Origin of the sequence: Xanthomonas sp. WHRI 10204 (assembly GCF_040202875.1) — a bacterium.
Taxonomy (GTDB): domain Bacteria; phylum Pseudomonadota; class Gammaproteobacteria; order Xanthomonadales; family Xanthomonadaceae; genus Xanthomonas.
The window spans coordinates 897,836-954,585 of sequence record NZ_JBEGDW010000002.1; the positions used below are offsets into that span (position 1 = coordinate 897,836).

The 56,750-nt window shown below is 64.9% G+C and carries 47 protein-coding genes, 3 tRNA genes, 2 other RNA genes and 3 pseudogenes (1 of these 55 cut by a window edge); 15 read left to right on the top strand and 40 right to left on the bottom strand.

Annotation, left to right across the window (positions count from 1 at the left end):
- Positions 1-4,762, bottom strand: the 5' portion of a protein-coding gene (locus ABQZ00_RS14665) for an alpha-2-macroglobulin family protein (protein ID WP_503064284.1). 176 nt of this gene lie to the left of the window's left edge; the window shows 4,762 of its 4,938 coding nt (coding positions 1-4,762); its start codon is at positions 4,760-4,762; its stop codon lies beyond the left edge, outside the window.
- Between the two features lie 459 nt (positions 4,763-5,221).
- On the opposite strand from ABQZ00_RS14665, the pseudogene ABQZ00_RS23865 reads away from it, so the two are divergent.
- Positions 5,222-5,413: pseudogene (locus ABQZ00_RS23865) on the top strand (hypothetical protein); the annotation flags it as partial.
- 27 nt (positions 5,414-5,440) lie between these two features.
- Here ABQZ00_RS23865 and ABQZ00_RS14670 read toward each other — a convergent pair.
- The 8 genes from ABQZ00_RS14670 to prpB form a co-directional block, all read right to left on the bottom strand.
- Positions 5,441-5,517: non-coding RNA, sX9 sRNA (locus ABQZ00_RS14670), on the bottom strand.
- Between the two features lie 60 nt (positions 5,518-5,577).
- Positions 5,578-6,588, bottom strand: a complete 1,011-nt coding sequence (locus ABQZ00_RS14675) for a nucleoside hydrolase (RefSeq protein WP_323537950.1) — start codon at positions 6,586-6,588, stop codon at positions 5,578-5,580.
- A gap of 75 nt (positions 6,589-6,663) precedes the next feature.
- Positions 6,664-8,880 (bottom strand): TonB-dependent receptor, encoded by a 2,217-nt coding sequence (locus ABQZ00_RS14680; protein ID WP_323537949.1) that lies wholly within the window; start codon positions 8,878-8,880, stop codon positions 6,664-6,666.
- A 417-nt stretch (positions 8,881-9,297) separates the two neighbouring features.
- A complete protein-coding gene (gene prpF / locus ABQZ00_RS14685) occupies positions 9,298-10,497 on the bottom strand; it encodes a 2-methylaconitate cis-trans isomerase PrpF (protein WP_323515345.1) in 1,200 nt (399 codons plus the stop codon).
- Between the two features lie 116 nt (positions 10,498-10,613).
- A complete protein-coding gene (locus tag ABQZ00_RS14690) occupies positions 10,614-10,997 on the bottom strand; it encodes a hypothetical protein (RefSeq protein WP_349777721.1) in 384 nt (127 codons plus the stop codon).
- 188 nt (positions 10,998-11,185) lie between these two features.
- Positions 11,186-13,780 carry a Fe/S-dependent 2-methylisocitrate dehydratase AcnD gene (acnD, locus tag ABQZ00_RS14695; protein ID WP_323537948.1) on the bottom strand — a complete coding sequence of 865 codons (2,595 nt, stop codon included), beginning with the start codon at positions 13,778-13,780 and terminating at the stop codon, positions 11,186-11,188.
- Positions 13,781-14,022: 242 nt separating this feature from the next.
- Complete coding sequence (prpC, locus tag ABQZ00_RS14700) at positions 14,023-15,177, bottom strand: bifunctional 2-methylcitrate synthase/citrate synthase (protein ID WP_055845804.1); 1,155 nt, start codon at positions 15,175-15,177, stop codon at positions 14,023-14,025.
- A 72-nt stretch (positions 15,178-15,249) separates the two neighbouring features.
- Positions 15,250-16,146, bottom strand: a complete 897-nt coding sequence (gene prpB / locus ABQZ00_RS14705; protein WP_055846320.1) for a methylisocitrate lyase — start codon at positions 16,144-16,146, stop codon at positions 15,250-15,252.
- A 145-nt stretch (positions 16,147-16,291) separates the two neighbouring features.
- On the opposite strand from prpB, the gene prpR reads away from it, so the two are divergent.
- Positions 16,292-17,878 (top strand): propionate catabolism operon regulatory protein PrpR, encoded by a 1,587-nt coding sequence (prpR, locus tag ABQZ00_RS14710; protein WP_323538340.1) that lies wholly within the window; start codon positions 16,292-16,294, stop codon positions 17,876-17,878.
- Positions 17,879-18,129: 251 nt separating this feature from the next.
- Complete coding sequence (locus tag ABQZ00_RS14715; protein WP_323537947.1) at positions 18,130-20,220, top strand: MAC/perforin domain-containing protein; 2,091 nt, start codon at positions 18,130-18,132, stop codon at positions 20,218-20,220.
- Between the two features lie 241 nt (positions 20,221-20,461).
- Here the strand turns inward: ABQZ00_RS14715 and ABQZ00_RS14720 are convergent, their stop codons facing one another.
- The 13 genes from ABQZ00_RS14720 to ABQZ00_RS14780 all read right to left on the bottom strand — a co-directional run bounded on the left by ABQZ00_RS14720 (position 20,462) and on the right by ABQZ00_RS14780 (position 31,628).
- Positions 20,462-20,788: a hypothetical protein gene (locus tag ABQZ00_RS14720; RefSeq protein WP_104617099.1), complete on the bottom strand. Its 327-nt coding sequence runs from the start codon at positions 20,786-20,788 to the stop codon at positions 20,462-20,464.
- Positions 20,789-21,214: 426 nt separating this feature from the next.
- A tRNA-Val gene (locus tag ABQZ00_RS14725) sits at positions 21,215-21,289 on the bottom strand.
- Positions 21,290-21,610: 321 nt separating this feature from the next.
- Positions 21,611-21,964 (bottom strand): PilZ domain-containing protein, encoded by a 354-nt coding sequence (locus ABQZ00_RS14730; RefSeq protein ID WP_003483889.1) that lies wholly within the window; start codon positions 21,962-21,964, stop codon positions 21,611-21,613.
- Entirely contained in the window at positions 21,961-22,920 is a 960-nt protein-coding gene (locus ABQZ00_RS14735) for a DNA polymerase III subunit delta' (protein WP_115527253.1), read from the bottom strand. Before ABQZ00_RS14735 ends, ABQZ00_RS14730 begins: the two co-directional genes overlap by 4 nt.
- A complete protein-coding gene (gene mltG, locus ABQZ00_RS14740; protein WP_323537946.1) occupies positions 22,917-23,990 on the bottom strand; it encodes an endolytic transglycosylase MltG in 1,074 nt (357 codons plus the stop codon). The genes ABQZ00_RS14735 and mltG overlap by 4 nt, the downstream gene beginning before the upstream one ends.
- A gap of 60 nt (positions 23,991-24,050) precedes the next feature.
- Positions 24,051-25,406 (bottom strand): aminodeoxychorismate synthase component I, encoded by a 1,356-nt coding sequence (locus ABQZ00_RS14745; RefSeq protein WP_323537945.1) that lies wholly within the window; start codon positions 25,404-25,406, stop codon positions 24,051-24,053.
- 175 nt (positions 25,407-25,581) lie between these two features.
- Complete coding sequence (gene fabF, locus ABQZ00_RS14750; protein WP_323537944.1) at positions 25,582-26,817, bottom strand: beta-ketoacyl-ACP synthase II; 1,236 nt, start codon at positions 26,815-26,817, stop codon at positions 25,582-25,584.
- A gap of 141 nt (positions 26,818-26,958) precedes the next feature.
- On the bottom strand, positions 26,959-27,198 hold the full coding sequence (acpP, locus tag ABQZ00_RS14755) for an acyl carrier protein (RefSeq protein ID WP_002814322.1): 240 nt from the start codon (positions 27,196-27,198) through the stop codon (positions 26,959-26,961).
- Positions 27,199-27,354: 156 nt separating this feature from the next.
- Complete coding sequence (gene fabG / locus ABQZ00_RS14760; RefSeq protein ID WP_055845828.1) at positions 27,355-28,098, bottom strand: 3-oxoacyl-ACP reductase FabG; 744 nt, start codon at positions 28,096-28,098, stop codon at positions 27,355-27,357.
- A gap of 82 nt (positions 28,099-28,180) precedes the next feature.
- A complete protein-coding gene (gene fabD, locus ABQZ00_RS14765) occupies positions 28,181-29,125 on the bottom strand; it encodes an ACP S-malonyltransferase (protein WP_115512333.1) in 945 nt (314 codons plus the stop codon).
- Between the two features lie 634 nt (positions 29,126-29,759).
- Positions 29,760-30,737 carry a beta-ketoacyl-ACP synthase III gene (locus ABQZ00_RS14770; RefSeq protein ID WP_055845834.1) on the bottom strand — a complete coding sequence of 326 codons (978 nt, stop codon included), beginning with the start codon at positions 30,735-30,737 and terminating at the stop codon, positions 29,760-29,762.
- 89 nt (positions 30,738-30,826) lie between these two features.
- The gene (gene rpmF, locus ABQZ00_RS14775) at positions 30,827-31,021 is read right to left on the bottom strand and encodes a 50S ribosomal protein L32 (protein WP_010368401.1); all 195 of its coding nucleotides are present in this window, start codon (positions 31,019-31,021) and stop codon (positions 30,827-30,829) included.
- Positions 31,022-31,118: 97 nt separating this feature from the next.
- A complete protein-coding gene (locus ABQZ00_RS14780; protein ID WP_055845836.1) occupies positions 31,119-31,628 on the bottom strand; it encodes a YceD family protein in 510 nt (169 codons plus the stop codon).
- Positions 31,629-31,738: 110 nt separating this feature from the next.
- Here ABQZ00_RS14780 and ABQZ00_RS14785 point away from each other — a divergent pair, with 110 nt between their 5' ends.
- Positions 31,739-32,314 carry a Maf family protein gene (locus tag ABQZ00_RS14785; RefSeq protein ID WP_323537943.1) on the top strand — a complete coding sequence of 192 codons (576 nt, stop codon included), beginning with the start codon at positions 31,739-31,741 and terminating at the stop codon, positions 32,312-32,314.
- Between the two features lie 154 nt (positions 32,315-32,468).
- Here ABQZ00_RS14785 and ABQZ00_RS14790 read toward each other — a convergent pair.
- From ABQZ00_RS14790 to ABQZ00_RS14800, 3 genes and pseudogenes are all read right to left on the bottom strand, one after another.
- Positions 32,469-33,878, bottom strand: a pseudogene (locus tag ABQZ00_RS14790) (hypothetical protein); the annotation flags it as partial.
- Positions 33,866-34,306: pseudogene (locus ABQZ00_RS14795) on the bottom strand (glycosyltransferase); the annotation flags it as partial. The pseudogenes ABQZ00_RS14795 and ABQZ00_RS14790, both read right to left, overlap by 13 nt.
- Positions 34,307-34,314: 8 nt before the next feature.
- Entirely contained in the window at positions 34,315-36,156 is a 1,842-nt protein-coding gene (locus tag ABQZ00_RS14800) for a glycosyltransferase family 39 protein (RefSeq protein WP_323515360.1), read from the bottom strand.
- Between the two features lie 37 nt (positions 36,157-36,193).
- Here ABQZ00_RS14800 and ABQZ00_RS14805 point away from each other — a divergent pair, with 37 nt between their 5' ends.
- Genes ABQZ00_RS14805 through ABQZ00_RS14820 form a run of 4 tightly spaced genes read left to right on the top strand, consistent with a single transcriptional unit; the run spans position 36,194 to position 40,581 of the window.
- Entirely contained in the window at positions 36,194-37,147 is a 954-nt protein-coding gene (locus ABQZ00_RS14805) for an AAA family ATPase (RefSeq protein WP_323537942.1), read from the top strand.
- A gap of 5 nt (positions 37,148-37,152) precedes the next feature.
- Complete coding sequence (locus ABQZ00_RS14810) at positions 37,153-38,109, top strand: DUF58 domain-containing protein (protein ID WP_323537941.1); 957 nt, start codon at positions 37,153-37,155, stop codon at positions 38,107-38,109.
- Entirely contained in the window at positions 38,102-40,051 is a 1,950-nt protein-coding gene (locus ABQZ00_RS14815; protein ID WP_323537940.1) for a transglutaminase TgpA family protein, read from the top strand. The genes ABQZ00_RS14810 and ABQZ00_RS14815 overlap by 8 nt, the downstream gene beginning before the upstream one ends.
- Positions 40,048-40,581, top strand: a complete 534-nt coding sequence (locus tag ABQZ00_RS14820) for a Slp family lipoprotein (protein ID WP_055845858.1) — start codon at positions 40,048-40,050, stop codon at positions 40,579-40,581. Before ABQZ00_RS14815 ends, ABQZ00_RS14820 begins: the two co-directional genes overlap by 4 nt.
- A gap of 310 nt (positions 40,582-40,891) precedes the next feature.
- Here ABQZ00_RS14820 and ABQZ00_RS14825 read toward each other — a convergent pair whose 3' ends face one another.
- The 4 genes from ABQZ00_RS14825 to dnaX all read right to left on the bottom strand — a co-directional run bounded on the left by ABQZ00_RS14825 (position 40,892) and on the right by dnaX (position 44,664).
- Positions 40,892-41,242, bottom strand: coding sequence for a histidine triad nucleotide-binding protein (locus tag ABQZ00_RS14825; protein WP_055845861.1), 351 nt, complete (start codon positions 41,240-41,242; stop codon positions 40,892-40,894).
- 272 nt (positions 41,243-41,514) lie between these two features.
- The gene (recR, locus tag ABQZ00_RS14830; protein WP_323537939.1) at positions 41,515-42,108 is read right to left on the bottom strand and encodes a recombination mediator RecR; all 594 of its coding nucleotides are present in this window, start codon (positions 42,106-42,108) and stop codon (positions 41,515-41,517) included.
- Between the two features lie 97 nt (positions 42,109-42,205).
- Entirely contained in the window at positions 42,206-42,526 is a 321-nt protein-coding gene (locus ABQZ00_RS14835; RefSeq protein ID WP_005913896.1) for a YbaB/EbfC family nucleoid-associated protein, read from the bottom strand.
- A 5-nt stretch (positions 42,527-42,531) separates the two neighbouring features.
- Positions 42,532-44,664 (bottom strand): DNA polymerase III subunit gamma/tau, encoded by a 2,133-nt coding sequence (gene dnaX / locus ABQZ00_RS14840; protein ID WP_323537938.1) that lies wholly within the window; start codon positions 44,662-44,664, stop codon positions 42,532-42,534.
- 135 nt (positions 44,665-44,799) lie between these two features.
- On the opposite strand from dnaX, the gene ABQZ00_RS14845 reads away from it, so the two are divergent.
- Positions 44,800-44,892 (top strand) — tRNA-Ser (locus ABQZ00_RS14845).
- 75 nt (positions 44,893-44,967) lie between these two features.
- Positions 44,968-45,064, top strand: an RNA gene (gene ffs / locus ABQZ00_RS14850) — signal recognition particle sRNA small type.
- 416 nt (positions 45,065-45,480) lie between these two features.
- Here ffs and ABQZ00_RS14855 read toward each other — a convergent pair.
- Genes ABQZ00_RS14855 through moaC form a run of 3 tightly spaced genes read right to left on the bottom strand, consistent with a single transcriptional unit; the run spans position 45,481 to position 46,660 of the window.
- The gene (locus ABQZ00_RS14855) at positions 45,481-45,924 is read right to left on the bottom strand and encodes a molybdenum cofactor biosynthesis protein MoaE (RefSeq protein WP_311239703.1); all 444 of its coding nucleotides are present in this window, start codon (positions 45,922-45,924) and stop codon (positions 45,481-45,483) included.
- Entirely contained in the window at positions 45,921-46,166 is a 246-nt protein-coding gene (locus ABQZ00_RS14860; RefSeq protein WP_323515365.1) for a MoaD/ThiS family protein, read from the bottom strand. Before ABQZ00_RS14860 ends, ABQZ00_RS14855 begins: the two co-directional genes overlap by 4 nt.
- Positions 46,163-46,660: a cyclic pyranopterin monophosphate synthase MoaC gene (gene moaC, locus ABQZ00_RS14865; protein WP_115527239.1), complete on the bottom strand. Its 498-nt coding sequence runs from the start codon at positions 46,658-46,660 to the stop codon at positions 46,163-46,165. The genes ABQZ00_RS14860 and moaC overlap by 4 nt, the downstream gene beginning before the upstream one ends.
- Positions 46,661-46,776: 116 nt before the next feature.
- Between moaC and ABQZ00_RS14870 the strand changes: the two genes are divergently transcribed.
- On the top strand, positions 46,777-46,926 hold the full coding sequence (locus ABQZ00_RS14870; RefSeq protein ID WP_323515367.1) for a hypothetical protein: 150 nt from the start codon (positions 46,777-46,779) through the stop codon (positions 46,924-46,926).
- 131 nt (positions 46,927-47,057) lie between these two features.
- Here ABQZ00_RS14870 and moaA read toward each other — a convergent pair whose 3' ends face one another.
- From moaA to ABQZ00_RS14885, 3 genes are read right to left on the bottom strand one after another with little or no spacing between them, the layout of a single operon-like run.
- The gene (moaA, locus tag ABQZ00_RS14875) at positions 47,058-48,092 is read right to left on the bottom strand and encodes a GTP 3',8-cyclase MoaA (RefSeq protein ID WP_323537937.1); all 1,035 of its coding nucleotides are present in this window, start codon (positions 48,090-48,092) and stop codon (positions 47,058-47,060) included.
- Positions 48,092-48,841 carry an MBL fold metallo-hydrolase gene (locus tag ABQZ00_RS14880; RefSeq protein WP_115558931.1) on the bottom strand — a complete coding sequence of 250 codons (750 nt, stop codon included), beginning with the start codon at positions 48,839-48,841 and terminating at the stop codon, positions 48,092-48,094. Before ABQZ00_RS14880 ends, moaA begins: the two co-directional genes overlap by 1 nt.
- The gene (locus ABQZ00_RS14885; protein WP_323537936.1) at positions 48,841-49,590 is read right to left on the bottom strand and encodes a 3-deoxy-D-manno-octulosonic acid kinase; all 750 of its coding nucleotides are present in this window, start codon (positions 49,588-49,590) and stop codon (positions 48,841-48,843) included. Before ABQZ00_RS14885 ends, ABQZ00_RS14880 begins: the two co-directional genes overlap by 1 nt.
- A gap of 20 nt (positions 49,591-49,610) precedes the next feature.
- Between ABQZ00_RS14885 and ABQZ00_RS14890 the strand changes: the two genes are divergently transcribed.
- Entirely contained in the window at positions 49,611-50,660 is a 1,050-nt protein-coding gene (locus ABQZ00_RS14890; RefSeq protein ID WP_323537935.1) for a glycosyltransferase family 9 protein, read from the top strand.
- A 210-nt stretch (positions 50,661-50,870) separates the two neighbouring features.
- On the opposite strand, the gene ABQZ00_RS14895 is transcribed toward ABQZ00_RS14890, so the two are convergent.
- Together ABQZ00_RS14895 and ABQZ00_RS14900 are read right to left on the bottom strand one after the other, a co-directional pair.
- Positions 50,871-51,275 (bottom strand): DUF6165 family protein, encoded by a 405-nt coding sequence (locus ABQZ00_RS14895; RefSeq protein ID WP_055845950.1) that lies wholly within the window; start codon positions 51,273-51,275, stop codon positions 50,871-50,873.
- Positions 51,276-51,531: 256 nt separating this feature from the next.
- Positions 51,532-51,622 (bottom strand) — tRNA-Ser (locus ABQZ00_RS14900).
- 196 nt (positions 51,623-51,818) lie between these two features.
- Between ABQZ00_RS14900 and ABQZ00_RS14905 the strand changes: the two genes are divergently transcribed.
- Positions 51,819-52,523, top strand: coding sequence for a PP2C family protein-serine/threonine phosphatase (locus ABQZ00_RS14905; RefSeq protein WP_055845953.1), 705 nt, complete (start codon positions 51,819-51,821; stop codon positions 52,521-52,523).
- 136 nt (positions 52,524-52,659) lie between these two features.
- Here the strand turns inward: ABQZ00_RS14905 and dnaQ are convergent, their stop codons facing one another.
- The 3 genes from dnaQ to ABQZ00_RS14920 are packed head-to-tail and all read right to left on the bottom strand — an operon-like array spanning position 52,660 to position 54,543.
- A complete protein-coding gene (dnaQ, locus tag ABQZ00_RS14910; RefSeq protein WP_115527234.1) occupies positions 52,660-53,394 on the bottom strand; it encodes a DNA polymerase III subunit epsilon in 735 nt (244 codons plus the stop codon).
- Between the two features lie 8 nt (positions 53,395-53,402).
- Positions 53,403-53,858: a ribonuclease HI gene (gene rnhA, locus ABQZ00_RS14915; RefSeq protein ID WP_055845957.1), complete on the bottom strand. Its 456-nt coding sequence runs from the start codon at positions 53,856-53,858 to the stop codon at positions 53,403-53,405.
- A 28-nt stretch (positions 53,859-53,886) separates the two neighbouring features.
- Positions 53,887-54,543, bottom strand: coding sequence for a hypothetical protein (locus ABQZ00_RS14920; RefSeq protein WP_311239708.1), 657 nt, complete (start codon positions 54,541-54,543; stop codon positions 53,887-53,889).
- A gap of 12 nt (positions 54,544-54,555) precedes the next feature.
- Here ABQZ00_RS14920 and gloB point away from each other — a divergent pair, with 12 nt between their 5' ends.
- Together gloB and ABQZ00_RS14930 are read left to right on the top strand one after the other, a co-directional pair.
- The gene (gloB, locus tag ABQZ00_RS14925; RefSeq protein WP_323537934.1) at positions 54,556-55,323 is read left to right on the top strand and encodes a hydroxyacylglutathione hydrolase; all 768 of its coding nucleotides are present in this window, start codon (positions 54,556-54,558) and stop codon (positions 55,321-55,323) included.
- Complete coding sequence (locus ABQZ00_RS14930) at positions 55,320-56,507, top strand: lytic transglycosylase domain-containing protein (RefSeq protein ID WP_323537933.1); 1,188 nt, start codon at positions 55,320-55,322, stop codon at positions 56,505-56,507. Before gloB ends, ABQZ00_RS14930 begins: the two co-directional genes overlap by 4 nt.
- Positions 56,508-56,750: the final 243 nt, after the last annotated feature.

A 56,750-nucleotide genomic window follows, 5' to 3' on the forward strand; every position in this document is an offset into this window, starting at 1 on the left:
AACGGTCGTCGCGGAACTCTTCGTGCTTGACGTCGGCGGCACTGGAACGCTCGCTGACGCCGATACCGTCCACCACCACGTCGGCCCATTGCTTGGCATCGCCGAGATTGAAATTCTCGATTTCCAGGCCGGCCGGCAACAGATCGGTGAGCAACGCATCGGGCATCGATTCGTTGGCGGTGATGGTGACGCGCACGATCAGTGCCTCGCCTTCCTTCAGTGCACGCGGCGTCCACGGCTTGCCGTCGGTGGTGTACCAGCTGCGCTCCACACTGAGGTGGCGCGTGTCTGCTTCCGGTGCAGTGCGCGGGATGCCGGCCACTTCCAGACTGGCATACATCGGCGCTTCGCCCTGCGGTGCGAACTGCACGCCGCGGGCCAGCGCCGCACTGTCGAAGCTGCGGCCGAACACGCGGGCCGGTGCGATCTGCTGCACCTCATCGCCGACGGTCAAACTGCCCGAGACCTGCTTGCCCTGCCCCACCATCAACGCCTTGCCCAGCCGCGCCAGCGCAATCTGCTCCTGCGTGCTCAGCCACAACACTCCGCCAGCGCGGCGTGCATCCAGTGCCTGCCCCAGGGCCACCACGCGGGTGTCGTACTCGGGCTTGGACAAGCCACGTTCGTGCAGCAACGCCATCATCAAGGCATCGTCGCGCACCACACTGCCGTAATCGCTCAGATAGCGCGGACGCTCGGCGCTGTCCTTGGCAAACCCGGCCTTGATCGCCGCGTCACCGCGCTTGGTGTCGCCCTGCAGCGACAACGCCGCGCCCAGATGCACCAGCGACAGGCCAGTCAACGCCTTGTCGCGCTGGTTGTCGTACAGCGCGCGCAGCGTGCCCAGCGGGGCGCGGTTGACGCGTGCCAACACGTAACCCGACCACGCCTGGTTGGCGAACTTCAGGTTGTCGCGACGGTCCTGCCCATAGAACTCGTTGCCGCCGGAGAGCAGATCTTCGCTCAGGCGATTGAGTGCCTTCTGCAGCACGTTATCGGGCACCGCAAAGCCGGCGTCCTTGGCGTCGAGCAGGAACTCGGCGATGTAGGGGGTCAGGCCCGGATTGACGTAGCCGTCGTCGCCCCACATCGAAAAATGCCCGCTGGCGATCTGCATCGACGCCAGGCGGCCGAACGCGCCTTCCATGCGCTCGCGGCGCGTGGCCGCATCCAGCCCCTTGGTGCCCAGCGCCTTGGCGGTGGCCTCGTCGAGCAACAGCGCTGCATAGCCCTTGCTGGTGGTCTGCTCGGCGCAGCCGTACGGGTAATCCAGCGCGCCCTGCATGGCGCTGGCGAACGGAATCGGCGGCAGCGGGCTGACCACCATGCGCGCAGTCACCGAGCCGGCCATCAGGCCGTCGGCAAAGCTGCTGTCCAGGGTGATCGGCGCCAGCGGGTCGAGCACGCGCGTCTGCGTGCGCAACACCTGCGGCCACCCGGCACGCACCGGCAGCTCGTAGTTGCGGTCGGCCTTGAAGCCATTGCCGTCCACGCGCACGCGCACCTTGGCCACGCTATAGCCTTCGGTGGCGGTGAGCGGGAAGCTCAGCGTCTGCTTGGCATCCACGCCCAGCTTGATGCTGCGCGCCGCCTCGGCAATGGCCAGCGGGCCGATGCCGTCCACACGCACGTTGAACTCACCCGGCTTGCCGGTAAAGTTCTGCACGTCCAGCGTCACCGTGCTGCGGTCGCCCGGCGCCATCACGCGCGGCATGCTGGCTTCGGCCAGGATGGGCGCACGCACCACCGTTTCCATATCGCGATTGCCGTAACGCGTGTCCGAATACACCAGCGCCGACACCCGCAAGGTGCCATTGAAATCCGGCACCGGCAGTTGCACGCGCGCATTACCCTTGGCATCGAGCGTCACCGACCCGGAGAACAGGTCCACGGTCTGCACGCGGGCGGTCGGGCGTTTGGCCTGCGGCAGCGCTTCCAACGCCATGTCGCCACCGAACTTGAGCTTGCCGCTGGCACCTTCGAAACTTTCGATCACGCGGCCATAAATGTCATAGGCATCGGTGCCCAGGCGACGTTGCGCGAAGAACTGCGCGTTGGCATCGGGCACCGGGAAGCGGGTGATGTTGAGGATGCCGACGTCCACCGCCGAGATGGTGACGTGCGCCGCCTTGCCCGCCAGTTCCGGCACGCTCACCGTCACCGGCAACGATTGTTCGGGACGCATCTGCTTGGGCGCGGACAATCCCACCGCCACGCGCCGCGCCTTGCGATCCATCGGCACATGCGCCACGCCCACCGCACGCGCGGGGGTGATCTTGCTGGGCGCGGTACCGCCACGGAACACCAGCGCGGTGACGTAGACGTCATGGCGCTCCCAGGCTTCTGTGACCGGAATTTCGAACGTGCTGCCCGGCTTGACGTCGATGTCCTGCACGTACAGCAGCTTGTCGCTTTCCACCAGCAGCACGCCCTTGCCGGCGTGCGGCGGAGTCAGCGTGACCTTGAGCGTGTCACCGGCGCGGTAGCCGGTCTTGTCCAGCGCCAGCTTGACCTTGTCCGGACGCGCATCCAGGCCGCGGTTTTCGTCGTTCCAGCTCCAACCGGCGCGGAACGGGTAACGCGTGGTCAGCCCGGTGGCCGGGTCGAACACGTCCAGGCGGTACTCGCCCCACTCCACCGGGAAATCGAGCTTGGCGTTGGCGCTGCCCACATCGAGCGTGCGCGTGTCCTTGTTCTCGAAGCGGCGGGTGAAGTCGTAATCCCAGTGGTTGTCGTTGTAGTTCCAGTGGTAGTCGCGCAGCTCGCGCACCAGCGTGGCTTTCAGGCCCTTGGCCGGCTGCGGTTTGCCGTCGGCATCCACGCGGGTGAGTTCGAAGCGCGCGTTGCCGTTGGCATCGGCGCCGTCTTCGTCGTCAAACAACGGGCGCACGCCAACCAGCGCTTTGGCCGGCCACAGCACGCGCTTGACCGTGCGCGTCACCGTGCGTCCGCCGGTTTCGTACACGCTACCGGAGACCACTGCGGCGATCGTGCTGACCGGCTTGGCTTCGCTGGGCAGCGCGATGTCTTCGCGCAGGATGCCGTCGCTACCGAACTCGGTATCGATCACGTCCTTGGCTTCGCGCGGCAGCTCCAGGGTGGGGTCGCCGAAGAACCAGCCCGGCAACGACTCCAGCGGATGCTGCTCGACGCTGACCGCAAGTTTGGCGGTGAAACGGTTGCCATCGGCCGGCGCGCCATACAGATACGCGGCAGTGGCCACCAGCTTGAACGGCTGGCCGGCACTCAAGGTCTTTTGCGCGGCATCCAGGTCCAGCTTCATGCGCTCGGGCAGGAACTCTTCCACGCGCACGGTCATGCCCTGCACTGCATCCTTACTGGCCGGGTCGGTACGGAACTCCACCTGCCAGCGGCCGGTCGCGGCATCGGCAGGAATCTGCTGGGTGAATTCGAAGTAGCCCTGCTCGCCGGGCTGCAGTTTGGTTTCGCGGAAGGTCTTGCCGTCCGGCTGCTTGAGGCGCAGGAAGACCGGTTGCCCGCCCTTGGAAGGCCCGTTGGTGGGCTTGCCATCGTTGTCGCGCAGGATCGCCGACACACGCATGGTTTCGCCGGGGCGATACAGATCGCGGCCGGCCCAGGCGAACACGTCAAACCAGGCACTCTGGCGCCCAGCCACCGCGAATTCGCTCAGATCCAGCGCCGGCTGGTTGAACGGCAGCAACGAGACATCGGTCTTGCTGCGCGCCACCAGCACGTGGCCGGCATCGAGCGTGTAGTTGAGCAGCGCATTGCCGTTGCCGTCGGTGGCGCCCTTGAGGAACAGCTCGCCCTTGGCATCGAGGATGCGCACTTCCACGTTCTTGAGCGGCTCGCCGCTCTGCAACGAGGCGGTGTGCACGAACAACTTGTCCTTGTAGGCGCGCGTGTGCAGGCCGATGTCGCTGACGGTGAAGAACGCGGTCTCTTGTTCGTTCTCGAAGCTGCCGGCGCGCTTCATCACCGCAAAGTACAGGCCAGGCTCCTGCAGCTCCTTGATGTCCTGCGTCGGCAGGTAGGTCAGCACGCGCTCGTTCTGCTTGCCGCCCAGGATGAACCGGTTGACGTACACCGGGTCGGCCAGCTTGGACAGCGGTTGTTTGTCGTTGTACTCGCTCTCAAGCTCCCAGCTGCCACGACGGCCGCCGCGCTGGAACTGCTGGAAGAACGCCGGCAGCGACTTCTCGCGCACGCGCAGAAATTCCACGTCCACTTCCGGCACGTTGACCGACACCACCGGCAGGCCGCGGCTTTCGCGCGCCGGCAACACACTGCCTTGCGAAGCGAACCCGACCACCGGCTTGAGTTCGCCCGTATAGACCTTCTGCTTGAGCGGCTTGCCCAGGCGGCTGCCATCGGCGGCCAGCAGATTGGCGTCGACCAGCACCGTGTAGTCCTTGGCGGCTTCCACGTACGGGTAGCGCAGCGTCTTGCCGTCGTCGGACAGCGACCAGCTGCTGTCGCCGGTGCCGACCTTTTCTTCGAAGCGCACCAGCGCATCGAAATCCTGCGTACCCACCAGCGGACGCGAGAATTCCAGCGCCAGCGACAGGCCGTCGCCGGTCTGGTCGGGATAGGCGCGCGCGAGCGCAAACCCGGTAATCGCCTGCTTGTCGGCCTTGATCGCCTCGCCACTGGCGGTGGGCAGCTGCCCGCTTTCGTTGCGTTTGCACGCCACCCCGCCGATCGCCACGGTCAGCAGTACCACCCATAGCAGCATGCGCCGCGCGCCAAACCACTTCATCCCTGATTGCTGCCTGTCCATTCGCGCTACCCCATGACTGAGGCGGCCAGTATAGCGACGTGCTTCACGCCACCGATGTCGGATGTGTGGACGGTCGTGAACTTGCCGATGGGCGGTGATCGTGTGCGGCTGTGTGCATGCCGCGCTGGCACCGGCGCGCCGGAGCTGAGGTGAGCCCAGTGGTTTGACGCCGGTCTATTGCAGGGCCGCTGAACTGCGCTGTGGCTGCAGAGTCCTTGGCCGCCCACCGTCGCGGGACACGCCGCAAGTACTTCGATGTGAGCTCTTATGCGGCATCCATGCCGCGTAAGGTCCCACGACGGTGGGGCGGCCAAGGACCAGTCGAGATGGTCGTTGTGCAGGGTTGCAAGCAATGCATGGTGTGCTTCTGACTCGCTAACTCACCTGCAGTTCTGCGCCCCTCACCAGCAAGCCGCAATTCACAAGACCACCAGCTTTTTACTCAACTACCGACCAACTTCCGGGTGCGGTGTCCTCGCCGCTTGCGGGACCGTGTGGCGGCATGGATGCCGCCACCTCGCCTCCACGGACGGATGTACGGCGTGTCCCGCGAGCGGTGAGGGCACCGCGCCTTCGACCAACCAGGCGTTTGACTGCATCCCAAAAGTGCAGCCAACAAAACCACTGCGCTCACCGCCAGGCAGGCGCTAACTCCGTTTGCTCGCTGCTCTTCAGAGCAGCGAGCAAAACGTAACGACCAGTCGTCAGGCAGGTGTGGACGGCGCACTCAGCACCGGAATGCACACGTGATACATGCCGCACCGAGCACCGGCCGCGCCCGCCTGACGGTTGCGCAGTCCTTTTGTTCGCTGCTCTCAGTGCAACTGCAACACCGTGCGCGTGTACAGGTCGATCAACGCCGGCTTGTCCGCGCGCAGGCAGGCCTGCACGTTCGGCGTGCCCGGCACCTCGCGCGTATAGCCTTGCGCATCGACGTCCAGATGCAGCGGCGTGGTCGGGCACAGTTCGGGGCGCAGCAACCAAGCCACCGGCACGGCATCGAACAAGGTCGGCGTTGCGCTCGCCCAGGGCTGGTCGGTGTTGCGCCATTGGTAGTAAAGCTGGGTGAGCGCGTCGGTCAGGCCATCGCCGTGCGCAAACAGCGCGATACGCTCGGGTTCCTCCAGGGTGATCTGGGTGGCATCCAGCGGCAGCAGGACGATTGGCACGCCGGCCGCGAACACGCGCTGCGCGGCCGCCACATCGGAAACGATGTTGTACTCGGCGGCCGGCGCGCTGGCCGGGCGATACGCGGACTTGCCGTAGCCCACCCGCACCGACCCGCCCATTGCCACGATGCGCTTGAGCTTGGCAAAGCCCACCGGGTCGCGTTGCTGCGCCAGTGCGGCATCGGTCATCGGGCCCAGCACCAGCAAGGTGACCTCACCCGGATAGCGCTGCGCCTGCTGCAGGATCATCGTCGCTGCATCGGGCAAGCCGCTCGGCAGCTGTCCTTTCGCGGCCCAGTTCGCCTGACTGAAGGCAATCGTGCTGGTGGTGCGCTTGCCCACCGCCAACGGGATGTCGCTGCGCCCGGCCTGCTGCAACAAACGCTGCAACAGCTGTGCACGCAGTGTGGTATCCCCCCACGCCGATGCAATGCCCAGCACCTGCACCTGCACCTGCACCTGTGGTCGACGCAACAGCAGTGCCAGCGCGAACGCATCGTCGATGTCGTCGCCGATATCGGTGGAGACCACCACCTTGTCGGCCGGCGCAGGCGCAGCCGTGCCCTGCATCGCCGCGGCGGGGGTCTGCGCCCACGCGGCGGCGCAGAGGCACCACATCGCCAGCATGCTCCAGGTGCGTTGCCATCTGTGTTGCATCTATTTCTCCTGCTGCAAAAAAAAACCGCCGGCATGCTCGCCGGCGGTTCGCGTTCTACCGTACAACGATGCCGATCAGAAGTTGGCGCGGAACTGGGCGCCAACGATGCGCGGGTCGTTGATGAAGCCGGTGAGGTTGTTGAAATCGATCGCACCGGTCACGCGGATCTGGTTGGTGCAGTTGCGGCAGAACACCGACACCTCGTACGCACCGGCGCCCCAGTTGTACCCGATCTTGGCACCGCCTTCGACCAGCGGCTGGCCGGTGAATTCCTTGGAGTCGTACAGGAAGAAATTCACTTCGCTGCGGTAGGACCAGTCGGTGTAGAAGAACAGCTCGCCGTCGTTGCCCATCGGGATGCCGTAACGCAGCGTGGCATTGGCCATCCACTTGGACGCCTGCGGCAGGTCATTACCGTCGATCAGCGCGCGGCCGGCCGCATTTAGCGGGTCGGTCACGGTGCAGGTGCGGCACACGCCCACCGACAGGTTCGGGTCGTCGATGCGAGTCCAGTTATAGGCGCCACCGGCGGTGACGCGCAGGTTCTGGGTGATCAACGCTTCGAAATCGAACTCGGCGCCACGTGCCTTGGTCTTGTCGGCGTTGAGCAGACGCACATCGTTGGAGGCGCCGCCTACTGCGGTGAGCTGCTGGTTCTTCACCCGGAAATCGTAGATGTCGAAGCTCAGGCGCGCGCGGTTGTCGAACAGATCCGACTTGATGCCGATCTCGAACGAATCCACCGTCTCCGGCTCGGCAACGGTCAGCGGCGCGGTGCCCGAGGGCACGCCGAAGCTGGCGCCGCGGAAGCCGCGTGCGGCACGTGCATACACGTTGACGTCGTCGTTGATGGAGAACGTCGCGGCCAAATCGCCGGTGACCTTGGAGTTGTCGGTTTCGCCGCTGGACGGTTCGACCAGCGTGACGCGATCCAGCGCCAGCACGTCGAAGGTCTTCTTGTCGTAGGTGTAGCGGATGCCGGCGCGCAGGTTCAGGCGATCGGTGGCCGCGTAGTTCAACGAGCCGAACGCCGCCCACGAGGTATTGCGCTGGCGGGTGAGCTGGTAGCTGGCCAGATCGCCGCCGCTGAAGGTGTTGTAGGTGTAGTTTTCGCCTTCCACATCGTCGTGGAAGTAGTAAAGGCCGGCCTGCCAGTTGAGCGGGCCTTCGTACTGCGATTCGGCGCGCAGTTCCTGGCTGTACTGGTCCAGGCTCTTGATGCCGCCGGCGGTTTCCACCGGGAACGGAATCGCGCCCGGGCCGGACGGCGGTGCGAACACCGCGCCGAAGCCGCCGTCGATGTCACCACGGCTGTAGTACTTGCCGATGCCCTCATAGGCGGTGATCGAGTGCAGCGCGATGTCGCCCAGGTCCCAGGTTAGGTTGGCGCTGCCGCCATAGGTCTGCAGTTCCTGGGTGTTGGCGCCGTCGATGAAGGATTTTTCGGCGTCGAAGCCATCCACCAGCTGATTGGTGCCGGGCTGGATGATGTTGGCGCGGAACAGGCGCGCGGTGCCGTCCAGATGGCGCGCATGCGCGTTGAACAATGCGCTGAAATCGTCGCTGGCCTGGTACAGCAACTGCAGGCGCACGGCCGAGTCGGTATAGCCTTCCAGATCGCGGCCGTCGCGGTTTTCGACCCAGTCGTCGCGGCGCTGGCCCAGGGTGGACAGACGCGCTGCCCAATGCTCGCCCATCGCGATGCTCAGGCCGCTTTCCAGCGTCATGGTGCCGTAGGTGCCATAGGACAGGCTGGCGTAGCCGTCGTTGGAGCCGATAGTCGGCTTGACCGAGTTGAACTTGACCACGCCGGCCGGCGTATTACGGCCGAACAAGGTGCCCTGCGGGCCACGCAATACTTCCAGGCCTTCCAGATCGAAGATCGGGAAGCCCTTCAGGAAGGCGTTTTCCTGCACCACGTCGTCATAGATCAGCGACACCGGCTGCGAGGCGTAGGTATTGAAGTCGGTGTTGCCGTAGCCGCGGATGTACACACGCGGGAACACACGGCCGTTGGACGATTCGATATTCAGGCTCGGCGCCTTGCCGGCCAGCACGCGGATGTCCGAGCCGCTGGTGGAAATGGCGTCCAGAAATTCCGGGCGCAACACGCTGGCCGACACCGGCACATCCTTGGAGTCTTCGGAGCGACGCTCGACCGTGACCTTGACCGCATCCAGACGCACGACACCGTCGGCGCTGGGCGCCTGCTGGGCGGCGGCGTAGAGCGGCAGAAGGGAAACGACGGCAACGGCAAGCGCGCTGATCTTGAGCGACCGGCTGGCTGACATGGGAAGACTCCGAATTCGGTTGGCGGAGCGGCCTGATTTCCATGCCGCGTTGCAACAGAATTAACACGATTTACACAAATTTGGCAGAGCCCGTGCGAAAAAGTTTTCATAATTAGAAATGGCGTTCTAATTAATGCAACACCCCAGTGCAATTTGTGCGCTGGAGCGTTGTGTGTCTCAGCGAGCGGTGCTCAGCACATGGGCCGCATGAACAGGCTTGGCTGCACTAGACCCGGCGACGGCATACGTCGCGGCGCACGCGTGAGCCCCACGAAAACCCGTACGACGACTGCCCCCGCACCGTTTGACGAGCGCGTAGATAAGCGCCATGGACCGCCCGCGGGTTTCTAAACCGGCGTGGATGCGCCCGCTCCGCCCGCCATCGGAGACATCTACCCACGCACATCCGTTTTCCGTTCACTCGACCTTGGCAACATCACCCGGCACGCGCACCCAACCTTCCATCAGCACGCGCGCACTGCGGCTCATCAGCGCCTTGGTCACCTGCCACTGCCCGTCCACCAGTGTCGCCTCCGCACCGACACGCAAGGTGCCGGACGGATGGCCGAAACGCACTGCCGAGCGCGTCGCACCGCCTGCGGCCAGATTGACCAGGGTGCCGGGCACCGCCGCTGCGGTCCCGATAGCGACGGCGGCAGTGCCCATCATCGCGTGGTGCAACTTGCCCATCGACATCGCACGCACCAGCAGATCGATCTCGCCAGCAAGCACCGGCTTGCCACTGGAGGCGGTGTAGTCGGCGGGCGGCGCAACGAAGGCGACCTTGGGGGTGTGCTGGCGCGTGGCGGCTTCGTCGATGCTGGCAATCAACCCCATCCGCACCGCGCCATGTGCGCGCAGTGTTTCGAACATGGCCAGCGCACGCGGATCGCCATTGATCGCGTCCTGCAACTCGGTGCCGGTGTAGCCCAGGTCATGCGCGTTGACGAAAATGGTCGGGATGCCGGCATTGATCAGCGTGGCGGCGATCGTGCCCAGGCCAGGAATCTCCAGCTGATCGATCAGCTTGCCGGTGGGAAACATCGCACCGCCCTCGCCTTCGGCCGCATCGGCGGGGTCGAGAAATTCCAATTGCACTTCGGCGGCGGGAAAGGTCACCCCATCCAGCTCGAAATCGCCGGTTTCCTGCACCTGACCGTCGCTCATCGGCACGTGCGCCACGATGGTCTTACCGATATTGGCCTGCCAGATCCGCACCGTCGCCACACCATCGTGCGGCACCCGCGCCGCATCGACCAGGCCATTGGCGATCGCAAACGGCCCCACCGCCGCCGACAGGTTGCCGCAGTTGCCGCTCCAATCCACGAACGCGCTGTCGATGGACACCTGCCCGAACAAATAGTCCACATCGTGCCCGTCGCGCGCACTGGCAGAGACGATCACGCTCTTGCTGGTACTGGACGTGGCCCCGCCCATGCCATCGATCTGCTTGGCATACGGATCGGGGCTGCCGATCACCCGCAGCAACAACGCATCGCGCGCTGGCCCCGGCTGTTGTGCGGCAACCGGCAGATCCTGCAGGCGAAAAAACACGCCTTTGCTGGTGCCACCGCGCAGGTAGGTGGCGGGGATGCGGAGTTGGGGAACAAATGACATGGAAGGTCCTTGAAAGCAACGAAGTAGCGAGACAGTCAGCGCAACGCGGACCAGTATCGCCTTGCATGGCTAGCGCAGACGAGAGCGTGGCTGACGCCCGATCCGTTTTTCGACGTTCAGAACGGCAGCGAACATTGCGCCTGCTCACCCAAGCCGACAGCAGGACGCAATGGCCATTGCGCGATGGGCGTGTAGCGATACGGCGCTCCCCCAGCTTCGACAAGCAGCAAGGTGTCGCTGTACCAGACGATCGCCGGAATACGCGCGTCCAGCTTTGTGGGCGCCTTGTAGCTGATCGTGATATGCGGGGTATGTCCGCCTCCAGGCGGTAGCCGCTCTGCCTGCAGCGCCATGGCAACCGCCTGAAGCAGCGCGGTGAATTCGGAAGGCGCGCCATATGCCCGAAACGCGCAATGCAACGGACCTGCGCCGGAGGTGGTGATGCGATTCAAGCGCAACGTCACTGCGGCGGCATCGACGCGGCTCCCAGCGCGCAGCATGGCCGCACGCGCATCCACGCCCTCATATCTGTCACTCAGCGATTGATGCCAATTACACACTTCGAAGAGCGTCCCCCCAAGTGCCGTGTCAAAGCCATGAGCAGCAACCGCGCCAGACATCAAGTCAAGCACGTCCGGCGGCGGCTTCAACATAAAAATCAATCGTGGTGTCGAAGACATAGCGATGCCTACGCCACCTTGCTCGCTTCCAGAAAATCCTGTGCAAACCGTTGCAACACGCCGCCGGCTTCATAGATCGCCACTTCTTCCGCAGTATCCAGACGGCAGATCACCGGCACCTGCAGCTGCTCGCCGTTGCGGCGATGGATCGATAACGTCAGCGTTGCGCCTGGCGCGCGCTCGCCCATCACGTCGAATGTTTCGCTGCCGTCGATACCTAGTGTCTTGCGATCGGTCCCCGGCTTGAATTCCAGCGGCAATACGCCCATGCCGATCAGGTTGGTACGATGGATCCGCTCGAAGCCTTCGGCCACGATCGCTTCCACGCCCGCCAGCCGTACGCCCTTGGCCGCCCAGTCGCGCGACGAGCCCTGCCCGTAATCGGCGCCGGCAATGATGACCAACGGCTGCTTGCGCGTCATATAGGTTTCGATCGCTTCCCACATGCGCACGACCTGCCCGTCCGGCTCCAGCCGTGCCAGCGAACCGGCGGTGACCTGCCCATCCACCACGGCCATTTCGTTGACCAACTTCGGGTTGGCGAAGGTGGCGCGTTGCGCGGTGAGGTGGTCGCCGCGATGGGTAGCGTAAGAATTGAAGTCTTCTTCCGGCACGCCCATTTGCGCCAGGTATTCGCCGGCCGCACTGCTGGCCATGATGGCGTTGGAGGGAGACAGGTGATCGGTGGTGATGTTGTCGCCCAGCACCGCCAGCGCGCGCATGCCATGCAGCGTGCGTACACCGGCCAACGCGCCCTCCCAATACGGCGGACGGCGAATATAGGTGCTGGTCGGGCGCCAGTCGTACAGCGGGCTCACGCGTGCGCCCTGCCCGACGCTGCGCTTGAACATCGGGTCGTAGACGCTGCGGAAATGCTCCGGCTTGACGCTGCGCGCCACCACCGCATCGATCTCCGCATCGCTCGGCCACAGATCCTTCAGCGTGATCGGTGTGCCATCCGCATCGATGCCAAGCACATCCTTTTCGATATCGAAGCGCACCGTTCCTGCGATGGCATAGGCGATCACCAGCGGCGGCGAGGCGAGAAAGGCCTGCTTGGCATACGGATGGATGCGCCCATCGAAATTGCGATTGCCCGACAACACCGCCGTCGCATACAGGTCGCGGTCGATGATCTCCTGTTGGATCACCGGGTCCAGCGCGCCGCTCATGCCATTGCAGGTGGTGCAGGCGAACGCCACGATGCCGAAGCCCAGTTGCTCCAGCTCGCTCAGCAAGCCGGCCTCTTCCAGATACAGCTGCACCGCCTTGGAGCCGGGCGCCAGCGAACTTTTCACCCAAGGTTTGCGGGTCAGGCCACGCGCATTGGCGTTGCGTGCCAGCAGGCCAGCCGCGATGACGTTGCGTGGATTGGAGGTGTTGGTGCACGAGGTGATCGCCGCGATGATCACTGCACCATCGGGCATCTGCCCTGGCACGTCTTCCCACGCAGCGGCGATGCCGCGGTTTGCCAGCTCGGTGGTCGCCACCCGCTTGTGCGGGTTGGACGGGCCGGCCATGTTGCGCACCACGCTCGACAAGTCGAACTGCAGCACGCGCTCGTACTGCGCGGTGACCAGAGCGTCGGCCCACAAGCCGGTAAGCCGTGCGTAGGTTTCCACCAGCGCAATCTGTGCATCCTCGCGACCGGTCAGCTGCAGGTAGTCGATGGTCTGCTGGTCGATGTAGAACATCGCCGCGGTCGCGCCGAATTCTGGCGTCATATTGGAGATGGTGGCGCGGTCGCCGATGGTCAACGCGCTGGCGCCGGCACCGTAAAACTCCAGATACGCGCCGACCACGCGCTGCTGGCGCAGGAATTCGGTCAAGGCCAGCACGATGTCGGTGGCGGTGATGCCCGGCGCCGGCCGGCCCAACAACTCCACGCCGATGATGTCGGGCAACCGCATCCACGACGCACGCCCCAACATCACGGTCTCCGCTTCCAGCCCGCCCACACCCACGGCGATCACACCCAACGCATCCACGTGCGGCGTATGACTGTCGGTGCCCACGCAGGTATCCGGAAACGCCACGCCATCCAGTGTGTGGATCACCGGCGACATCTTCTCCAGATTGATCTGATGCATGATCCCGTTGCCCGGCGGAATCACTTCCATGTTCTCGAACGCACGCTTGGTCCATTCGATGAAGTGAAAGCGATCGGCATTGCGGCGATCTTCCACGCTGCGATTCTTGGCAAAGGCCTGCTTGTCGAAACCGGCGTATTCCACTGCCAGCGAGTGATCGACGATCAACTGCACCGGCACCACCGGATTGACCTGCGCCGGGTCGCCGCCCTGCTCGGCGATGGCATCACGCAAGCCGGCCAGATCCACCAGCGCGGTCTGCCCCAGGATGTCGTGGCAGACCACACGCGCCGGAAACCACGGGAAATCCAGGTCGCGCTTGCGCTCGATCAGCTGGCGCAGGTAGGCCTCCAGCATCTGCGGCTCGGCGCGCCGCACCAGGTTTTCGGCATGCACGCGCGCGGTGTATGGCAGCGTTGCATACGCGCCCGGCTGCAACGCATCCACTGCGGCGCGTGCATCGAAATACTCCAACGAGGTGCCCGGCAAGGGCTTGCGGTACTGGCTGTTCATGGCTGGCGATATCACAAGGCGGGCGAGGTTTCTTGCGGTTGCGGTACTGCTATTGCGTTGCTATTGCGGTGCTGCTATCCGGCGCCGCTGCTAATGCGGCGCGGTTGCGGTGCTGCTATTGCGTTGCTGTTGCGGTGCTGCTATCCGGCGCCGCTGCTACTGCAGCGCGGCTGCGGCGCCCTTCTCCCGCAAGCGGGAGAAGGTGCCCGAAGGGCGGATGAGGGCCAGCGCCGCCCACACAGTCAGGCGCGCTGATCCAACGGCACGAAGACCTGATCTTCCGGCCCGGTGTAGTTGGCCGACGGGCGAATGATCTTGCCGTCCACGCGCTGCTCGATGATGTGCGCGCTCCAACCGGCCGTGCGTGCCAGCACGAACAGCGGCGTAAACATCGCAGTCGGCACGCCCATCATGTGGTAGCTCACCGCACTGAACCAATCCAGGTTGGGGAACATCTTCTTGATGTCCCACATCACCGTTTCCAGGCGCTCGGCGATGTCGTACATCTTGCGGCTACCCTGCGCATCGGACAGCTCGCGCGCCACGTCCTTGATCACCTTGTTACGCGGGTCGGACACCGTGTACACCGGGTGGCCGAAGCCGATTACCACTTCCTTGCGCTCCACGCGCGCCTTGATATCGGCTTCCGCTTCATCCGGGGTGTCGTAGCGCTTCTGTATTTCGAAGGCCACTTCGTTGGCGCCGCCGTGCTTGGGTCCGCGCAGCGCGCCGATGCCACCGGCGATGGCGCTGTACATATCGCTGCCGGTGCCGGCGATCACCCGGCATGCAAACGTGGACGCGTTGAACTCATGCTCGGCATACAGGATCAGGCTGGTGTGCATTGCACGCACCCATGAATCCTTCGGCGCAAACCCGTGCAGCAGATGCAGGAAATGCCCACCGATCGAATCGTCATCGGTTTCCACTTCGATGCGCTTGCCGTTGTGGCTGTAGTGATACCAATACAGCAGCATCGAGCCCAACGACGCCATCAGCTTGTCGGCGATGTCGCGCGCGCCCGGATGGTTATGGTCGTCTTTTTCTGGCTGCAGGCAGCCCAGCACCGAGACGCCGGTGCGCATCACATCCATCGGGTGTGCCGACGGCGGCAGTTGCTCCAGCGCCGCTTTCACTGCAGCCGGCACGCCACGCAGCGACCGCAACTTGGCCTTGTAACCGCGTAATTCGCCGCTATTGGGCAACTTGCCGTGCACTAGCAGGTACGCAATTTCCTCGAACTCGCTGGTGGTTGCCAGATCCAGAATGTCGTAACCGCGATAGTGCAGATCGTTGCCGCTGCGCCCCACGGTGCACAGCGCGGTGTTGCCTGCAGCAGTACCGGACAGGGCAACGGATTTTTTCGGCTTGAAACCGGGAATGGTGGTGTCGTTCATGCGATGAGCTCCCAAGCTGTGGCGTGTTGCGGTGTCACGGAGGAGTGACCAGGTGGACGCAGCAAGCGGCGATCATGCGCCTTTGCGTGCAAACAGTGCATCCAGGCGTTGTTCGTAGTCGTGGTAGCCGATGCGTTCGTACAGTTCTTCGCGCGTCTGCATGGTTTCCAGTACCGCTTGTTGATGGCCATCGCGCCGGATCGCGGTGTAGACATCCTCGGCGGCCTTGTTGGCCGCACGAAATGCCGACAGCGGAAACAACTGGATCGCCACGCCGGCAGCGGCCAGTTGGTCGCGCGTAAACAGCGGCGTCTTGCCGAACTCGGTGATGTTGGCCAGCACCGGCACGCCCACCGCATCGACAAAGCGCTTGTAGGTGTCCAGGTCGTAGGCGGCCTCGGCAAAGATGCCATCGGCGCCCGCTTCCACGCAGGCGATGGCGCGCTCGATCGCCGCGTCCACGCCTTCCATCTGGATGGCATCGGTCCGCGCGATCAGAAAGAACGCCGGGTCGGTCTTGGCATCGGCCGCCGCCTTGACCCGATCCACCATCTCGCCCTGACTGACGATCTCCTTGCCAGGTCGATGCCCGCAGCGCTTGGCGCCGACCTGGTCTTCGATATGGCAACCGGCCGCGCCCGCCTTGATCAGCGATTTGATGGTGCGCTCGATGTTGAACGCGCTCGGCCCGAAGCCGGTGTCCACGTCCACCAGCAGCGGCAACCCGCACACATCGGTAATGCGGCGCACATCGATCAGCACATCTTCCAACGTATTGATGCCCAGGTCCGGCAGCCCCAACGAACCCGCCGCCACGCCGCCGCCAGAGAGATAGATGGCCTGATACCCCGCACGCTGGGCCAGCAGCGCATGGTTGGCATTGATCGCACCGATGACCTGCAGCGGCGACTCGGCGGCCAGCGCCGCGCGGAAGCGGGTACCGGCGGAAGAAATGGGCGAGGACGTCATGGCGATTCCTGGGATGGGATAACGGATAGTTCGCAAACCCTGTGCCAATCGCAAGCGCTTGATTACACTGAGCACCGCCAGCGAATCGTTGCGAATATGTAACACGTGGCGCAACATGAAACACCAATGGAACACGCCAAACCCGATGCGTAACCCCTCCCCGGCCGACCCGGCAGACACATCGCCACCGGTGATCTGGACCGTCAGCGTGTCGCGACTGACCGGCCTGCTTGCCGATGTCATCCCCGAATTCGACCAGCGCGCGCGGATCGAGCAGATCAACCTTGGCTTTGCCGACGCCGTGGACGTCATCGGCCAGCGTCTGCGCCGCGAGCGCTGCGACGTTTTGGTCGCTGGCGGCTCCAACGCCGCCTACCTGCGCAGCCGGCTCGCGTTGCCGCTGGCTCCGATCCAGGCCACCGGCTTCGACCTGATGGAGGCGTTGGCGCGTGCGCGCCGCATCGCGCCACGCATCGGCGTGGTGACCCATGCCAGCGACGTTCCCTCGTTCCACGCCTTCCAGCACAGCTTCGACCTGGACATCGAACATCGCCGCTTCGTCACTGCCGAAGACGCGCGCGACTGCATTGCCGACCTGCGCGCCGGTGGTATCCAGGTCATCGTGGGTACCGGCATGGCGATCGATTTCGCCGAGCAGGCCGGCCTGCCCGGCGTGCTGCTGTATTCGGCAGATTCGGTCCGTCACGCACTGGAAAACGCCATCGCATTAGGCACTGCTTCCAGCCAGGAACGCCCAACCGCCCGCAGCAACGCACGACGGACACGCCGCAGCGACGCGCTGCTCGGCGACGACGCGGCAATGGTGCACGTCCGCGAGCTGGTGCAGCTGTATGCGCCGCACGCGGGCACCGTGTTGATCAGCGGCCAGACTGGGACCGGCAAGGAGTTGGTCGCCCGACAACTGCATGCCGGCAGTCGCCGGCGTGGCCGCTTTGTCGCGATCAATTGCGGCGCTATCACCGAATCGCTGCTGGAAGCGGAATTGTTCGGCTACAGCGATGGCGCTTTCACCGGCGCACGTCGCGGCGGCCACACCGGCCTGATCGAAGCCGCGCAGGACGGCACGTTGTTTCTAGACGAAATCGGCGAATTGCCGATGCCGCTACAGACGCGCCTGCTCCGCGTGCTGGAAGAGCGCGAAGTGCTGCGCGTCGGCGCCACCGTGCCAGTTTCAGTGGATGTGCGCGTGGTCGCTGCCAGCCTGCAGGATCTGCATTCCCTGGTCGAACAAGGGCGCTTTCGCCGCGACCTGTTCTATCGCTTGAACGCACTACGCATCGCACTGCCGCCGTTACGCCACCGCCCCGACGACATTGCGATGCTGCTGACGCATTATTTCCAGCAACTGGGCAGCATCGCATCGCCATTGTCGCCAGCAGCGCTGCAACGGCTGCAACAGCATGCATGGCCGGGCAATGTGCGCGAACTACGCAACCTCGTTGAACGCTTATGCATTCACTGGAAGGCACAAGCGCACGACCACCTGAGCCTGGAACAACTCCAGCGCTGGGCGCCGGAAATAGTCGATACACCGCTCGCCAACCGCGACGCGACACCTGAGCACACCGATCTGACGAGCTCCCGTTTGCAGTTCACCGCTGCTGCGGTCCGCGCGGCACTCGATGGCGCCAATGGCAATCGCGCTGTCGCTGCCCAGACACTAGGCATATCACGTACTACGCTGTGGCGCTGGATGCGCGACGGTCACTAAGCGAAGCACATGCGGCGCTGTGCTGGATGGCGTGACCGCCATCACTTGCGCTCGCACATCGAACCGGAACCGTATCACGCTTCAGTTTCGCTCGTGCGCACAGCGATACATCACCGAAGCGATTGATGCCGACGGCGACCGCATGCGTTGAACGCAACGCCTTATGCTCGATTGGCCCATGGCATCGCAACAGCACTCAAGATGCATGCCACCGCCTTGGGCGATCGCACGATTACACCAGGAGGGTAGCTGTGAAAACACGTATTTTCCTCAACGGGAATGCCGTCAGCGAGACACCGATCGACATCGCCAGAAAAACGCTGCAGGCACTGAGGGCAGACATTGCCGACCTTGGTCTCTCGCTTCCACCAACATGGCAGTTCCTGAAAATGGACGATGCGTTGCCGGTTGAGTCGGAGCGAGGCATCCTCGCCAGCCTGATCGCCATCGACGGCAAGATCACGATCGCGGCATTGCCGAACGCCAAGACCTCGGCAAAACCGGCCAGAAGCTCGGCCAAGCCAAGCACCGCTTCCAAAGCAACCACGCCAGCAATCTCGCCCCGTGCAGGCAAGCAGACAGACGCCGACAGCAGCAGTCGCAGCCCATCCAGCCAGGCAGGGCCGAACGCGCCCACAACGGGCAAGCCGGCACCCACTTCAAGCAAGCCAACGAGCGCACCGACTTCCGGAGGCCGTGGCGCATCCACACCACCGGCACCCGCAGCAAGTCCCACGTCAACGCCTTCGCCGGCAAACAAGGTCGGCAAGCAAGCATTCGTGGTTGACGCGCCGAAGCCCTTGGAGGGCAAGCTGGAGGCAGATCCGTTCAAGTCCTTCGAAGAGCTATGGAAGGCCGCTCTGCAAGGCGGCGAGGTGATCAAGAGCCCTAGCGGTACCCATACCGCTTTTTCGGTGTTCGACGCTGCACGCCGGCGGGGGAAGTTCCCATTGTTGGTGATGGCCGATAACGCCTTGTCGCTCAAGGACGATGCCATTGCGTTAAGGTTGCCGCATGACCCTGACGCCGACAGCGCCGCAGTCAATCAGGCACTGCAAGCCAGTATTCGAATCAATGTGCGCAGCGAAGACATCAAGGATGCCTGGGCCAGCGAGTCCTTGCTGTTGCGCGACCTGCACGGCTCATCGGCGTTCAAGCTGGTTTACTCTGCGGGCGCCGAAGGCAGCGTGGATGGTGTCATGGTCGGTGGGGAAGACCACTTCTCGTACCAGAGTAGCAACCGGCAGCTGACCAAGCAGCGAGAGCGCTCGGTGCATGTATCGTCCGTGCGCCGGGTGACCAAGGCATCGATCACCCTTCCGCGCGAACTGATCCATGTGTCTGCGGATATTCAGTCCGTTTTCGAGAATGCACTGGACACCCTCGATGCAAGTGCAAATTTCGCTGATCAACGCCCGCAAGATCCAGAACAAGTCTTTGAAAACGTATTACGTGTGCTTGGCTCCAAGGGCGCCATGATTCCCAGGACGTATTTACTTGGCGGGCAGATCACCATCAAGGACCAGATGCAGAGCGACCAAACGCTGACCTCTATCGAGGATGAAAAGAAAGTCACCTTCGAGCAGGAGGTCGCCGCCGAGGCCAAGCAGGCAGGCGTCAAGGTCAACGCGCAAACCCAAGTCGGCAATACAGAAAAAAAAGGATCAGCCAACAGCAACAGCAAGCAGAGCGCAAGCAGGCGATTGCATATGATCGGTGGCGCTGCAGGACTGGCGGAGTCGCCTGCGGAGTGGATCAAGTCGCTGGAGGATCCGACAAACTGGGACATCATCGGATACGACAATTGCCTGCCCGTGTGGGAGTTTTTCGATGCTCCACTACGTGAGCGCTGGAGAAAGTTTGCAAATCGCTTCAGGCAACTCCTGGAAGCGGAGATCAAAAAGGAATATGCAAAGCACGACAATCTGATCAACCTGCTCAAAGATCGCGCTCGACTACAGGAACGCGGTCCCGATTCGATCCGGGCCTCATTCGGCATTGCCAACCTTCCCGGGAGCAGCACGGCCGAGGAGATGCCCTGGCAGGTCAGCGAGGATTGGAAGTTCACCAGCCTTTCCTCTGGCCAAGCCGTGCAACTCAATCAGGATGAAGTCATCACCTACATCTCGATCTTTACCGCCTTCTCTCCACCTGGCACCTGGGAGGTCACCTCTGGCGGCCTGATGGAAAGCGAACTGCGCATGAGCTTCAAGCAGGAGTCTTTGCGCGGCATGTCGTGGCATGTGGACGTGCAGAGGGCCAAGCGCTCCGCCATCGAGATAGCACCCCGGTTTCATGCAATCAACGCCCTCTACCAAGCGATGATCGCCTCACCAAAGTAGCCTCGCATGCGCCAGCAGCAGATGACGCTGCTGGCGCTGGAGTCGGTGGATTCGGCCCCGGGGCTCGAACCACGACCGCAGTGATGCATCCACGCTCCGCTAGTACTGCAATGGGCAACACATCCATGCCGTTTACAACGATCAAACCCACATCGCATTCATGAAAAGGGCCAAACGTGACACTGAGGTGTCTGCGAGCGGCCTGAATTATTGGAGAGACTGTCGACCACGCATGTAGCGATCACTTGATCCGCGTGTACTCGGTATCGCCCGTGCTCAATCGACCCGTCGCCTCGTCGATCGCATAGTTGACCGTGCCGCTGCCGCTGGACACCTGCAGCACACCCTTGGTCAGCAGCGCCGGATAATTTCGGGTCCTCACGCCACTACCGAACAGCTCCGGCGTGGTATCGCGAATGATGAAGCTCTCGCCATTGTGCTCGATGCTCAGCACATTCTTCTGCGACTTCACATTGACCCACTTGCCCACGTACTGCTCGCCAACATCGCGCGCGCACCCGGCCAACAACAACATCGCAACCAGCGCACTTCCAAGCAGCGTCTTCATCGCCACTCCATCTAGATCCGGGGCCTTGCAGGATGGCAAGTCCCTGTCGAGCTCGCAAGGCACCGACCCTAGCGAAAAGTGCTTACGTGCACCGCTTCTCGAAATGCAATGCAGCGCCACTACCAAATGTGAGACAGCGACCCTGGCACACGGATTCATCACTGGCGCAATCGATTAACCGCAGCGTCCAAGCCATGCAGATGGCGAGTCCTGATCGAACGCGCAAGAAACGCTAAATCGCGATGTCTCGCGCCAACGCGAACCACTGCAAAGCATGCATGCCGCTGAGTGAGTGGCAGTGGCTACCGAGTGCTGCATAAGAATGAGGGCTGCGGCGCTATCGCATCACCCATCCATGTAGCCGCTACGACATTGCGGCAAAGAAAAAAACCGGCTTCCGCCGGTTTTCATCTGACTCTGAATTCATGGTGGGCGGTACAAGGTTCGAACTTGTGACCCTTGCCGTGTGAAGGCAATGCTCTACCGCTGAGCTAACCGCCCGGTGACGCGAGCCGCACATTATAGGGCAGCTGCAGCAATCGTCAACAGCCGCGTTCGACCCGGTGGGTGCCTACTGAAAACCACGGCAGTTTGCAGACGCCGGCCTCATCCCGCCAGCCGACGGCGCTGCCCCTCTCTGCCCGGCATCACGCACGTTAACTGGCTGGACTTAGCGCCAAGCCGATCACTTGCCTGGCTCCTGATGGCTCATTCCCACCATGACAGGAGTCTCACCTACACCGCAGTCAGCGCACTGCGATCAGTGGCAACCCTGCCGGTGTAGTTGTGCGGCGGCCGGCCGCATGTCCAACAACAACCGCATCACATCGTATGCGTCGGCTTATCCGAGGTGGTCAGGCCGGCCAGCAGGGTTTCGATCTTGTTGCGCACCGCCTCGCCTTCCGGGCCGTCCGGAAACTGCACGCCGATGCCGGCGGCGCGGTTGCCCTGCGCGCCCGCAGGCGTGGTCCAGATCACCTTGCCGGCCACCGGCAGGCGCTCGCTGGAATCGGGCAGGGTCAGCAGCAGGAAAACTTCATCGCCCAGCATGTAGCGCTTGGGCGTGGGCACGAAGATGCCGCCGCCTTTCACGAACGGCATGTACGCGCTGTAGAGCGCCGGCTTGTCTTTCAACGCCAGCGACAAAATGCCTTGGCGTGCATTCATTGCACTCATCGAGTTCCCCTAGAACGTGCCTGGTGCGCTCCCTCGCGCCAGGCCAGCAGCAATTCCGTCACTGCCAGGTCGGCGCGGACGGTGGTGCGCAGCAGGTCGCGTGTGCGATTGGCGGCGTCGAACCAGGTCGCCAGCTTGTGCAACCGCGATGGATCGGTCAAGCCGGCCGAGGCCTGCGCCAACGCCAGGTCGGCGGCATGCCGCAGACGCTGATCAGCCTGGCCGTCGTTGGTCCAGCGCTGCGCAACCTCCACCGCACCGGCGCGGCCGCTGGCGATCTGCTCCAGGTCCTGCGCCACCGCGCGACGCACCGTCAGGCCATCCTCGCGCAACCACTGTGCGGCCAGCCCGGGGTGGCCGCGTGCAGCGTCCAGGGCATCCTGCGCGGCACGCTCGCTGATGCCTTGTGCCAGCAACCAGTCCAGCGCTTCGTGCGCGGGCGGCAGCTTGAATTCCAGACGCTGGCAACGGCTGCGGATGGTGGCCGGCAAACGCGCCGGCTGCGCGCTGATCAGCCACAGGTAGCGGCCCGGCGAAGGCTCTTCCAGGGTCTTGAGCAAGGCGTTGCAGGCAGCGCGATTGATCGCATCGGCCGGGTCGACGATCACCACCTGGGCGATGCCGTACTGCGGCGTCAGCGACAGCTTTTGCGACACCTCGCGCACCTGCTCGATGACGATTTCCGTGCGCAGCTTGTCGCCGGTGCGATTGGGAATGAACGAGATCAGCTGCAGATCTGGATGGGTGCCGGCGGCGATCAATTGCCGCGTGCGCTGCGCCAACGCCGGGTCCGGCGAGCTGGCCAGCACGTGCTCGGCCAGCGCCAACGCCACGCCGCGCTTGCCCAACCCTTCCGGGCCGCAAATCAGCAGCCCGTGTCCGAGCCGGCCGGCGTCCAGCGCTGCCACCGTCTGGTCGAAGGCGCGCTGCTGCCAGGGCGAAAACACGGCGGTCATGGCGTGGGCTCCGGTTGCGGCATGTTCGGCAGGCGGCGACGCTGCAGGTAGCGCGCCACCGCCGCGTTATGGTCGGCCAGGGTGGCCGAAAACGCATGCGCGCCGGTACCGTCGCCAACAGCCACGAAATACAGCGCATCACCGGGTGCCGGGCGCACCGCTGCCAGCAGCGCCTCGCGGCCGGGCATGGCGATCGGCGTGGGGGTCAGGCCGGTGCGGGTGTAGGTGTTGTAAGGGGTATCGGTGGTCAGGTCGCGACGGCGGATGTTGCCGTCGTAGCTGCTGCCGATGCCGTAGATCACGGTGGGGTCGGTCTGCAGCTTCATGCCCAGCTGCAGGCGACGCAGGAACACCCCGGCGATCAACGGCCGCTCGCTGCCCAGCGCGGTTTCCTTTTCGATGATGGACGCCAGGATCAGCGCCTGCTCTGGCGAGGTCAGCGGCAAGTTGGCGGCGCGCTGCTCCCAGGCCTGCGCCAGCGCCTTGTCCATCGCCGCATGGGCGCGTTTGAGCACATCCAGATCGCTGTCGCCGCGTTGATACAGATAGGTCTCCGGCAGGAAGCGGCCTTCCGGATGCTGATTGGCAACACCTACCCGCGCCATCAACGCAGCGTCATCCAGGGTGCCGATGGTCTGCTGCAATGGCGTGGCGGTGGCCAGCGCGGCGCGCAACTGACGGAAATTCCAGCCTTCCACGATCGTGAAACGGTATTGGATCACCCGCCCCTGGCGCATGCGACCGAGCAATTCGCGCGGCGACAGGGCCGGCGCCAACGCGTACTCGCCCACCTTGAGTTTGCCGGCCGCATCGACCTGGCGCGCCAGCAGCTGCCATTCCAGATCGGTGCCTTGCGCGATGCCGGCCTCGCGCAATTTGCGCAAGGTGGCCCTGAGCGAATCGCCCGGCGCAATCACCACGCTGGGCGCCGTGGCGCTCACCGGCGTCTGCGCGAAGTGCAGGTAATGCCGCCATGCCACCAGCGCGGCAATCGCCAGCAGCGCTACGAGCAGCAATGCTGTGCCCAGCACGGCCAGACATCCGCGTTTGCCAGTCACCGCCACACCCACCTCGTCATTGCCCTAGCGCCGCGCAGGATACCGCGCGCCGGTGATGTCCCGTTGAAGCGCTCATGTCGGCTCGATCGCACGCAGCACGCCCCGTGCCTTGGCGCGGGTTTCGTCCAGCTCGCGTTGCGGGTCCGAGTCCACCACGATGCCGGCGCCGGTGCGGAAGCGCACCTGCGTTCCAGCCACCTCCGCGGTGCGGATCAGGATGTTCAGATCCATGTCGCCGTCGCGGTTGAGCCAGCCGAACGCGCCGGTGTAAGCGCCCCGCGCGGTCTGTTCAAGCTCGGCGATGATCTGCATGCAGCGCACCTTCGGGCAACCGGTAATCGTGCCACCCGGGAACACCGCCGCGATCACCTCGCCCGGCGTGACCCCGGCGCGCAGACGGCCACGCACGTTGCTGACGATGTGATGCACGTGGGCATAGCTTTCCACCGCCATCAGCTCATCCACCTCGACCGTGCCGGGCACGCAGATCCGTCCCAGGTCGTTGCGCTCCAGGTCGATCAGCATCACGTGCTCGGCGCGCTCTTTCGGGTGGCCGACCAGCTCGCGGATGCGCGCCGCATCGTCGTCGCCGGCAAAGCGCGCGCGCGTTCCGGCGATGGGGCGGGTCTGCACCGTATCGCCGTGCACCGACACCAGCCGCTCGGGCGAGGAGCTCACCACCGCGCGCCCGGCCGCCACAAATACGCCGGCGAACGGCGCGGGATTGGCCGAACGCAACCGGGCGTGCAGCGCCGCCGGATCCACCGCCGCGGCAAAGCGTGCATTCCAGGCGCGCGAGATATTGGCCTGGAACACATCGCCCGCACGCAGGTAATCGAGCACCCGCTGCACCGCGTCGGTAAAGCGCTCGGGCACGTCTTCGTCCACCGCAACCGGCCCGACCCAGGCCGGCAACGGCGGCAGCACAGCGCAGGCGGCTATGTCGTCGTCGATGCGATTTAGCAGATCCTCGCGTCCCGGTTCGGCCAGCGCGATGCAGCGCCCGTCCACGCGATCGCGCAACACCGCTGCCGGCGCACGCAAGGCGAGCGCGCTCGGCAGGCGGTCGGTCCGCGCAGGCAGCTGCAGGATCGGCTCGACCTGCGCGGCCAATTCGTAGTCCAGCAATACCGCCCAGCCGCCACGAAACGGCAATGCGCTGGTCGCATCGCGCGGCACCCGTTCGGCGTGCCAGGCGGCATCCAGCGCGTCCAAAAAATTGCATTCGAGCGCTTGACCATCGCCATCGCGCGTCACGCCATCCGGATCCAGCCGCAGGCTGGCGCCATCTGCCAGCAACAGCACATCCCAGCGCCCATGCTCGGTACCGGAGGCAGTGGATTCCAGCAACGCCGGGTACCGCTGCGGCGCCAACCGATGCAGCGCCAGCAAGTCGATGTCCGCGTGCAGTGATCGGGTGAGCGTCATCGGTCCGGGGGGGCGTGAGATGCGAAAGCGCGCCGCCTTCTAAAAGGCAGCGCGCGCGATGCGTGGATCAGGATTAGGTCAAGCCAACATTGTCCGGTTGGCCGCACGAACGCAGTGCGCGCGGCGGCCAAGGACTGTTGCGTGACGCGCCGTGCGAGCGCGCAGACGCGCCGACTCAGACGCGCTTGAACACCAGTGTGCCGTTGGTGCCGCCAAAGCCGAAGCCGTTGGACATCACCGCATCCACCTGGACTTCGCGCGCCACGTTCGGCACGTAATCCAGGTCGCAGCCGTCGCTGGGCTCTTCCAGGTTGATGGTCGGCGGGATGATGCCGGTGTGCAGCGCCATCACCGAGAAGATCGCTTCCACACCGCCGGCCGCGCCGAGCAGGTGGCCGGTCATCGACTTGGTCGAGCTGACCATGGTCTTGTAGGCGTGGTCGCCCAGCGCGCGCTTCATCGCCAGCGTTTCGGCCAGATCGCCCAGCGGCGTGGAGGTGCCGTGCGCGTTGAGGTAACCGATCTGCTCGGGGTTGAGCTTGGCATCGCGCATCGCGGCCACCATGCTGCGCGCCGCGCCTTCGCCGTCTTCGCTGGGGGCGGTCATGTGGAACGCGTCCGAGCTGGCGCCGAAGCCGACCAGCTCGGCATAGATGCGCGCGCCACGCGCCTTGGCGTGTTCGTACTCTTCCAGCACCAGCACGCCGGCGCCGTCGCCCAGCACGAAGCCGTCGCGCTGCTTGTCCCAGGGACGCGATGCAGCGGTGGGGTCGTCGTTACGGGTGGACATCGCCTTCATCGCGCAGAACCCGCCCACCGAACTCGGCGAGGACCCGCGCTCGGCACCGCCGGCCAGCATCACGTCGGCATCGCCGTACTGGATCATGCGCATCGCCGTACCAATCGAGTGATTGGACGTAGCGCAAGCCGACACGGCCGAGAACGTAGGGCCCTTCAGGCCTTTGATCAGGCTGACCTGGCCCGGCAACATGTTGATGATGGTGCTGGGCACATAGAACGGCGAAATCTTGCGCGCGCCGCCCTCATGAAATTTGATGGTCTGCTCTTCGATACCGAGCAGCCCGCCGATGCCGGAGCCGAGAATGGCGCCAACGCGTTCGGCATTGCTTTCGTCGATGACCAGGCCGGAATCGTCCAGCGCCATGAACGAAGCGCCGACACCGTAGTGGATGAACGAATCCATCTTTTTGACGTCCTTGGCGGACACAAAAAGCGTGGGGTCGAAATTCTTGATTTCGCCGGCGATCTTGGTGGTGAACTGCGACGCATCGATCTGCGTGATCGGGCCAATGCCTGAGCGCCCGTGGATGATCCCATCCCAGCTGCTGGCCAGATCATTGCCCAGCGGCGACACCATGCCCATGCCGGTAACGACAACACGACGACTCATTGCAGATCTCCTCACCACGGAACGGACGGTGCTTGCGGTTTGCGGGTGACGCTTGAAAAACACAGGGCCGCATCAGCGGCCCCATGGAATGTCTGACGCAGCAGCGGCGTAATGCACGCCACCGCAGTCAGGAACAACGCATCAGCTCTTGACGTGAGCCTTGACGTAGTCGATCGCCTGCTGGACCGACGTGATCTTCTCGGCCTCTTCGTCCGGGATCTCGCACTCGAACTCTTCTTCCAGCGCCATCACCAACTCGACGGTGTCCAGCGAGTCGGCACCCAGGTCATCGACGAACGATGCGCTGGTGGTGACTTCCTCTTCCTTGACGCCGAGTTGTTCGACGACGATTTTCTTGACGCGTTCTTCGATGGTGCTCATTGGGGATATCGCTCCAGCTGGAGTAGTGGTGGTACGAAAAAAACGCCATCGCCGCTGCGATGGCCGCGTTGGATAGTGTAGTGGAAGCGCCCGAGCCTTGCATTGCATCACAAGTCCCGGCCGATCAGCCACTTAGCGCCTCCCGGCGACGCACGCTCACGGCATGTACATGCCACCGTTGACGTGCAGGGTCTCGCCGGTGATATAGCGGGCGGTCGGGCCGGCCAGGAACGCCACCGCGTTGGCGATGTCCTCCGGCGCACCCAGGTGACCGAGCGCGATCTGCTGCAGCAAGGCGGCCTTGGCCTCCTCCGGCAACGCCTTGGTCATGTCGGTATCGATGAAACCGGGCGCCACCACATTCACGGTAATCCCGCGCGAACCGATTTCCTTGGCCAGCGACTTGGAGAACGCGATGATGCCGGCCTTGGCCGCGGCGTAGTTGGTCTGCCCCGGATTGCCGGTCACACCGACCACCGAGGCGATATTGATGATGCGGCCCTTGCGCGCCTTCATCATGCCGCGCATCACCGCCTTGGAGGTGCGGAACACGCTGGTCAAATTGGTGTCGATGATGGCTTGCCAGTCGTCGTCCTTCATCCGCATCAACAGGTTGTCGCGGGTGATGCCGGCGTTGTTGACCAGAATCGAGATGGCGCCGAATTCCTTGCCGATCGCCTCGATCAGGCCATCGACCGCCGCCCCATCGGTGACGTTGAGTTCGCGACCGTGGCCGCCATGGGCCGCCAGCCGCTCGCCGATGGCCGTGGCACCGGAGGCCGAGGTGGCGGTACCGATCACGGTGGCGCCCTGGGCGGCCAAGGTATCGGCAATGGCCGCGCCGATTCCGCGACTGGCGCCGGTGACGAGGGCGATTTCGCCCTGCAGAGGCTTGCTCATGACTACTGTTCCTCGAAGGGGGACGCTGCGATCAGTGCCGCAAGCGTCGAGGGATGCCGGTACCACCGGCATGTGCGTCGGATCAGTGCACCCACGCGTCGAGCGCGCCGGCGTAATCGGCTGGCGTGGCCAGCGGGCGGGCGTCCAGGCTCTTGTCGATGCGCTTGATCAGCCCGCTCAACACCTTGCCCGGGCCGCATTCGGCGATCTTGGTGATGCCCTGGGCCGCCAGCGCCTGCACGCAGCCGGTCCACTGCACCGGCAGGTAGAGCTGCTCGACCAAGGCCTGGCGAATTGCCGCGCTGCCCTCGTGCACGCGCGCATCGACGTTCTGCACCACCGGAATCTGCGGAGCGTGCCAGGCCAACCCGGCCATCGCTTCGCCGAGCTGATTCGCGGCATCGCGCATCAGCGGAGTGTGCGACGGCACGCTCACCGCCAGCTTGACCGCCTTGCGCACGCCGCGCTCGGCCAGCAAGGCCAGCGCACGATCCACCGCCGCCGCATCGCCGCCGATCACGATCTGCCCGGGCGAATTGAAGTTGGCCGGCACCACCACCTGGCTGCCTGCCGCCTCGGCGCAGACTTCCAGCACCAGGGCGTCTTCGGCACCCAACACAGCCGCCATCGCACCGACACCGGCCGGCGCTGCGGCCTGCATGAACTGCCCGCGTAACCGCACCAGATGCGCGCCGTCATGCAGCGACAAGGCACCAGAAGCGACCAACGCGGTGTATTCGCCCAGGCTGTGCCCAGCCAACACAGCCGGGCGCGCGCCACGCTGCGCAGTCCACAGCCGCCACACCGCCACGCCCGCCGCCAGCAGCGCCGGCTGGGTGTACTCGGTGCGGTTGAGCATTTCTTCCGGGCCGCCCTGGGACAGCGCCCAGAGGTCGACACCAGCACCCTCCGAGGCTTCGGCAAACGTTTCGCGAATCTGCGGATGCAATTCGGACAGTTCGGCCAGCATCCCCAAAGACTGCGACCCCTGACCGGGGAAAACGAAGGCGAGAGTGGATTCAGTCACGCGCGGCTGCCAGCAAAAATCGAGCCGGGATGATACGTGCGAAATCGCTCTAGCGTCTGTACTGCCGCGTATGCAGCCCGGCCTACGGCAACACTTGGCCGGGCAGGAACAACCGCCGCCGCAGGCCGAGATGGCCATCGGTAAACCGGTCCAGGCAGACCGGCTAATACCAGCGTCAAAGCAAACACACTGCTCAAGTCGGCCCCTGGATTGCGTGCGGCAGAGGCTTGCAGAGTGCCCCAACGATGGTCGCGCATGGGCGTATCGGCATCGCAAGGCTGCCTCAAAACAAGCGAGCGTTGTCGCTTGGGATCAGCACAGTTTGGTTGCAGCCAAGCCAACTCGCGGAACATTGACTGGATACGCATGCACCTCGCCGATCCGCCGCACATGCAGGACCGCGCGCGGAATTGCCGCCACGGCGCGACCCAGGACGCACGGCACCCAAGCCCCAGCAGCATGCGAAGAAAATGGAAAGATGAAGAGACCGAGCGAGACCGGCCGATTGCAGCGGCAATGCGGCTTAAGGCCGGAGCACGGTCCAGCGATCACAGCGCGTTTAACGTCGGTTCTGCAGGACGCATCGCCCTGACAGCGCAGACCCTGTCCGCCGAGGCGGCAGGGCCTGCGGAACTCAGTAGCGCAGCAGCGCCGAGCCCCAGGTAAATCCACCACCGAACGCTTCCAGCAGCAGCAATTGGCCACGCTGCACGCGACCCGAGCGGACCGCTTCGTCCAGTGCCAGCGGCACCGAGGCCGACGAGGTGTTGCCGTGGCGATCCACGGTGACAACCACCTGCTCCATCGGCAGATCCAGCCGCTTGGCGGTGGCTTCGATGATGCGCAGATTGGCCTGATGCGGAATCAGCCAATCCAGGTCGTGCTTGTCGTAGCCGTTGGCCGCCAGGGTCTCATCGACCACCGAATCCAGCGCCTTGACCGCATATTTGAAGACGTCGTTGCCCTTCATCAGCAACGTACCGCCACCATTCTTGCCTTCGCCGAAACCGACCGATACGCCCACCGGGTCCCACAGCAGCTCTTTCTTGCTGCCGTCGGCATGCAGATGGGTGCTGAGGATGCCGGTCTCTTCGTCGGCCTTGAGGATCACCGCGCCGGCACCGTCGCCGAACAGCACGCAAGTGGTGCGGTCGGTCCAGTCGACGATACGGGTCAGCGTTTCCGCACCTACCACCAGCACGGTCTTTGCATCGCCGCTGCGCACGAACTTGTCGGCCACGCTGAGCGCGTAGACAAAGCCCGAGCAGGCGGCATTGACGTCCATCGCTCCGCAACCGACGTTGCCCAACCGCGCCTGCAGCAGGCAGGCAGTGGACGGGAAGATAAGATCGGGCGTGGTGGTACCGATGACGATCAGATCGATCTCGTCGGCGGTGACGCCGGCCGCTTCCATCGCCTTCAGCGAGGCGAAATACGCCAGATCGCTGGTGGTCTGGTCGTCGGCGACGATGTGGCGCTCACGGATACCAGTGCGCGAGAAGATCCATTCATCGCTGGTGTCGACGATCTTGGACATGTCGTCGTTGGTCAACACCTTTTCGGGCAAATAGCTACCCGTGCCCGCGATTCTGGAATAGATCCGCTTGCTCATGCTGTTTCCTGGTGCAAGAGCCGCGGTGATTGGCGGCTCCGGAAGTATCGAGGGTCACCCGCCAACAAAACTGCGGCGGGCGCCACGGATCAATCTTCTTGGACGGCCGACGACTTGGTCGTGATCACCTTCTTGCCGCGGTAGTAACCGTCAGCGGTGATGTGGTGGCGCAGATGGATCTCGCCGCTGGTCGGATCGGTCGACAGCTGCTTGGCGGTGAGGGCATCGTGCGAACGACGCTGGCCGCGACGCGACGGGGTGACACGGGATTTCTGCACAGCCATGGGATTGCTCCAACTTTAGTTCGATAACTTGTCTGTTGAGTCGAACAGCACGCTCTACGCCCGCGTCGACCTGTCTTTCCGCCCTTAACAGCGGCGGTTACTGTTTCTTCAACGCTGCCAGCGCCGCGAACGGACTGGCCTTGTCTTGCTCTTCCTGGCTCGGCACCCACTCTGCCTCGACGGCCTCGCTGCCCGGCGCCATCGGCACCACTGGCACCGACAGCACCAGTTCGTCTTCCACCAGATCCACCGCCCGCAACATGCCGTCATCGGGCACCAGCAAGGCTTCGTAATCGAGTGGCAACGCGGACTCTTCGTCTTCGTTGCGGATCAGGCCGAGACGCTGCCTGATCTGCACCGGATACAGAAAACGCTGCAAGGTGCGCTGGCAGGCCAACGGCAGCTCGACATCGATGCTGAGTTCGACATAGGCGACCTTGAGCAGATCGTCCTGATCGAACTGAAGCGAATAAACACATTCGCCGTCGGTATCGACCAGACTCCCCTGCAAGCGGGTCATCGCAGATAGCGGGATGCGGCCATCGAAGCGCCTGCGCGCTGCGACCATCCGCCAAGCATCCAGCATTTCGGGTACGTTCGCGGACATAAGCCGCAGAATGTTAAAGACCCGCAGTAGCCATGTCAAATGCACCCATTCACATGTGCTGCGCGGCGTGCGGGCTGGCAGACTCCCCTGCCCCTCACTTTTCGGCGCCCATGATGCCACGCCTGATCCTTGCCTCCACCTCCGTCTACCGGCGCGAGCTGCTCGGCCGCCTGCAACTGGACTTCACCACCGCCCGCCCGGAGGTCGATGAGCAGGCGCTGCCGGGCGAGGCGCCGAGCGCGCTGGCCAGCCGCCTGGCTGCCGAAAAGGCCGCCGCAGTGGCCGCGCATGCGCCCGACGCCTGGGTCATCGGCTCGGACCAGGCCGCCGATCTGGACGGGCGCGCCCTGGGCAAACCGGGAACCCTGGACCAGGCCCGCGCGCAGCTAGGCGCCATGTCCGGGCGCGTGGTGCGCTTCCACACCGCCGTCAGCCTGATCGGCCCCGACCAGCACCTGCACGCGCTGGACGTGACCGAGGTACAGCTGCGCCCGCTGACACCGGTGGAGATCGAACGCTACCTGGTCGCCGAGCCCGCACTGGATTGCGCTGGCAGCTTCAAATGCGAAGGCCTAGGCATCAGCCTGTTCGATGCAATTCGCTCGGAAGACCCCACCGCGCTGGTCGGCCTGCCGCTGATCGCGCTGGCGCGACTGTTACGGCAGGCGGGGTTTGCGATTCCGTGAGGCCCGAATGGAGTGCGGCGACGCTGTTCAGGCGCATCGATCGAAAGTCGGCCGTGACAGTACAGACATCCAGCCACGAGGGTGCTGAAGCGGCAACTGAAGCCGCGCATGACCATACACAGCTGCCCGGCCGCACAACGCCTGGCCGCTTGCGCTACTGCGGGCGAGCGAGCGCGCAGAACTGGTAGGGGTATTGGGCTTGTCCGACATGCGAGGACAAGGTGCGGCAACGTGACGGATCCAGGGTGAGCCCATACGCAGCCAGGCGCTGCTGCGCGGACTCGCGCACCGCACGATCTGCAGCGGCGGTATCCAGCGCCTTGCCCTTGGGCACCTGCAGCACGCAGCGCCCCGGCGACACTTCCAGCTCCGCACGCAGACCGCGCGCGATCAACCAGCGCAACCGCGTGCACTGAGGCTGGATGTCCCAGCCAATCTGCTGCGCCCAGCCGTTCATGCGATCAATCCGCAATCGCTGCTTGTCGCGTGTCGCACCCAACATTGCATACAGCTGCGGCCGCTCGGCGATCAAGGACCTGACCCGCTCGCGGTACTGATCGGTCTCGGAAAGATTGGTCGCAACCCCGATATAGCGCGCCTGCTGCGGCAACAGTGGCACACGCCAGGACTGCGGCTCATCGCCGACCAGCAGCACCGTGGATGCCGCAGGATCGGCAAGCGCCGGTTGCTCGACCTGGAAACTGTCGCGCGCCCATGCCTCATGCCCCCAGTCCTTCCATCCAACCACCGCAACCAGCGCACACGCAGCGATCAACCACCCAGCCTTGCGATCTGCATTCACCGCGAAAGCGCACCGGCACACGACCCACAGCACCAATGGCGCAAGCAACTCCAGTACCAGCAGGTAGCGATGGATGCTGAAGACCGCTTGCCACAGCGCGTAGGCAATACCGAAGAACACCAACAGCACAACCGCTGCGCGATCGCGATTCGTTGCGGGTACGCGACGACGCAGCACGGTGCGTCCCGCGGCCATCAGCGCGACCGCATACAACACCGCCCACCCCGCCTGCACCAGACCGAGATCGCCGATGCGTTGCGGTTTGAGTGTAAACAGCAGCGGCCAGATCAGATGTTCGCCAATGCTGCGCGGCAACCAGCGAACATCGGCAATCGACACCGGCTGAGCCAGCGGCGACTTGAACACGCCGTTGAATTGCGGAAACAGCGGATTGCCCAGCTGTTGCCAGACCTGCCAGTACCAGGACCCGGCCGCGAGCAGCAAGGCGAGCACGGCGACACCGGCAAGCACACCCAACCCCAGAACCCGCGAGCGCATGCGTCCACCGTCGCAAAGCACCGCCGGCGCCAGGGCCAGCGCGTACAGCGCATTGGTGAGCTTGAGCGCGATTGCCAGACCGATCAGTGCGCCGGCGATGACCCATAACCACGTGACACGTCGGTCCTGCCGCGCGTTGGCCTGCGCCAACAGTACGACCGCCAACGACGCCAGCACCGGGATCGCGCTGGCGGTATCGCCCATGGTGTTGCCCAGTTCGGACAGGAACACCGCACTGCACATGCCGGCCAGCGCGTGAGCAGGACATTGCCGAGCCGGTGCCCTGGCCGATACGCGGCCTGCTGTTGATCGCGTCGCGCGCCGACCACCATGTCCAGCCGTTCGTCGATGAGCTTGCGCACCAGCGCCGGTGCGGCAGCCGCGTCGTAGGTCGCATCGCCATCCACCAGTACGTAGATGTCGGCTTCGACATCGGCAAATCCGCGCCGCACCACATTGCCCTTGCCTTGCAACGCAACGCGGCACACCTGCGCGCCCGCCGCCGCCGCGTTCGAAGCGGTGGCGTCGCTGGAATTGTTGTCCAGCACATGGATCACCGCCCCCGGCAACGCCGCGGCGAAATCGCCGACCACGTCGGCAACGGTTGCCGCCTCGTTATGGCACGGCACCAGCACAGCGATTCGAAACCCGGACGGATGTGCGGGATGGACAACGGGCAAGGCGTCAGTCATTGCGTGATCTAAGGTGCGGAAACGGTAACGGGCTGCTCCCACCAGTCCTCGACGCTGCCGTCGCGGCCGTGCAGGCGCAGTCCCAGCCAATGCGTGCCGGGCGGCAACGCGTGCGTGTCGAGCGTGGCGGAGAAGCCGACATTGGGGTGCTGCGGGTCGGTGGAAATCTTCCAGTACGGGCGGACGTCCATCGGGCTGCCGTAGTCGGCCTGCGCGACCGGGCGACCATCGAGCAGCAACTCCACATCGGCCAGGCCAACGCCGTCCTTGAACGCCCAACCGCGCACCTGGACCTGGCCAGCCACGCGCACATCCGGTAGCGGCGTATCGATCCAGGCCATCGCCGGGGCGATGCACGGCCCGGGCGCGCGTTGCGCCGGCAGTGCGAACAGCAGAAAACGTTGATACCCGTGATCGGTGGACACCACCGTGGGCGGTGGCAACGGCCCGACCATGTCGCAGATGGCGTGATAACGCTTGAGCAGATCGCGGTAACGCTGATCGCTGGGCGACAGCACCAGCAGACGCGGGCCATCGCGGCGTCCGTCGCTGAGCAGGCCCCATTGCTGCAATTGCGCGCTGCGCCCGTGCTTGTCGTTCAAGTCGGCGCGCAACACCTCGATCTGCGCATCGTGCAATTGAAATCCGAGTTCGGCGCCCACCTTGAAATTTTCTGCCAGCACGCGCGTGCCCGGCGGCATCTGCGCCAACTGGCGTTTGACCGCACGCGCCAGACCGTTCCAGCCGGCAAAATTGCGTGGGTAGTATTTTTCGCCAGCCGCATGCGCACGGATCGACGGCACCGAGACCGCCAGGTAATAGCCGTAGGCACCCAGTGTGCCGAGCAGCGCGATCAGCCAAGCGGCACGGCGCAGCGAATGCGGCCAGCGCATCAGGATCACCGGCACCGCCACCAGCAATGCGAAATAGCCAGGCAACGGCCAATGGAAGCTGATCCGTTCGGCATCGCTGAAGAAGCCGAGCACGAAGATCGCCACGGTCGAGATGCCGCCCAGCAAGCCGAAATAGCGCCATTGCGCACGCGACCCGCCGCCGGCACGCGTGCCGGCCAGACTGACCTTGACCATCGCCCAGGCCAGTAGCGGCGTCACCGCCACCGTCTGGATCAGCAAGAACCACAGCCCGCTGATCTGGAACCGCCACGGATGCCGGTCGACCAACTGGAAGCGCAGCCCGGCCTCGTCATGGTCGGTATTCCAGAACAGCAGCGGTAGCCAGCTCACCGCACCCACGGTCAGTGCCAGCCAGATGCGCGGGTCGCGCAGGACTGCGCGCCCCTGCGGAATGCACAGCAACGCGATGCAACCCATGCCGATCACACCGACGAAGCGGTAGTGGCTGAGCGCGCCGATGACCAGACCGATCGCCAGCTCCAACGCGCTGGTGGCATCGACCTCGCGCAGCAACCGTGCACCGGCATCCATGCACAACACTGCCGCCAGCGCCATCGGCACGTCCGGCACGGCCAGGATGCCGAGCGTGGCCGATAGCGGCATCAGCAGCGTCAAACTACCGGCCTGCCAGCCCAGCGTGGAGCCGAACCAGCGCGTGGCGATGTGCGCGATCAACCATGGCAGCAGCGCGGCGATGGCCAGAAACGGCAGCCGCAACGCCAGCAGATGGTGCCCGCCAACCTCCACACCCAGGCGCGCCAGCCAGGCAGTCATGCCCGGCAGATCCGAATAGGCCGCGGCCAGGTGCTGGCCTTCCTGCCAATAAAACGCTTCGTCCACGAACAACGGCAGCCGTGCGGCAATCAACAGCTTGACGGCCGTCGCCAGTGTCCACAGGATCACGAAAGTGCGATGTGCCCGTTGGTCCCCCTGCATTGCCCTGTGCACTCTTCTTTTCACCTACGGAATTGTGATGTCGACACCGCTGCGTTCCACGGAAATGCTAACCGATGCGCTGCGCCAATCGCTGCGGCGCGCGCAAGATCAGGTCAATTCGCTGTTGTTGGGCAAGGCGCAGGAAGTGCGATTGGCGTTCGTGGCGCTGCTGTCCGGGGGACATCTGTTGATCGAAGACCTGCCCGGCCTGGGCAAGACCACCCTGGCCCACGCCATGGCCTCCAGCCTGGGATTGGGCTTCCAGCGCGTGCAGTTCACCTCCGACCTGCTGCCGGCCGATGTGCTGGGCGTGTCGGTGTACGACGCGGCCTCGCGCCAGTTCCAGTTCCACCCCGGCCCGGTGTTCACCCATGTGCTGCTGGCCGACGAGATCAATCGCGCGCCGCCGCGCACGCAGAGCTCGCTACTGGAAGCCATGGCCGAACAACAGGTCACCCTGGACGGCGTGACGCATGCCTTGCCGGAACCGTTCTTCGTGATCGCCACGCAGAATCCGGTCGACCTGTCCGGCACGTTTCCGTTGCCGGATTCGCAGCTGGATCGCTTTCTGCTACGGCTCAGCCTGGGCTACCCCAGCGCCGATGCCGAGCGCGAGCTCCTGTCCGGGGTGGACCGACGCGAACTGATCGCCCAGGCCGCACCGCAGCTCAGCGATACCGAGGTGGTCGCGCTGCGTGCGGGGGTCAATCAGATCCACACTAGCGATGCCTTGATCGGCTACGTGCAGGCGCTGCTGCTGCGTAGCCGCCAGCACGCCGGGGTACGCGTGGGCCTGTCGCCACGTGCCGGCATCGCGCTGCTGCGCGCCGCCAAGGCGTATGCGCTGTTGCTCGGACGCGAGCATGTGCTGCCGGAAGACGTACAGGCGCTGTTCGTGGCCGTGGCCGGGCATCGGCTGGTGCCGGAAGCAGAATCGTCCTCCGGGCCGGCGCTGGCCAAGGCGCTGCTGCACAGCGTGCCGGTGGACTGACACACGTGCGTGCACCCTTGCGCGGCATCGGCCGCCGGCTCAGCCTGCTGGCCCGTCCGCGGGGAGCGGAAGCGTTGCCGATCGTGCTGGATCGGCGGCGTATCTATGTGTTGCCGACCCGCTTCGGGCTGTTCATCACCGGCTTGCTGTTGGCGATGCTGCTGGGCGCGTTGAACTACAACAACAACCCGGCGTTGCTGCTAGCCCTGCTGCTGGCCACTGCCGGGATCGCCAGCAGCATCATGGCGCATCTGCAGTTGTCGGCATTGCATATCGAAGCGGTCTCGGCCGAACCTGTGGTGGCCGGCGAGCCGCTGCGCATGCGGGTGTCGCTGGCACGTCGCGATACCCGCGTGCGGCGCGGGCTGCGGCTGGACCATCTGCAAAGCAGCGGTTCCTGTTCGCTGGTCGAGCACGAGATGGCCGACGTCGACCTGCTGGTGCCCACCACGCAGCGCGGCTGGCAGGACATCGAACGCATCCGGCTGTCGAGCACCCAGCCGCTGGGCCTGGTGCGGGCCTGGTCTTGGGTGTGGCCGGAAACCCCGCTACTGGCCTACCCCAAACCCGAGGACCACGGCCCCACGCTGCCCGACGGCGCCGGTTCGCCCAACCAGACCCGCCTGCACGCGCAAGGCGAAGAACTGCATCAGCTGCGCCCATATCGCGCCGGCGATGCGCCGCGCACGATTTCCTGGAAGCATTCGGCGCGTCGCGACACCTTGCTGGTGCGCGAATACGAACAGCCGCTGGGCATCGAAGTGACGCTCGACTGGCGCACGCTGCACGCGCTGCCGTACGAACGCCGCATCGCGCGGCTTGCCCGCTGGGTCAATCTGGCCGAGCGCGACGGGCGGCGTTATCGCCTGCTGCTGCCAGGCCAGCCACCACTGGGGCCTGCGCAAGGCCCGTCCCACCAGCACTTGTGCCTGCGCGCCCTGGCGCTGCTTCCTCATGACTGAGCCATCCCTCCCGATCAGCCAGCCCAGCCGCGGCTGGGTCCTGGCCACCAGCTGGCTGGCACTGGCGCCGTTATTGCTGCAGCTGCCCGGCCTGCTCGCTATCACCATTGCGGTAGCCGCGGTCCTGGTCGGCGTGCTGAGCTGGCGCGGCACCGTGATGGCGCCGGTGCGGGTATTGCTGGTGATCGCAATGCTGGCGGCGGTGTACTGGCAGATCGGCATGCGCTTCGGCCGCGATACCGGGTGTGCGGTGCTTGCCGCGATGCTGGCGATCAAGGCCTCCGAACTGCGCACCCTGCGCGATGCGCGCAGCCTGCTCGGCTTTGCCTTGTTCGCGCCGTTTGCGGCATTCCTGCTCGACCAGGGCCCGGCAACCATGGGCCTGGCGCTGCTGGCAGTGGTCAGCGCCTTGCTCAGCATGCAGCGGCTGGCCGACGAGGAGCATCGCACCCGCACACCTTCGCTACGCCCGCAGTTGCGCGGGATCGGCAAGCTGGTCGCCATCGGGGTGCCACTGGCGCTGGCAACGTTCTGGTTGCTGCCGCGTCTGAGTTCACCGCTGTGGGGCGTGCCCGAGCGCGCATTGTCCCGGCCTGGACTCTCGGACAACATGTCGCCAGGCGAATGGATCGACCTGATGGCAGACGACAGCCCGGCCTTGCGCGTGCAATTCACCGGCAAGGCGCCACCGCCGCAGCAGCGCTACTGGCGTGGGCCGGTGATGTGGGATTTCGACGGCCGCACCTGGCAGCGCGCGCGCTGGACCGGTCGTGGCCAACCCGCGTCGGTCACCCCCGGACCGCAGACCTATCGTTATCGACTGGATTACGAGCCCACCGATCGTCGCCAGTTGGTGTCGCTGGACCTACCGACCCAGGGCGTGGCCGACGCCGAGCTGTCGCCCGATTACGAACTGTTCGCGCAGCGGCCATTGAGCGCACTGACCCGCTGGGAGTTGCAATCGGCGCCACCGGCACGTTTCGATACCGACCTGCCCGATCAGTTGCGCAAACGCGGATTGGCCCTGCCGCCCGGCTTCAATCCGCGCACCGTTGCGCTTGCCAGGCAATGGCGGGCCGACGCCGGCAACAACGACGATGCCGTGGTGCAGCGCGCACTGGGGTGGATCACCCGCGAATTCGCCTACACGCTGGATACGCCGCTGCTTGGCCGCAATAGCGTGGATGAATTCCTATTCCAGCAGAAAGCCGGGTTTTGCGAACACTTCAGCTCCTCGTTCGTGGTGCTAATGCGCGCCGCCGGCATCCCCGCGCGCGTGGTCACCGGCTATGCGGGTGGCACCTACAACGGGCTGGGCAACTACTGGGTGGTGCGCCGCATGGATGCGCATGCATGGACCGAGGTGTGGTTGGCCGGCCGCGGCTGGGTGCGTGTGGACCCCACTGCCGCCGTGGCGCCGGAACGCATCTACGACACGCTGGAAGATCGCCTGCAAACCGACGGCAACAACTTTGCCCAGCTCGGCACCTGGGCCGGCCTGGGCCAGGTCAGCGACTGGCTGCGGCGCGGCTGGAACGATCTGGTGCTGTCCTTCAATGCCGACCGCCAACAACGGCTGCTGCAGCCGTTTGGCATCGACCGCCTGGAGCCCACCCAACTGGCCGCCATCTTCGGCGTGTTCGCGGTCAGCGCGCTGGCGTGGATGAGCTGGTTGCTGGCGCGCGGCGAACGCGAACGCGACCCGCTGCTGCGCGCCTGGCACCGGCTGAGCCGGCGCTACGGCAAGCTGGGCCTTGCCCGCGAACTGCACGAACCGGCCATCGCCTGGGCGCAACGCGTCGCCCGCACCCACCCCGACACCACACTGTTGGCACTCAGCCAACGTTTCGCTGCCGCGCGCTACGCTGGCGCCGATTCGGACAGCGCCTCACTCCTCAAAGATCTGCAGCAGCATCGCCCGCGAACCGGAGTTTCCTCATGAGTACCCGCTTTCTTTTTCCCATTGTCGCCGTGCTCGGGCTCGCAGCCTGCGCCACCGCGCCCAAGCCGCTGCAAGGCCAATTCCCCACGGTCAGCCCGAGCGATTCCACTGCCAGCGCGCAGCTCGGCACATCGGTGCGCTGGGGCGGCAAGATCATCCAGACCAAGCCGAGCCAGGGCCAGACCTGCTTCGAGTTGATCTCGCGCCCGCTCAACGCCAGCGGCCGCCCGGACCGCAATGCCGTGGATGCCAGCGATGGCCGCTTCCTGGCCTGCCGCTCGGGCTTCTATGACCCGGCGGTGTTCGAACCTGGCCGCGAGGTCACCTTCATCGGCAAGATCGAAGGCTATGAGACCACCAAGATCGGCGAGTACGACTACAAGCTGCCCAAGGTGGCGGCAGATGTGGTCTACCTGTGGCCGGAAGTGCGCGACGTCGACGTGATTCAGGCGTACCCGTACGGCCCCTGGGGCGACCCGTGGGGTCCGCGCTGGGGCGGCGGTTGGGGCTGGGGCCGCGGCTGGTGGTGATCGGCTGCTGAGTCAACTGTGATGCAAACGCCGCTCATGAAGGAGCGGCGTTTTTGTTTGTGCGGGCAAGCCGCCGGCATTAGCGCGTTTTGCTGGATTCTTATTTCGCCATTTCGCCAGCCCCGGCGCTGCGCGGGTGCAACAAGCCCTGCTGGAACCGCGACTGCGCGGATGCTGGGAGCGCCGGCTTGTGTACATCGGCTCGCAACCGCAGCACTGGCGATTAGCGATTGGCGATGCTCACCCCTGGCCTGCCCTTTCCGCTCGAGAACCTGTTTGGTCACATCGTTGGCAAGGCCCAGCGCTTCCGTCAAGGCGTGCCGAAGCGGCCCAGCGGTGCACCGGCCAGCAGATGTAGATGGATATGAAACACCGTCTGCCCGGCATGCTCGCGGCAATTCATCACGATGCGGTAGCCGTCCTGCGCCAGGCCCTGCTCACGTGCATACGCGGCAGCGGCGAGCGCCAACTTGCCGACCAGCAACGCCTGCTCCGGCGGCACATCGTCCAGCGTGGGAATGGCGTGCAGCTTGGGAATGAAGAGCACATGCACCGGCGCCTGCGGCGCGATGTCTTCAAAGCCCAGCACCTCGTCGTCTTCGTAAACGATGGTGGCCGGGATTTCGCGACGGATGATCTTGCTGAAGATGGTGTCGGACATGGCTGGGGATTGGGGATTGGTCATTTGGGATTGGTAAGAGCTTACCGCGCGCGTGGTCTGGCAGCTTTTGTGCATCCTCGATCCCTGCCCCGCAGCAATCACCTCTTTTAGAGGGCCGGCGCCTCCGCCGTTTTTGTCAACGCGGTAGCTGGATGCTCCCAGCGGTCAGCCGGCTGGTGATTCGAGATTGGTGATTCGGGCTTCGTAGAATCTGAAGCGCGCAGCCAGGCCGCTTTGACCAATCCCAAATCCCGACTCCCCAATCCCCGCCCTCAAACAACCTCACTGCGGGTACCGAAGGCGTGCGATAGCGTCCCGCGATCCACATACTCCAGCTCGCCACCCAGCGGCATGCCTTGCGCGAGCCGGCTGGGGCGCACGCCATGCTGACGCGCCAACTGCGCCAGGTAATGCGCGGTGGCCTCGCCTTCCACCGTGGCGTTGGTGGCGATGATCATTTCGGTGATTTCACCGGCGGCCAGGCGTTCGCCGAGTTGGTCCAGCCCCAGCTCGCGCGGGCCGATACCATCCAGCGGCGACAGCCGTCCCTGCAGAATGAAATACACCCCGCGGTAGCCGGTAGCGTGCTCGATCGCCAAACGATCGGCTGGCGATTCCACCACGCACAGCTGCTGCCGGTCGCGGCTGGCATTGGCACAGATCGGGCAGATTTCCGCCTCGGTGAAGTCGCGGCATTGCACGCAATGGCCGACCTTTTCCACCGCGCTGGCAAGCGCCGTCGCCAGCCGCCGCCCACCCTCGCGCTCGCGTTCGAGCACGTGATAGGCCATACGCTGCGCCGATTTCTGGCCTACGCCCGGTAACACCCGGAGGGCTTCGATCAATTGTTCGAGTAAGGAGGACATTGGGTCGGGAATCGGAAATCGGGATTGGGGAATCGCAAAAGCTAAAGACAATCTCGGCCTTACGATTCCCGATTCCCCACTCCCGATTCCCCGCCTCTTAGAACGGCAACTTCATACCCGGCGGCAGCTGCATGCCGGCGGTAGCCGAACCCATGCGGTCCTTGGATTCGGCATCGATCTTGTTGGAGGCGTCATTGAAGGCGGCGGCGATCAGGTCCTCGGCCATTTCCTGGTCGGAGAGGATGCTGGGGTCGATCCGCACCTTGCGGCATTCCTTGGCGCCGGTCAGCGTCACGCTGACCATGCCGCCGCCGGCAGTGCCGGTGACTTCCAGCTTGGCCAGTTCTTCCTGGGCGCGCTGCAGGTTTTCCTGCATCTTCTGCGCCTGCTGCATCAATTGGGCAATGTTTCCACGCATGGTCGTTACTCGTCGTAAGGGCGGATGGAATCGGGAACGACCCGCGCGCCCTGCTGCTGGATCAGCTGCTGCACATTCGGGTCGTTCATGAAGGCGGTTTCGGCTGCGCTCTGGCGCTCGCCTTTCTGCCGGTTGGCGCGCTCATGCAAGGTCTCGACATCGGCGCGGCCGGTTTCGATCACGATGCGCGGCGTGTCTCCGAGGACCGGCGCCAGCGCCTGCGCCAGGTTGGCGATGGAGCGTTCGGAGTTGAGATATTCAAAGCCCGGCGCCAGCGCCAGCCGCAGCACGCCATCGCGATGGCCGATAAACGCTGCATTGGCCGCGAGCTGACGCGACGGGCCGTTCAACCCGCTACGCGTGACCAGCTCGAGCCACTGTTCGGCGTCGGCAATACGGCTGTCGTCGATCAGCGTGCTCGAATCGTTGCTGGGCGCCGATGCGGAGAGCGATGCTGAAGCTGGCGAAGATTCGGCAGACGCAGGACCAGCAGAGAACGTATCTGCAGCCGTCTCTGCCGGCACGGGAGCAGCGGCGGCAGCAAGCGCAGGCACAAGTTCGGGCACCGCCATGATCGGCGCCGCAACAGCGGCGTCCGGCGGCAACGCCATTGCGGATTCGGGTGCCAGCACAACCGCCGTATCGGACACGGACGCTGGCGCAGCATGCGTGCGCACCGGCGCATCGTCCACCGCCCACGGCGGCGTGTCGTCAGTGCGCGCAGCAGCGGACGAGCGACCATCGAGCGACGGCTCCGCCGCAGGAAGCACCACAACCGGAGCCGAGGCTGCGTCGGCTGATGCTGCCGTTGGTGTCGTTGGTGTTGGTGTAGGTGCCGATGTTGGGATTGGTGCCGATGTTGAAGCCGACGTTGCCGTAGCTACCGGCGCCGCAGCAACACCCACACCCGACGCCGCTTCAACCACCTCGACCGGCCTGACAGGCACTGCAGCCGCCGCTGTCACCGGTGCAGCCGCCTGCACGCCAGCAGCGGACGCGCGTGCGCCGCCACCTGCGCTGGCACCGCGGCCATCGTCGCTGCTTCCGGCCGGCACCGCCGCAGCGGGGCGAAACGCCAGCATGCGCAGCACGGCCATCTCGAAGCCGGCGCGCGGGCTCGGCGCCAGATACAGATCGCGGCGCCCGTTGAGCGCCATCTGGTACCACAGCTGCACCACTTCCGGCCGCAGCTGCGCGGCGAATGGGGTCGGGTCGATGCCGTCGCCGACAAACGCCACCGACGGCACCAGCTGCTGCACCTGCACGCGGTGCAAGGCCTCCGCCAGGGCTTCCAGCACGCCGCTCCAGTCCGGCGAAAATTCCGCAAGTGCGGCCACCACCTGCAGCAGGCGCGCACCATCGCCGTCGGCCAGGGACTGCAGCATCGCCCCGACCTGGGTGCGGTCCACCGTACCCAGCATCGTGCGCACCACTTCCTCGCGCAGCGCACCGCCGGCATAGGCGATCGCCTGATCCAGCAGCGACAAGCCATCGCGCAGGGAGCCATCGGCCGCCTTGGACAGCTGCACGATTGCCGACGGATCCGATTCGATCTCCTCGGCGGCCAGGATGCGGGTCATCTGCCCCTGAATCTGGTCCTCGTCCAAGCGCTTGAGATTGAACTGCAGGCAGCGCGACAACACCGTCACCGGCAGTTTTTGCGGGTCGGTGGTGGCGAGCAAGAATTTCACGTGTTCCGGTGGCTCTTCCAGGGTTTTGAGCAGCGCATTGAACGCCGCCTTGGAGAGCATGTGCACTTCGTCGATCAGGTAGACCTTGAACTTGCCGCGCGACGGCATGTACTGCGCGTTCTCGATCACTTCGCGCACATCGTCCACGCCGGTGTTGGAGGCGGCGTCGATTTCCAGCAGGTCGATATAGCGGCCGGCATCGATGTCCAGGCAGGCCGGACAGGTGCCGCACGGGTCGGCACTGGTGCCGGTCTCGCAGTTCAGCGACTTGGCGAAAATGCGCGCAATGGTGGTCTTGCCCACGCCGCGCGTGCCGGTGAACAAAAACGCGTGGTGCACGCGCCCGCTGTCGAGCGCGTTGGTGAGCGCGCGGACCACGTGTTCCTGGCCCACGAGTTCGGCAAAACGCTTCGGGCGCCACTTGCGGGCAAGAACGAGATAAGACATCGGGCAACCAGCTTGTTCTGAGCCGATATTGTGCCACGGCACGTCTCACCGACTGCGCCGGAAAGATTCAGCTTGTGGTACGGGCCGGCGACCGCTAGAATTTGCGGCCCTGTTAGACCCCGGTCGTACAGGTACGGAGAGGTGTCCGAGTGGTTGAAGGAGCACGCCTGGAAAGTGTGTAAGCGTCTAAACCGCGCTTCGGGGGTTCGAATCCCCCTCTCTCCGCCAGTTTCATGATTTGCGCAATGACACCACTGTCGCAAATCGCAGGGCCATGCCAGTGGCCCACGTCTTATGGTGGCCCCGTCGGTCCCTCGCGACGCTAGATCGAAAATCCCGCCAGGGCCGGAAGGCAGCAACGGTATCGATTGATGCGGGCGCCGAGGTCAACCGGCGGGGACACCACCCTACTTGTCTGTGCACGCGCTGGATCGACCTGGTCGATGCTTCAGGCGCACGTCATTGCCTGGATCGATAGCATCCGTCACGGAGCGTGCTGTACGCCACGCCACGCTCAAGATCTTCGCTTGCATTGCTGCCGCCCGTAACGACAGCGCCAGACATCTCCGCAACGGGAACGCAGTGCTCGACGCGTATCGATCGATGCGGGCGCCGAGATCAACCGTCGGAGACTCTCCTAACCTTCCTGCATGCCTCAGCGCGCGGACCATTGCCGTGCGCGCTTCAGCGTAGCTGCGGCAGCTTCTTAGGCCACACCAGCTAACTTTTGGAGCGGCATGATCGAACACGATGGCGCCCGCCAAACCGGCAGCCCCAGCAGGGCATCACGCCACCGCGCACACGCGGCTGAGGACCTCACTGCGACTCAGGATGCAACCAGCCCGCGTCACCTTCCAGGTAATGCTCGTGCTTCCAGATCGGCACGCGCGCCTTGACCTCGTCGATGATGTAGCGGCATGCGTCGAACGCGGCGCCTCGGTGCGCCGCACTGACGCCCACCCAGACCGCCATGTCGCCGATCTGCAGCTCGCCGACCCGATGCACGCAGTGCGCATGCACGATGGGGAACTGGCGCGTCGCTTCATCGAGCACGCGCTGACCTTCGGCCTGCGCCAGCGCGGCGTAGGCTTCGTAGCGCAACCCGGCAACGCCACGGCCTTCGTTGTGATTGCGCACCCAGCCTTCGAAACTGGCAAATGCACCGGCATGCGGATGCGCGGCGCCGGAACGCAACTGCTCCACCGGCAATGGCAGATCGGAAAGCGCAAAGATGGACACGATGTCATCGCTCACGCTCAACCTCCCGACACTGGCGGAATGAACACCACTTCGCTGCCATCGCGCAGCGCATCGTCCCAGCGCGCGAAGGCGCCGTCGACGGCAACGCGCAACTGCGCAGGCGTCCAGCGCAGGCCGTGCTGCGCATCGAGTTCGGCATACAGGCCACGCAGATCCGGCGCGCTGGATTGCACACGCTCGTCGGCGATCCCGGCCGCTTCGCGCAGACTGGCGAAATACAATACCGTCACCGTTGCCGTCATTGCGCCACTCCGATATCGCGCTTGCCGCCGCGCTTGGACACCAATTTGGTCGGCCCGATCGTCATGCCGTGCGATAACGCCTTGCACATGTCATAGACCGTCAGCGCCGCCACGCTGGCGCCGGTCAGCGCTTCCATCTCCACTCCGGTGCGATGCACACAGCGCACGGTGCAGTGAATCTCCAACACCTGCTCGCCTGCCCAGTCGATCTCGAAACGACAGCCATCGATCGGCAAGGGATGGCAGAACGGAATCAGCTCGTGCGTGCGTTTGACGGCCATGGTGCCGGCGATCACCGCCGTCTCGACGATGCCGCCCTTGGCGCTGCGCAGGCCGTTGGCGCGCAACTGCGCGGCGACGGACGCCGGAAACCGTACCCGGCTGGTCGCTGTGGCGCTGCGTGCGGTGACCGCCTTGTCCGAGACATCCACCATGGTGGGGAGCCCGGCATCATCCAGGTGGGTCAGGCGCGTGGAACGGGATTTTGCAGGCATGGGAAACGACACGGTGATAGGCAATCAGGATGCGGCATTGTCGGTGAATGGGGCGCCTTGATGAAACAGCCGCCGTGATCATCCGAGCCCCTGTGCCATAACGAGCTGCGCAACGCATGCCGTTCGAGCCCACCGCTGCCATCGACCGTGGGGCACCGCAGCTGCGCGAGATCCGGCGCTTGCAGAACGCACGCGAAGGCATCGGCGTGGCAACCGCCAACAGCGCCACTACATGCGGCGCGGCGATGACGTCGCGCCGCATGTAGTGGCGCGCGGACGCGGCGGACTTCCGGAATTCAGAATCGAGCCGTGCTTCCAGCGCCTGCGTGTCGTCCCGCACCCGTGGATCGAGCAAGCGCGGCTCCAGCACGCACCTGCCGCAGAAGCGTGCGCTCACTCATCCGCCGATCAAAAACATCTCGACCGGCTTGCCGCGACGCGGTTCCGATGATGCACGCACTTCACTGTAGCGGTCGCCACGCATGCTCCAGCGTTGACGCAAGTGTGTCGCCAACCCTTGCTCGCCGTCGGCCAACGCCGGCTTCAGATCGTGGCCCTGGCTGGCGAACAGGCAGGTGTACAGATGACCATCGGCCGACACGCGCGCGCGCTGGCAGTCGCCGCAAAACGGGACGCTGACCGAACTGACGAAACCCACCTCGCCCGCGCCGTCGACAAACGCATGACGTTGCGCGACTTCGCCGGTGTAATTGGCGTCCAGTGCCATCAGCGGCCAGCGTGCGTGAATGCGCGCGTGCAACTGCGCAGAGCTCACCACCGCATCCGGCGTCCAGCCGTTGCAACTGCCCACGTCCATGAATTCGATGAAGCGCAACACATGCCCGGTGCCGCGGAAGTGCTCCACCAGCGGCAGCACCTGATCTTCGTTGACGCCACGCTGCACCACGCAATTGATCTTCAACCGTTTGAAGCCGGCCTGTTCGGCGGCGGCAATGCCGGCCAGTACCTGCGCGATGTCGCCACGGTCGCCGCTCATGCGCTTGAACAGCGCCGGCTCGAGCGCGTCCATGCTCACCGTGATACGGCGCAACCCGGCCTGGCGCAGCGCGTTGGCCTGGCGCGCGAGCAAGGCGCCATTGGTGGTCAGCGCCAGATCCTCGATGCCGTCGATGGCGGTGAGTCGCGCAACCAAGGTCGGTAAATCGCGACGTAGCAACGGCTCGCCACCGGTCAGGCGCACCTTGGTGACGCCCACCGACACGAACGCCCGCACCAACGTTTCCAGCTGATCGAAGCTCAAACGCTGTTGCGCATCGAAGCCGTAATCGTCGGGAACGCGGTCGGCCGGCATGCAATAACCGCAGCGGAAATTGCAGGCTTCGATCACCGACAGGCGCAGATCGCGCAGCGGGCGACCGTAGCGGTCCTGCATCGGGGCACCGGTCAGGGTCGGCAGCAACAAGGCGCCCATCAGCGCACCGTTTCGGCGGTCGGGTCCGCCAGCGTCAGGTGTTGCCCGGGCACGGCGACCCGATGGCCGCGTGCACGCAGCACGTCGCCGTCGGCGTCGCTGGCGTAGTGGTACAGCAGCATGCGGCTCAACAGGTCCTGCGGGTATTCCCGCTCCAGATCATCCACGCCAGTATGCGACGGGTTGCCGTGAACACCGCAGTCATGCGCGATAAGCTCGTTGTCGTCCGCATAACGCTTCAGCATTTCCGGGATCGGCCGGGTGTCGCCGGTCCATACCAGCGCCCCTTTCAGACGCAGCCCGTAGGCCGTCTCCGGCCAGTGGTGGCGCACCGGGAACACCTCCAGCCGCACCCCGTCGTGCCAGAAGGCATCGCCGACCGGCACCAGCTGAAACGCATCCCAGAAGTTCGCCCCACCCTCGGCCAGCACGTTCGGGTAGTCGGCGATGCGCCGCTGCAGCAGCGGCACTACCGGCGCCGGCACATACAGGCGCGTGCGCCCGCGTCGCTCGGAGAAGTAGCTGTCGACGAAGACCCGCTCCAGCCCGCCAACATGGTCCAGATGCACATGGGTGATGAAAATGGCCTGCGGCAGGTGGCCGTAATGCGCTTGATAGGCGGTCAACCCCTCGCTGCCGCAATCGATGGTCAGCCACGGCGCGCCAGCACGCTCGAGCGTGGCCATCGGCGAACCAAGCGCCACCGCCGACGCATTGCCGACCCCCTGCACGCGCAACGCCCACTGCATCAGTAGCCCCGGCCCCAGGCCAGCTCGTAAGCGCGATGCAGCCGCTCGTAATCCTTGTCGACCTCTTCGCGGCTGCGATTGCCGCGCAGCTTCAGCAGCGACCGATGCAGCCGCTTGAGATTGCGCTCGCGCCAGCGCGTGGCAGGAATGCGCAGCACGCCACGGTCGAAATCGATCAGCCAACCATGCCCGCCGGCATCGAACAGGATGTTGTGCGCGTTGAGATCGGCGTGATCCAGGCCGGCGCGATGGAAACGCGCAATCAATTGCCCGGTCGCTTCCCACGGCGCGCCACGCCCGGCCACCTGCGCGTGATCGGCCAGCGAGCGCACCTCTTCCAGCCGCTCCATCAACAGTGCCGCGCGATAGCCCAGGCCTTCGCGCAGATAGCAGGCCGCCAGGGGGCGTGGCACTGGCAACTTGCGTGTGATCAGTTCGCGCATCAGCCGGAACTCGGCAAAACTGCGTGTGCGCCCCGCGCCTTTCCACAGATACCGGTCGCGACTGACGCGCGCGGCCATGCCGCCGCGCAGATACTGCCGCAACACACTGCGGCCGAACGGCGCATCCACAAACCAGGCACCGCCGCGCCCACCCTCGTCGACCGGCCGCGCCCTGTCGCCCCAGTGTTGCGGCGAAAACAGCTCGGCGTCGGCTTGCCGCAGCCGTTCGCGGTCGAACAGAATGGCGCCATAGCCGCGGCCCTCGCGGTACGGCGTCAGCGCTTCGGTGGCGTCGAAAGAAACCATCTATCGAGTCTAACAACACCATGGCTGTAACGCCTGCATCGCTGTGTTTGCTGCGCTTGTCCGCCCTGGGCGACGTAACCCATGTGGTGCCGCTGGTGCGCACGCTGCAGGCGGGTTTTCCGCAGACGCAGCTGCACTGGATCATCGACAAGGCCGGCCTGAAGCTACTCGACGGCCTGCCCGGCGTGCACTTCCATGCCTACGACAAACGCAGCGGCGTAGCGGGCATGCGCGCGCTACGCCAGGCGCTGGCTCCGCTGGGACGCTTTGACGCCTTGTTGCAGATGCAGGTGGCGTTGCGCGCCAATGTGCTGTCGGCATTCGTGCCGGCGCGCCGCCGCATCGGCTACGACCGCAGCCGCTCCAAGGATCTGCACGGCCTGTTCGTCAACGAACGCATTGCCGACCGCCCCGGCATCCACGTGCTCGACGCCATCGGCAGCTTCGCCGAGCCGCTGGGCCTGCGCCAGACCCAGGTGCGCTGGGACCTGCCGGTACCCGACGCTGCGCACGCCTGGGCGCGCGCGCAATGGGACGACGATGGCCGCCCGGTGCTGATGATTTCCCCGTGCTCCAGTCATGTGCGGCGCAACTGGTATCCCGACCGCCACGCCGCGCTTGCCGACCATGCGGCGGCCCAGGGCTGGCGCGTGGTGCTGTGCGGCGGCCGTAGCGAACTGGAACGCAGCACCGCCGATGCCATCGTGGCGAATACGCATGCCCCGGTGCTGGATCTGGTCGGCAAGGACACCCTCAAGCAGCTGCCTGCGCTGCTCGCCCGCGCCAACCTCGTGGTCACTCCGGATTCGGGACCAATGCATATCGCCAACGCGATGGGCAGCAAGGTGCTGGGATTGCATGCGGCCAGCAATCCACGACGCAGCGGCCCGTATTCGGACGTGCGCTATTGCGTGGACCGTTACGACGCGGCGGCGCGCAAGTTTCTGCACAAGCCGGCCGATCAGCTCAGCTGGGGCACCAAGATCGAGTTCGACGATGTGATGTCGCTGATTACCGTCGACGACGCGATTGCTGCGTTCGAGCTCTATCGGGCGAATCATCTCCGCTAAGGGCCGGCGACCGGATCTGTCCAAGTGATGGCCGGATCCGTCTGGCGAATGACGCGTCGCGCCGTTCTTCGTCCGCGCAAGGACTGAGTCACTTGGCAGCAAACCTTCAGGCCGATGCAGTCTGCATTGCTCAAGCCGTCTATCGCGATGAAAGACGGCCCTCGCATCAGTGCGCCGACTGGTACCGGCGCACTCGGCCCATCACTCCGCTCAGGCGCCAGTCGCGCGATAGTCCTGGTAGGACTTCTCTTCCACGTACGAAGACCCCAGCGCCAGGTTGATGTCCTTCTTGATCCGCGCGCGCTCGTCGTTTTCGATGTAGACGCTGCGCGCCAGCTGCACGAAGCTGTCGTCGAAGGTTTGCGCCTGCTCCTTGAGCCGGATGTCGTCTTCGATCACCCACAGCCGCTCGTTGACGGCCTTGAGCTCGGCGCGCAGCCGCACGATGTCGTGACCGGCAGCCGGATGCGCCATCCAGCTGGTTTCCAGCGCAGACAACTCGTTACGCACATTGGCCAGCTTGGCCGCATCGCGCATGCGCTCGGACTTGATCTGCAGGATCGCGATCTTGTCGAGCAGCTCACCAAAGGACACGGGCACCAGGATCTCGGACATGACAAGCCTCCAACGGGGATCGAACGGATTGTAGTCATCGCAACGACAACCGGCTGCGACACATAAACAAAAGCCCCCTTGCGGGGGCTGATGCGAATCTGGCGGAGAGGGAAGATTCACTCGGCACTACGTGCCTTCGCCCTGCGGGCGGCTTCGCCGTGCAGACAGCGCTGCTGCCTGTCGAACCCGGGGCTTCTCACCCCCCAATGACGCCGGCAAAACTCACGCGGCACTGGCACACCTTGTCGCCTCAATCTGGCGGAGAGGGGGGGATTCGAACCCCCGAGGCGCTATAAACGCCTGCCTGATTTCGAGTCAGGTACATTCAACCGCTCTGCCACCTCTCCAGATGGTCCCCAGTGTCCTGGGGCCGTGCATCATACGGGCACACGCGCCAGGCCACAAGCGGCCTGGACCAGCGCCGGGCGGCCCGGCCGCCGGCTCGGCGTGAACCGGCACTGCGACCGGCGCGATCGCCGTGTTGCTGCCGGCCGGTCGGGCCGCGATGATGGGCATGCATCTTCTCCCTGGCGACCCGGCCCCATGCTCGAATTCGGACACCTCACCCACGTCGGCCTGCGCCGTGACCTCAACGAGGACACCTATTACGGCGATAGCGAACTGGGGCTGTGGCTGGTGGCCGACGGCATGGGAGGGCACGCCTGCGGCGAGGTGGCCAGCGCGCTGGCACGCGAAACCATCGTGCGCGAAGTCCGCGCCGGCACCCCGCTCGCGCAGGCGGTGCGCATCGCCGACGAAGAGATCATCAAGACCTCGCGCCGCTGCAACGACACCTTGCCGATGGGCACCACCGTGGTCGCGGCACGCGTGCTGGGCCAGCGTTTCGAAGTGGCCTGGGTCGGCGACAGCCGTGCGTATCTGTGGCGCGACGGGCGGCTGGCGCAACTGAGCCAGGACCATAGTTACGTGCAGGAACTCATCGCCCAAGGCACGCTCACCAGCGAGCAGGCGCGCGCGCATCCGCATCGCAACGTGGTCACCCAGGCACTGGGCGTCACCGACCCGGCGCACCTCAACGTCGCCACCATGCAGGGCGAGCTCAAATCCGGCATGCAGCTGTTGCTGTGCAGCGACGGGCTGACCGAAGAAGTGGACGATGCGACGATTGCGGCGACCCTGTCGCAGGCCGATTGCAGCGCACAAGAATGCGTGGAATGCCTGGTCGCCGCGGCACTGGATGGCGGCGGCTCGGATAACATCACCGCGATCCTGGTGCGCAGCTACTGAGCAAGGCTGCGCAGCGTCGATGTCGGACGTCAGCCTTCGAGTCCACCGCAGACCTGCTGGCGCCCTGACCAAGCGCGGCACATGCCGTCGATGGCATGTACCGCAAGCAACGGGCGGCAGCGCCGCCACCGCCGACCTAGCCGGCGACTGCACTCTCTTCGACCGGCGCATCCCACAGCGCGCGGCCGGCCTTCTTTCGCAACTGCGCCAACCGCGCCTCGTGGGCCTGCGATTCCGACGCAGTCACCACCACGCGCGGGCGCGGCAGCAGCAATGCGGGGTCGAACGCGATCATGCCGCTGCCCTCATTGCTGTTCTGGCCGGCATCGGCGCTGGCAAAGCCGATCTCTTCCTGACCCGACGTCAGCGCGATATACACATCAGCCAGGATCTGCGCATCGAGCAAGGCCCCGTGCAACTGGCGATGCGCATTGTCCACGCCCAAGCGTTTGCACAGGGCATCGAGCGAATTGCGCTGCCCCGGGTAACGCTCGCGCGCCATCATCAAGGTATCGACCACGGTGGCGCGGTCGATGATGCGGCCGTAGCCATTGCCCAGCAGCGATAACTCGTTATCCAGAAAACCCAGATCGAACGCAGCGTTATGGATGATCAATTCCGCGCCGTCGATATAGGCGAGGAATTCCTCCACCACATCGCCGAATAACGGTTTGTCGGCCAGAAATTCCAGGGTCAGCCCGGTGACTTCCTGCGCACCCGGCTCGAAATCGCAATCCGGCTTCAGATAGCGATGAAAATTGTGGCCGCTCGGGCGCCGTTCCAGCAGCTCTACTGCACCGATTTCGACAACGCGGTTGCCCTTGCGCCATTCCAGGCCGGTGGTTTCTGTATCGAGAATGATCTGACGCATGAATCCTCTTACGCAGTTGCAGCGCCGCCGCGCTGGGCGATGGTGGCCTGATGACGGGCAAGCACGTCGACGCGCTCGTTGTCCGGGTCGCCATTGTGGCCTTTCACCCAGCGCCAATCGATGGTGTGGCGCTGGGTGGCCGCGTGCAGCCGCTCCCACAGTTCGCGATTCTTGACCGGATCGCCGCCAGCGGTTTTCCAGCCGCGTCGCACCCAGCCGGACATCCACTCGGTGATGCCCTGGCGCACGTACTGCGAATCGGTATGCAGCACGATCTGGCACGGCTCGGTGAGCGTTTCCAGCGCCATGATCGCGGCCATCAATTCCATGCGGTTGTTGGTGGACAGCGTTTCACCACCGGCCAATTCCTTTTCGCGGCCGTTGTAACGCAGCAGGGCCGCCCAACCGCCCGGCCCCGGATTGCCGAGGCACGAGCCATCGGTATGCACTTCAATTGATTTCATCAGCTTCCAGAGTTGTCGCGTACTAAGGTCAGATCGTAGCCACCGGTTGCGGCCAGCGTGTTGGCCGCGCAATCGGTGTCGGCGCAATCGGTGCGGAGGCGCGTTTTTCCACTTCGAGTAAATACACCGCGCGCCATGGGGCACGGCCAGGATCGGAGGAACCGCGCCCGGTCCGCCAGATCGGCCCGAGGTAGCGCTCGGTTTCCACGCACTGCAAGCCGGCCTGCTGCGCCAGCGATCGCCAGCGATCCGGGCGCAATGCCACCGGGCCGCGGCGCGCCCAATGAAACCGGTACGGGCTCAGCGGATTGAGCGTGAACAACCACAGCCGCCCGCCCGGCATCAACAGCCGCTCGCATTCGGCCAGAAACTCCGCCGCACCGCCAACCACCGCATGCTGCACCACGATGGCCTGCAGGCTTTCGGTGGGCAACGGAAACGGCATTGCGCACCGGGCATCGCCGGCAAAGCGTCCGGCACTGCGAAACAGGCGCAGCCCGCGGCCATCGAGCAACTCGCGTGGCGGCAACTCCTTGGTCGGCGCCACCCACAACCAGGGCTGGGATGGCCGCGTCTGCAGCGCCTCCAACGCCAGGCGGCGCTCGGACTGGAGCAGGCTGCGCCCCGCATCCGTATCAAACCAGGATGAGACGCCAGCTTGACGGGAGAATGGGGCGGCAGGCATGGTCCCAATTCTATGCGACTGACCGCCCTGCCCGCATTCGACGATAACTACATCTGGGCGCTGGTCGCCGCAGAGGGCCGTGCCGTCATTGTCGACCCGGGCCAGGCCGAGCCGGTGATCGCCGCCGCCGCGCGCGAAGGCTGGACGCCCAGCGCGGTGCTGCTCACCCACCATCATGCCGACCACATCGGCGGCGTGGCAGCGCTGCAGCAGCGTTGGCCCGAGCTCGAACTGTTCGGCCCGGACGACGAGCGCATCCCCGCAGACGCTCGCCGCGTCGGCCAAGGTGAGCGTGTGCGGCTGCTGGACACCCGCTTCGATGTGCTGGAGGTGCCCGGCCACACCCGCAGCCACATCGCCTTTGTGACAGACCGCCACCTGTTTAGTGGTGATACCCTGTTCAGCCTAGGCTGTGGGCGGATGTTCGAAGGTACCGCTCCTGAGATGTTCGACTCGTTGCAGCGCCTGGCCTCTCTGCCCGGCGAAACGCTTGTGTGTTGCGGCCACGAATACACCCTGGCCAACGCGGCCTTTGCGCTGCACGTCGATCCCACCAACGCTGCCTTGCAGCGCCGTCAACAGGAAGCCCAGGCCATGCGTCAAGCAGCCCGTCCTACCCTGCCGATTTCGCTCAAGAGTGAACTGGCCACCAATCCGTTCTTACGTACCAGCCGTTCCGAAATTCGCGCCGCAGTCGCACCGCGCGCAGCCGGCGCACTTTCCTCTGAAGTAGATGTTTTCGCCGAACTTCGGCGCTGGAAAGACGAATTTCGCGCATGAGGCGCCTGGTTCTGGCAGTGTTGGCCGCCTGCGCAGCCATCGCACCGGCAGCCGCTTCGTCCAACGACGCAAGCCGCCTCACATCCGTCGACAGCACCGCTGTCGCGTCCAACGCGCCCAGCATGCGCAACGGGCGGGAGATCTTTTCGTCGTTCCTGGAAGGCCGCGCCGACCCGGGCTGCGACAGCGAGCATAGCGACACCCGCTGGGAACAGCATTTTTCGCGCGCCCCGGCCCGCCTGGCCGATGACGCGCAGGATGTCCTGCCGCTGTTCGGGTATGTGGTCGACGAACTGCGTGCCGCCGACATGCCCACAGAGTTCGCACTGATTCCGTTTGTCGAGAGCGGCTATCGCCCTGGCGCGCGTAACGGCAGCGGCCCGGCTGGCCTCTGGCAGTTCATCGCCACCACCGCGCGCAACCACCATGTGCCGGTCGGCGCGCAGTACGACGGCCGCCTGTCGGCAGTGGATTCCACCACCGCAGCGGTGCGTTATCTCAAAACGCTGTACGGCATGTTCGGCGGCGACTGGCGCCTGGCGCTGATGGCCTACAACGCCGGCGAGTACCGCGTCCTGCAGGCAATGCGCAGTGCCGGCATGAACGCGCAGAACGCGCGTCCGTCGGAGTTGCCGGGCATGTCCAAGGTCACTTACGACTATGTCGAAAAGCTGCATGCGCTGGCCTGCGTGCTAGATCACGCACAACAACAGGGCACGCTGCTGACCTCGCTGGATCGTCCAGTGCCGATATTGACCGAACATGCACTTCCGGCCGGTACCAGCCTCAATACGTGGGCCGGGCAACGTGCGATCGAGCCGCAGCTGTTGGCGCGCCTGAATCCTGCAGTGGCAAGCGCCCGTGCGGCACCCAAGGGTGTACATGTGTTGGCCCCTGTCGCGGCAGCGCAACCTGGTTCCAGCGGTGCAGTGGTCGCGCTCACCTCCGTGAACATGGACGCCGACACGGCTGGCCGTTCAACAGCGGTGGCCACCATCACACCTACCAAGGCATCCCGCTCTTCGCCCGCCCGCACCACTCACACCGTACGCAACGGCGAGTCTGCATGGGCCATCGCACGGCGCTACGGCATCACGGTCGCCACCCTGCTCGCCAGCAACGGCCTGGACAAGCAGGCCGTGTTGAAGCCGGGCATGGTGCTGTCGTTCAACGACACGCCCTGAGCAAGCCGCTTGATCAGCCGCGCCAGCGGCTGGTCATCACGAGCTTCGCTGTCTCGATAGCCGTCGCTTAAGAACACATCCAGGCTTCGAGAGCGCTTTGACCGCTGCTTCTGCATTGCATGGCATTGCGTGGGCCTGGATAGCGCGCTGGTCGACACAGCAACGTAGTGCATCGGTGAACGAGTTATCGGACTTCAGCTTCCTGCACTGATTTCAGCTGCCCGAACTTGAGAACGAGGCGCC

Excerpts from the sequence above, each read along its gene's own strand:
- ABQZ00_RS14675 (WP_323537950.1), bottom strand. The coding sequence starts at position 6,588 with ATGCAACACAGATGGCAACGCACCTGGAGCATGCTGGCGATGTGGTGC.
- ABQZ00_RS14680 (WP_323537949.1), bottom strand. The coding sequence starts at position 8,880 with ATGTCAGCCAGCCGGTCGCTCAAGATCAGCGCGCTTGCCGTTGCCGTC.
- prpF (WP_323515345.1), bottom strand. The coding sequence starts at position 10,497 with ATGTCATTTGTTCCCCAACTCCGCATCCCCGCCACCTACCTGCGCGGT.
- ABQZ00_RS14690 (WP_349777721.1), bottom strand. The coding sequence starts at position 10,997 with ATGCTGCGCGCTGGGAGCCGCGTCGATGCCGCCGCAGTGACGTTGCGC.
- acnD (WP_323537948.1), bottom strand. The coding sequence starts at position 13,780 with ATGAACAGCCAGTACCGCAAGCCCTTGCCGGGCACCTCGTTGGAGTAT.
- prpC (WP_055845804.1), bottom strand. The coding sequence starts at position 15,177 with ATGAACGACACCACCATTCCCGGTTTCAAGCCGAAAAAATCCGTTGCC.
- prpB (WP_055846320.1), bottom strand. The coding sequence starts at position 16,146 with ATGACGTCCTCGCCCATTTCTTCCGCCGGTACCCGCTTCCGCGCGGCG.
- prpR (WP_323538340.1), top strand. The coding sequence starts at position 16,292 with ATGCGTAACCCCTCCCCGGCCGACCCGGCAGACACATCGCCACCGGTG.
- ABQZ00_RS14720 (WP_104617099.1), bottom strand. The coding sequence starts at position 20,788 with ATGAAGACGCTGCTTGGAAGTGCGCTGGTTGCGATGTTGTTGTTGGCC.
- ABQZ00_RS14730 (WP_003483889.1), bottom strand. The coding sequence starts at position 21,964 with ATGAGTGCAATGAATGCACGCCAAGGCATTTTGTCGCTGGCGTTGAAA.
- ABQZ00_RS14735 (WP_115527253.1), bottom strand. The coding sequence starts at position 22,920 with ATGACCGCCGTGTTTTCGCCCTGGCAGCAGCGCGCCTTCGACCAGACG.
- ABQZ00_RS14745 (WP_323537945.1), bottom strand. The coding sequence starts at position 25,406 with ATGACGCTCACCCGATCACTGCACGCGGACATCGACTTGCTGGCGCTG.
- fabF (WP_323537944.1), bottom strand. The coding sequence starts at position 26,817 with ATGAGTCGTCGTGTTGTCGTTACCGGCATGGGCATGGTGTCGCCGCTG.
- acpP (WP_002814322.1), bottom strand. The coding sequence starts at position 27,198 with ATGAGCACCATCGAAGAACGCGTCAAGAAAATCGTCGTCGAACAACTC.
- fabG (WP_055845828.1), bottom strand. The coding sequence starts at position 28,098 with ATGAGCAAGCCTCTGCAGGGCGAAATCGCCCTCGTCACCGGCGCCAGT.
- ABQZ00_RS14770 (WP_055845834.1), bottom strand. The coding sequence starts at position 30,737 with ATGAGCAAGCGGATCTATTCCAGAATCGCGGGCACGGGTAGCTATTTG.
- rpmF (WP_010368401.1), bottom strand. The coding sequence starts at position 31,021 with ATGGCTGTGCAGAAATCCCGTGTCACCCCGTCGCGTCGCGGCCAGCGT.
- ABQZ00_RS14780 (WP_055845836.1), bottom strand. The coding sequence starts at position 31,628 with ATGTCCGCGAACGTACCCGAAATGCTGGATGCTTGGCGGATGGTCGCA.
- ABQZ00_RS14785 (WP_323537943.1), top strand. The coding sequence starts at position 31,739 with ATGATGCCACGCCTGATCCTTGCCTCCACCTCCGTCTACCGGCGCGAG.
- ABQZ00_RS14800 (WP_323515360.1), bottom strand. The coding sequence starts at position 36,156 with ATGCAGGGGGACCAACGGGCACATCGCACTTTCGTGATCCTGTGGACA.
- ABQZ00_RS14805 (WP_323537942.1), top strand. The coding sequence starts at position 36,194 with ATGTCGACACCGCTGCGTTCCACGGAAATGCTAACCGATGCGCTGCGC.
- ABQZ00_RS14815 (WP_323537940.1), top strand. The coding sequence starts at position 38,102 with ATGACTGAGCCATCCCTCCCGATCAGCCAGCCCAGCCGCGGCTGGGTC.
- ABQZ00_RS14820 (WP_055845858.1), top strand. The coding sequence starts at position 40,048 with ATGAGTACCCGCTTTCTTTTTCCCATTGTCGCCGTGCTCGGGCTCGCA.
- ABQZ00_RS14825 (WP_055845861.1), bottom strand. The coding sequence starts at position 41,242 with ATGTCCGACACCATCTTCAGCAAGATCATCCGTCGCGAAATCCCGGCC.
- recR (WP_323537939.1), bottom strand. The coding sequence starts at position 42,108 with ATGTCCTCCTTACTCGAACAATTGATCGAAGCCCTCCGGGTGTTACCG.
- ABQZ00_RS14835 (WP_005913896.1), bottom strand. The coding sequence starts at position 42,526 with ATGCGTGGAAACATTGCCCAATTGATGCAGCAGGCGCAGAAGATGCAG.
- dnaX (WP_323537938.1), bottom strand. The coding sequence starts at position 44,664 with ATGTCTTATCTCGTTCTTGCCCGCAAGTGGCGCCCGAAGCGTTTTGCC.
- ABQZ00_RS14860 (WP_323515365.1), bottom strand. The coding sequence starts at position 46,166 with ATGACGGCAACGGTGACGGTATTGTATTTCGCCAGTCTGCGCGAAGCG.
- moaC (WP_115527239.1), bottom strand. The coding sequence starts at position 46,660 with ATGCCTGCAAAATCCCGTTCCACGCGCCTGACCCACCTGGATGATGCC.
- ABQZ00_RS14870 (WP_323515367.1), top strand. The coding sequence starts at position 46,777 with ATGCCGTTCGAGCCCACCGCTGCCATCGACCGTGGGGCACCGCAGCTG.
- moaA (WP_323537937.1), bottom strand. The coding sequence starts at position 48,092 with ATGGGCGCCTTGTTGCTGCCGACCCTGACCGGTGCCCCGATGCAGGAC.
- ABQZ00_RS14880 (WP_115558931.1), bottom strand. The coding sequence starts at position 48,841 with ATGCAGTGGGCGTTGCGCGTGCAGGGGGTCGGCAATGCGTCGGCGGTG.
- ABQZ00_RS14885 (WP_323537936.1), bottom strand. The coding sequence starts at position 49,590 with ATGGTTTCTTTCGACGCCACCGAAGCGCTGACGCCGTACCGCGAGGGC.
- ABQZ00_RS14890 (WP_323537935.1), top strand. The coding sequence starts at position 49,611 with ATGGCTGTAACGCCTGCATCGCTGTGTTTGCTGCGCTTGTCCGCCCTG.
- ABQZ00_RS14895 (WP_055845950.1), bottom strand. The coding sequence starts at position 51,275 with ATGTCCGAGATCCTGGTGCCCGTGTCCTTTGGTGAGCTGCTCGACAAG.
- ABQZ00_RS14905 (WP_055845953.1), top strand. The coding sequence starts at position 51,819 with ATGCTCGAATTCGGACACCTCACCCACGTCGGCCTGCGCCGTGACCTC.
- dnaQ (WP_115527234.1), bottom strand. The coding sequence starts at position 53,394 with ATGCGTCAGATCATTCTCGATACAGAAACCACCGGCCTGGAATGGCGC.
- rnhA (WP_055845957.1), bottom strand. The coding sequence starts at position 53,858 with ATGAAATCAATTGAAGTGCATACCGATGGCTCGTGCCTCGGCAATCCG.
- ABQZ00_RS14920 (WP_311239708.1), bottom strand. The coding sequence starts at position 54,543 with ATGCCTGCCGCCCCATTCTCCCGTCAAGCTGGCGTCTCATCCTGGTTT.
- gloB (WP_323537934.1), top strand. The coding sequence starts at position 54,556 with ATGCGACTGACCGCCCTGCCCGCATTCGACGATAACTACATCTGGGCG.
- ABQZ00_RS14930 (WP_323537933.1), top strand. The coding sequence starts at position 55,320 with ATGAGGCGCCTGGTTCTGGCAGTGTTGGCCGCCTGCGCAGCCATCGCA.